The sequence below is a fragment of the Enterobacter sp. 50793107 genome (assembly GCF_001463365.1).
In the GTDB taxonomy this organism is placed as follows: Bacteria; Pseudomonadota; Gammaproteobacteria; order Enterobacterales; family Enterobacteriaceae; genus Enterobacter; species Enterobacter cloacae.
The window spans coordinates 1-57,671 of the sequence record NZ_LNII01000010.1 but is presented as its reverse complement, the minus strand read 5'-3'; the positions used below and the strand labels follow the sequence as shown (position 1 = coordinate 57,671).

Below are 57,671 nucleotides of genomic sequence, written 5' to 3'. Positions count from 1 at the left end.
ATTCTTTAAGTAAAGCAGTGCAGATATGCATACCACCAGAATATAGATCAGGCAGAAGATCAGCATCAGCGTGGAAAAGTCCCGGCTCACCAGCAGCCACGCCCCAACGGCCAGTAAAAAAGCATTGGCCAGCCCGAAATCACGCTCCATGCGCCCGAACACGCGCATACGTTCATCCGGGGTATTGGCAGAGAGATCGAGGTTAGCAAGCGTGACGGGCCGGATCGTCCCGGAGCCAAACCCCAGCAGCACCAGCGCCAGCAGCCCGGAGACAAAATAGTCCATGCCTCTCGCTGCAAGCCATTCATTGCTGGCAAAAAGCCCCAGCGCCGCCGTCATAAAAAGGCTTGTCGTCGCCAGTAACGCCGTTACCCCAAACCGTGCGATAAACGGCCCGGCTATTTTGATCGCCCCCCAGGACGAGAGTGTAAAGCAGCTCAGCACGGCACCGAAAAGCAGCGGGTCGACGTTCACCATAATAAAGTAGAACGGGATAAAGCCGATGAACGGCGCCAGCGTAAAAGCGCGTGAAATGGAATAGAACAGTATCCAGAAGAGCTGGTCCCCTCTGGGCGAAAAAGAGACCCGCTCAACAGGCCGGGCAGTTTCGGGCTCTGCCTCCTGCACACGAATCAACGCCACGCATCCGGCGGAGATAACGCTCACCACAATGGCGGCGATAAACGGCCACTGGGGGTTGTAGTCAAACAGAATACTCCCCAGCGATCCGGCGATCAGGGTGGCAATAAACATCCCGCTTTGCGACGTGGTCTGGATCTGCATAAACCGGTGCTGATCGCCTGCGGTGAGCTGGCGCAGCAGGGCAGCATCCGTGGTCAGCGCAATGGTAAATCCCGCGCCGCCAAGCAGCTGCGACACCACCAGCAGAGAGAGGTTAACCTCACTTTGCCGGGTGCTCCAGAGCATCAGCGCCATTCCCAGCGCCTTCATCAGTTCGCCTGCAATCACCGTCTGTCTGGATGACAAGAAGCGCAGTAGCCAGCCGGGTATGCCGCTGCTGAAGGTGCTGGTCAATCCATACAGCGCCAGCAGGAAAATAATCCGGTACATCCCCATGTCTATTGTCCAGAAATAGAGCAGCAAGACGGGAAGATGGAAATAGCAACGGGAAATAATACGGTAGGCCAGGAACAGGCCATGGTTGCCAGACCCGGGATGTAACCGGCGCGTCGTCATGACGCCAGCATCGCCATAATATCCATATCTCCCGCACGAAGGATTTTAATCTCCTTCTCCAGTAACGAGACGATGGTGCTGGAGACCGTTGTCACCGGACGCTGGGCTGCGGGCAGAATATAGCCCACACGGTCGCCAAACGTCTGGCGGGCGGCATCAATGTCGATCAGGTAGTCAGACTCCACGCCGGAAAGATTGGCAGAACTCATCCCCAGCGGGCGGCCAAACAGCGCAATCACCTCTCGCAACACGCTCTGATGATTGCACACCAGAGAGATGGATTCCGGCTTCAGATACGGGTTCTGCGGCACATTGTCCGATGCCGGAACCACCACATTCAGCGCGCCGGGCATGGCACCAATCAGTTTGTCGAGCGCAGCGCGGTGCTGGACCTTATCGACGGCGATGTAATCCCATGCCTGCGCCGGTTCCGCGACGAAAAGCGTCAGCGGTTTCTGTCGTTCGCGTTTTTTGAGATCGTAAATTTTCTGGCAGGCGTCAATGTTCCACGGGTCTGCCGCCAGGGCGTAATTCGTGTCCGTGGGGACCAGAACCACCTCGCCGCGCTTCAGGGCGGCGACCGTATTGTGTATATGCTGCATCTCTTTTCCTGTTTAAATGTTGACGGTTACGCTACGGCCCGCGAGGCAGAAACTGGCGGGATCCGGCACGTCTTTCCAGTCGATATCGATATGTGCAGTCAGCACTTTCACGGGCAACTGCCGGCGCGCGATTTCAGGCGGGGGCTGTACGTCCCTCTCCCCGACCGCCACGCGTCCACTCCCTGCGCGGAGGGTTCTTATCGTTCCTTTCCAGCGCGTGGCGGATGCGGTGGTCAGACGCACCGTTACCGCCATCCCCGGGCGCAGACTGCCGGCGTCAGCCTCATCAAAAAACGCCTCTACCCAGCGGGTGCGGCAATCCAGAATGCGCACAATCGGGGTGCCGTTCTGAACGCTCGCACCACTCTCCTCCGTCACGTCCCAGATCACGCCGTCCGTGCTGCTGTTGAGCGCCGCCTGCTGACGGGAGTGAAGGAGCGCAGCGACTTCCTGAATGCTTTGCGTCGTTGCCTGCTTGCGGGCAATCAGCTGTAGCTTCTCCTGCTGCATATTCTCGATTGTGAGCGACATATCGCGCTGATTCTGCTGTGGCGCATCCAGCGTTCTTGGCCCTGTCAGCTGAAGGCCGGATTTGGCGGCATTCACGTCCAGTAAACGCTGACGCAGCTCGGCTGCTTTCGCCTCCTGGCTGGCCTGCAACACCCGGGTGTTGTTCTTACGCTCTTCATACTCCATGCGGCTGATGAAACGCTGCTGGTAGAGATTTTCATAGCGCTGAAGCTGCTGTCGGGAGAAGGCAGTTTGCGCCGTAATTGCGCTCAGCTCCTCCTTCAGTTGTACAAACGTGGCAGCCGATTGTTTCTCACCTAACTGCTGCTGCATCCTGCTCTCGGCGAGGTACTGCTGCCGCTGCTGCTGATAAACCTGCAGTCGTTGATCGATCCCCGAAATTTGCTTGTCGAGTTCAGCAAGCTGGATCTCCAGCGCGCTGCGCTGGGCCACCAGGCCGGGGATCTGGTCGTTCGCCTGCGTGGTGACCACATTTCCCAGCGATTGCCGGGCCCGGACCGCCTGTCCCGGCGCGATGTTCTTCGCCAGCACCAGCTGTCCCGGCAGCGGGGAGAGCACCGTGGATATTCGGCCATTGATAAAGGCCTCCTTGCTGGAGACCCCCATTCCCGCAAAAAACAGCAGAACAATGGCCACCAGCACGCCACCCGCCACGCCCCATTTGAGCAGGCTATGCCGGGCGAAAACCGCTCTGAATCGGTTAATCACACACGCCTCATTAACGCTTATACAGCGTGACGACGCTGGCTTTCTCAAGGGTATGCATGTTGATGAGGAAACGTATCACCGCGTTTGGCAGATCCGGCGTCACGCCCAGGTCATCGCAGCTCAGGGCGTGCAGGGTGAAGATATAGCGGTGCGGAATATCGCCCTCTGGCGGGCAGCAACCGCCGTAGCCAGGCGCACCAAAATCGGAGTTGGCGTGTTTGATGTCGGGTGTGTTCGCCGGGTTTCCCGCGCCTGCCGCAAGCCCGGTCAGGCTGGCAGGAATGTTATACGCCACCCAGTGCCAGAAACCGCTGCCCGTTGGCGCATCAGGATCGTACGCGGTTACGGCAAAACTTTTGGTTCCCTGCGGGACATTCTCCCAGGACAAGGCGGGCGAGACATTATCGCCATTCCCCCCAAAATTATGATATTCGTTCGCTTTGGAGAGAAAAGCGTAGTCACTTAAACCTGCAATAGATACTTTCATAGCGTTAACCTCTGTTTGAAAATCGGTATTTACCGGTGGGTTGTTCTATTGGTAACCGATTGAAAGCAAAACCGGTAACAGAATTAACCAACCCGGCATATTGCCCAGGAATAACGCGATATTGTTCCAACACTGAAACAATGCGGTGAAAATTTCTCTGCTGATTGCGAAGCCTCTTATTACGCGACATCCTTTCCCTAAATTTATGACACCAGTGCGGTGCAGGGAGAATTGAATGATGAATAAGAAAGTCGCGTGGAATGGTCAGGTTCAGCCGGAAGCGATTAACGTATTATCGGCTGAAGGCGGAATGATTGTTTGCCCTACGAAAGTGGGTTATATCATTATGACCTCAGATAAAGAGGGGCTGGAGAGAAAATTCGAAGCCAAACAGCGAAACCGTAATAAACCCGGCGTGGTATTGTGCGGCAGTATGGAACAGCTGAAATCGCTGGCGGAGATGAACCCGGAAATCGAGGCATTTTATCAGGCCCACTGGGATGCAGACGTATTACTGGGCTGTATTTTACCGTGGCGAGAAGATGCCATCGCCAGATTACCCGATAACGGCCTCAAAGAGCTGATGATGGACGGCAGAAAAACCAGCTGCTTCGTGATTAAATTTGGCAAACCCGGCGAAATGATTGCTAAAGATCTGTGGGAAAATCATCAGAAATTCTCTTTTGCCAGCTCGGCGAATCCGTCAGGAAAAGGCAACCGCGGCATGGTGGAATTCATTGGGGAACGCATCGAATCGCGTGCAGATTTAATTATTTGTGCCAACGAGTACGTTAAGTCTATTCAGCCTGATGAGACCCAGGAGAGTCGCTATGAACAAGGCGTGATGGTGTCCATGGTGGACAGCGAAGGGAAACTGGTCCCTGAACAGGGTAGTGCCAGAAAAGTAACTCCTTGCCCGGTATTAATTCGCAAAGGTCTCGACGTGAATAAAATTATTAATTTCATGTCCGCCCAGTTTAATACCTGGGACTATCGCCACGGCGATTACTATTAATTTTTGGGTTTAACCGCGTCACAGGGATATCGATAATCATGTCATTTATAGACAAGGCCATTACCGTATTGCGTAATAGCGGGATCATCCTGATCCCTACCGATACCCACTTTGCCCTGGCAGCCGATCCTTACAGCCCGGATGCCGTGGAAAAACTGACGCTGTTAAAAAGATCGCCCTGTACCAGAGAGATGACGTTTTGCTTCTGCGAACTGGCGGACATATGGGAATGGGTGGATGTCAGCCCGTGGCAAAGAAGCAAAATTGAAATGCTCAGCCGGGCCTGCTGGCCCGGCACCCTTAAAATCAGCCTGCGAAAGAAACAGCGCGCCGATTTTCTTCCCGGCGCAGGCGATATTCTCCCGGTCGTCTGCGTGAAAAACAGTCAGATGCGAACCATCATCAGCCGGTTAGGCAGGCCGTTGGTGGTGATCCCGGCAGGGTATCCCCAGGATGGGGGCGATCTTGTCAGTTTTACGCTCGCCCGGGAAGACATGGGAGACTGTGTCGATCTGGTTGTCCCGTCCAACTGCAAAAACCCCAGCCGTACCGCCACCACGCATATCTCTTTGCTGGATGACAAAGTCTCGATCCTGCGTCATGGCGAGCTGGATATCAGTAGCCTGCTTTGACCTCGGCCCCGGCGATCAGCTGCTGAAGTTCGTCGCTAAAGCGTTTAATGCCTGAGGTCATCGTGTTTTTATTTTTGGACAGTAGCCACACTTTATATTCATCCATCTGCCAGCCGGGTAAAAGCCGGACCAGTTTCCCGGTGGCGAGGCTTTCTCGCGCAATGTAATTGGGCAAGTAAGCAATGCCGAGGCCGGAAAGCGCCATGCTGATCAGCGCCACGCTGTTGTTGCTTCTGAAGCGGCTATGAACGTCAATATTGACCTTCTGTTTCTCTTTTCTGAACGGCAGCGAAACCGTACGCGCCACACCGCGAAACAGAATGTAGTTGTGGGCCGGGAGATCGCCCGGCGTCAGGACAGGACGCATCCGGGCGATACAGTCAGGGGTGGCATAAAGCCCCCACTGGATGGAGCATAAAAATTTGGTGTGCTCATGGGTTGGCGTGTCCTGCGCCACAATGATAGAGAGATCGTACTGGCTCTCTTTGATATCCACCGCTTTATCCGATAAATCGAGATCGACGTTGGCCATAATATTTCGTTCTAAGTACGCATTTAATGCTGGCACAACATACTCTTTTCCGAACGTCACCGGGGCAAGTATTTTTATTGTCCCCGCTGGTTCCTCATAATAATCCCGTATAAAGCGTTCTGCGGCGCGCAGTTCATTCAATATTTTGAAGCAGTGCTGATAGTAGCTCAGCCCCAGCTCCGTAATCTCTATTTTCCGGGTGGTGCGCTTAAGCAGCATTGCACCAATACGTTTTTCCAGCGTTGAAATATCCCGGCTAACTGATGACTTCGACATTCCCAAAGAGAGTGCGGCCTCGGTGAAGCTCAGGGTTTCGACGACACGCGCGAAAACCACCATCGGAATTAAATTCTCGATGTTTTCCATTCTACAATCTGCACCAGGTCAGCAAACATCACCCGAGAATTAGTGGCAAAAGTCCTTGCTATCGTCAAGTGAAAATTTTCCAGCATTGTCGTTCTGCCCCGGTTCGATAATAACTCCGCAGCGCCGCACGGCTATTTTTCACCGCGTAACAAGAATATATTTTCTTCGAAAAATGGGTTAACTCAGAGGGTGAATATCCACGCACTAAAAGAAAAATATCTGGTTTTTTATGCTTTATTTATTGCTTCTGAATACGAATTAAAAATTTAAATCCGCTGATTTCCCTCTAGCATAACGACTCAGGGTGAATGTTACGAGAGGGTTAACCGTGAGTGAATGCATAGTTTCAGGAACACAGTGGGGGGCACAAAACCCCATCCGCGAGGACGATCTTGCGGCAAGGATCGATGCCTTACCGGCTTCCGCCGGACTTTGGCGATTCATCGCCTTGCTGTCCCTTGGCGGTTTTTTTGAGCTTTACGATCTGTTTCAGACAGGCTACATCAGCGCCGGTCTCATTGCTGATGGCATCTTCCACACCGGCCAGCAGGGCGTGTTCGGTATGGCCGACCAGGCCGCGTTTGCGTCCGCGACCTTTCTGGGGCTTTTTATCGGTGCCAGCCTGCTCAGCCCCTATGCTGATCGCATTGGCCGACGCGCGACCTTTATGTATGCCCTGCTCTGGTACGGGCTGTTCTCCCTCGTCATGGCGTTTCAGCATCAGGCAGAATGGGTGATCTTTTTTCGTTTTATGGTAGGCATCGGCCTCGGCGTTGAACTGGTCACCATTGATACCTATCTGACAGAATGGGTACCTGCTCACCTTCGCACCCGCGCCTTTGCTTTCGCCTTTTTCATTCAGTTTCTCTCGGTTCCTGCCGTCGCGCTGATGTCATGGTGGCTGGTGCCGCAGATGTGGTTTGGCCTGAGCGGATGGCGGTTCGTGGTGATCGCTGGCGCGCTGGCGTCCATCATTATCTGGCTGGTACGCAAGGGGCTGCCGGAATCTCCGCGCTGGCTGCTGCAGCAAAAGCGCTTTCATGAGGTGAGAACCGTCATGCAGGAGATGGAGAAGCGCTGCGGCAGCGGCGAACAGGCGGATTTCCCTCTCCGCGCCGGGCAGCACAACGAACAGGGTTCACTCAAGGGCAGGTTTAAAGATATCTGGTCTCCGCGCTACCGTGGCCGGGTTGCGATGCTGGTGGTGATGAATATCTTTCAGGCGATTGGCTTTTTTGGCTTCGGAAACTGGCTGCCCGCCCTGCTGTCCGGCAGCGGGACATCGGTCACGCACAGTTTGTTATACGCCTTTTTCATCACCCTGGCCTATCCTCTCGGCGCGCTTATCTGCAGCCGCTATGCCGATCGAATGGAAAATAAATGGCAAATCGTGTTGTCCTGTCTGACCACGGTCATCTTTGGTTCGCTGTTTGCGTTTCAGAGCAACCCACTGCTGCTCATTGCCTGCGGCTTTTTTATTACCTGGTCCAATGCCTGGCTGACTTACAGTTACCACTCCTATCAGTCAGAGATTTTCCCCACCCGTATCCGGGCGCGAGCGGTCGGCTTTTGTTACTCCTTTAGCCGTTTATCCACTGTCTTCAGCAGTATAATTATCGGTCTGATACTGCAATATAGCGGCTCAACGGCGGTCATTGCCTTTATTGTGATCAGTATGCTGATTGTTATGCTCACCATTGGTATTTTTGGTCCCAACACGCGCGGTATCGACCTGGAAAATATTTAATCACGGTGACTAATAAAATGCCGTCTTACAACTTGTGAGCGGCATCCATGATTATTTTCGCTGCCCCGGAGATAATAACGTTGCCCCTAATAACATCGGGCGGGAGCATACCAGGAAAACACGGATGAAATTTGCGCAAACAAGGAGAGAGCGATGTACAGACCCTTCACCATAGTATTTTTTATTCTACTGACGCTGGCAGCACTGGCTGAGATTGGATATCTCACGTTCGGTTAGCCTTTCGCATGAAATAGCGCCGTCATGGCCTCCACCCTTTTACAGTTTTTTCCTAAAGCCGCTTCGCTTTGTCTGTGACATGCTGAATCACGCTCATAACCGATAACGTAAATGAGGATATTATGAAAAAAACAATTATCGCATTGTCTGCCATTCTGCTGGCTTCTCCAGTATTTGCTGCGACCACACATGCAACTGATGATACCGTCGCCGCGGCGAATGCTAACGCCAACGAAGCGAAGCAAAAACTGCACGAAGAGCAGAACAAAGGTGAAGAGCTGAAGCTGAAACAGAAACATGCTGCAGAAGGAAAAAGCGAAAGCTTTGGCAGCAAGGTCAGCGAAGACTCACAGAAAGTCTGGCACAAAACCAAAGAAGGCACCGAGAAGGGTTGGGACGCCACCAAAGAAGGTGCTGAGAAAGGCTGGAACAAAACCAAAGAAGGTGCCAGCGAGCTGGAAAAGAAAGTCACTGAGTAACCGTCACACAGATAAAAAGGCCGCCTGCGCGGCCTTTTTTACTGCTTCAAATAAAGTCAGGCGTATTTTACCCCTCACCATTCTATTAAATATCGCCTGCTAGCAGAAAATTTAACCCTGTAAAAGAATATTTTTAAAATGCGAATAAATATAATATATCTTACATCAAAAACATTACCCTATCTTAAACCGCAATTAAGCAACCATAAACAATCAATGCCAGAATACGATTAAAGTTATCACCTACCAATTATTTTCCCGCGGCGAAAACGCATAAAAAACCGACTCATCAAAAATGAACTAATCGCACACAATCAATGGCTTACAAATTTTAAATTATAAACAAAATCTATAAAGCAATGCCCTCTTCACATCCTTGCGCCATGTTTACTAAAGCTTAATTTGCATATCCAGACTTTTCTGACTATATCATTTTCATACCGTCCCGGATTAATTCCTCTATTAAATACAAGGTTATATAAAAGACAAAATCACATTGTTGATAGTTTTTCTCAAATAAATAGATTCGCTCTGATGTTGCCACTCTGCATTCTGGCGGGCATCGTTCGCGCTGAAAATAAATACGGTGAGCGCTGTTTTAAATAACAGTTACTCCGCCGGGGGCGCGCTTTACCCTTAACAGAGATGGCTCATCTTGCTCGCCGTTAACGATAACTCTGCTGGAGTACTCACTAAATGAGCCAAATCTCTGTTATATCGAAACTTACGGGTGTGGAAACCACCACGGAAGGCACTCAGGTTACGCTGAGCCATTCCTCTATCGTTGAGCTTAAGGTAGAGCGAGCCAATGTCGCTGACTTCGCCCGCAACGGTAACGATCTGGTGATCACGCTACACTCCGGCGAGGTGATTACCGTTAAAAATTTCTTCGTCACCGATGCGCAAGGGGCGAGCCAGCTGGTACTGCAGGACAGTGAGGGAGCGCTGTGGTGGATTCAGGACCCCGCCGGGGCGGCCACCTATGAATCTATTGCCTCCACTGACGTCCTGCTTGCCGCATCCGGAAGTGATGCAGGCGGCGCGGCCATCTGGCCATGGGTACTGGGTGGCATTGTCGCCGCGGGTGGCATCGCGGCGGCGGCAAGCACCGGCGGTGGCGGCGGTGGGGATGACGATGATGACAACGGCAGCAACCCCGGCACGCCGACAAACCCTTCCGATCCGGATACCACTCCGCCGAATGCGCCGTCCGGCCTGCAGTTCTCGCCGGATGGTAAAACCGTCTCCGGTACCGCCGAACCGGGCAGTACCATCACGCTGAAAGACGCCGACGGCAACGTCATCGGCACCGGCAAAACCGGCAGCGACGGTAAATTTACCATCGACCTGGGGACGCCGCTGACTAACGGCGAACAAATTACCGCCACCGCGACGGATTCCTCCGGGAATACCAGCCCGGGCACGACCGTAACCGCTCCGGACACCACCGCGCCGGATGCCCCGGACATCCTGCTGGTAAATGACGATGCCGGCGACAAAGCGGGCCCGCTGGAAAACGGCCAGCGCACCGATGATGCCCGCCCGACCTTCAGCGGTATCGGCGAGCCAGGCAGCACCATCACTCTCTACGATAACGGCAAGCAGATTGGCACCACCACGGTGGATGCTAAAGGTAGCTGGAGCTTTACCCCCACCACCGATCTCGGCAACGGTAGCCACACCATTACCACAACCGCGACCGATGCGGCAGGCAATACCAGCCCGGCATCCGCTGCCGTCAGTTTTGTTGTCGATACGGTTGCGCCCGGCGCGCCCACCATTAGCAGCGCAACGGACGATATTGATCCCGGCAAAGGAACGGTAAGCAGCGGAGGCAGCACTAACGATCCGCGTCCTCAGCTCTCGGGCACCGCCGAACCAGGCTCCACCGTAACCATCTATGACGGCTCTGTCGCTATTGGCACGGCGGTCACCGGCAGCAACGGCACGTGGACCTTCACGCCATCGGTCAATCTGGGTGAAAGCACCCACCAGTTCACCGTCCGGGCAACCGATGCCGCTGGCAACACCGGACCCGCCTCTCCGGTATTCACCCTCACCGTGGATCTCACCCCTCCGGCAACGCCAACGGCGATTGTACTGAGCGATGAGACCGGGGCCATTAAAGGCGCAATTACCGCAGGCCAGTTCACCGACTCCTCTGAACCACTGCTGGCGGGACGGGGAGAGCCTGGCGGCACAATCCAGGTCTATGACAACGGTGTGCTGATTGGGCAAACCACCGTGCTGCCAAACGGCACCTGGAGTCTCAGGCCAGACAACCCACTCGCGGAAGGCCCGCACTCGATCACCATTAAACAAACCGATGCGGCGGGCAACCAGAGCGCAGAATCGCAGCCAGTAAACTTTACCGTCGATACCACGCCACCGGCGCTGCCCGTTATTGCCATTAACCCGGTGGGAACCCAGGTTACCGGCACCGCCGAGCCAGGCAGCAAAATCGTCATCACCAACAGCAACGGCGACGTGATTGGCCGCGCCACCACTGACGGCAACGGTAACTTTGTTGCGACCCTTTCGCCTGCACAAACAAACGGCGAGCAGCTTTCGGTGGTAGCCACTGACGCGGCGGGCAACCAGAGTCCGGCGGCGTCCCTCACCGCACCGGACACAACACCCGATATCCTCTCTGTGGTGGATGATCAACCCGGCGTCACAGGCCCCATCAGCCAGAATGGGATCACCAATGACCGCACCCCTACCCTGAACGGCACGGCGGAGCCAGGCTCGACCATCACCATCCATAGCGGCGGCGACGTCCTCGGCACGGTCGTTGTTCCATCATCTGGCCAGTGGACCTTTACGCCATCCACCCCGCTGGCCGAAGGTGCCCATGTACTGACGGCGACATCAAGCAACGGTAACGTTTCAAACGCCTGGACCATTACCATTGACGGAACGGCGCCTGATGCGCCCGCCATCACCCAGCTTGTCGATAATGTCCCTGGAGGCACCGGCCCGGTGGGTGCCAACGACACCACCAATGACGCAACGCCGACGCTCAACGGTACCGGTGAACCCGGCTCAACGATCACCATCCGTCTGGATGGCGTCGATATTGGCACCGCGGTGGTCGGTAGCAGCGGCGCGTGGACCTTTACGCCCACCACGCCGGTTGGCGACGGCACGCATACCCTGACCGCGATCGCCACCGACGTCGCCGGTAACACCAGCCCGGTATCCGGTGGATTTACCTTTACCGTTGATACCACCCCACCGCCGGTCGCGACGCTGGCAACCGTCACCGACGACGCCGGAGACGTTAAAGGCCCGCTCAGCAGCGGCGATACCACGGATGACACCCAGCCGTTACTTCAGGGGAGCGCCCCGGATGGCACGGTCATCACCGTGTATGACGGCACCACGCTGCTCGGTACCGCAACGCTCGACGGCAGCGGCGGCTGGAGCTTTACCCCTACCACGCCGCTCACCGACGGCCCGCATTCGCTGACGATCCATGCCACAGATGCCGCCGGGAATACCTCGATTTCTGATCCGTTCGAGCTGGTGATTGATACCGTCGCACCGGCCACACCGGACACGCCAGCCATCACCGTTAACCCGGATGGCTCAGCACCCACGTCGCTGAACCCGGGGGAAACCACCCGTGATACCACGCCGACGCTGAGCGGTACCGGTAATCCGGGCGATACGGTGACGATTTACAACGGCACCGACAAAATCGGTGACGCCGTGGTGGACGGCGACGGCAACTGGAGCTGGACGCCACCCGCCGAACTGCCCAACGGCACCTATGACATTACCCTGACCGTCACCAACAAGGACGGCGCGGGTAACGAAAGCGCCCCGTCCCAGCCGGTGACTATCACCATCGACACCGACGCGCCTGCCGCGCCCGCGGTCCCGGTCATTACCGACAGTGTCAGCCAGATAACCGGCCCGGTTGCCGATGGCGAAACCACCAACGATCCGCGTCCGGTACTGAGTGGCACCGGCACGCCAAATGATGTGATTACCATTTACGACAGCGTTGATGGCGGCACGCCAGCCGCCGTGGGTACCGTCACGGTAGACGGCAACGGCAACTGGAGCTGGCGTCCTGAAAGCGCCATTGACGAGGGCAGCCACGAATTTACCGCTACCGCCACCGACGAGGCGGGTAACGTCTCTGCCCCTTCTACGGGGATCACCATCACCGTCGATACCCTCGCACCGGATACCCCGGTGATTGGCGCCATCGCCGGTGAGCCGAATGGCGGTGTTACTACCGATACCACGCCAACCGTCGGCGGAACCGGTGTGACGGGTGAAACGGTAATCGTCTATAACAATGGCGTCGAGCTTGGACGCGTGGTTGTGGCTAACGGCGAATGGTCATTCACCCTGCCCACGCAGACGGATGGCCCGCTGAACATCACCGTTGCGGCAGTCGACGCTGCGGGTAACGTCAGCGCACTCAGCCCGGTCTTTACCGTCACCGTCGATACCACTGCACCTGAGATCCCGCTGATCAACAGCGTTGAAGACAGCCAGCTCACCAACGGGACGCTCTATACCCGCGACGGTACGCCAACCCTCAACGGTACCGGCGAGCCGGGCTCCACCGTGATTGTTAGCGTGGACGGTACGCCATCCACAGTCCAGGTCACCGTCCAGCCGGACGGTACCTGGAGCTGGACCGCCGACACCACACTGGCGGAAGGCCCACACAGCTTCACCGTCTCGTCGGTCGACCCGGCAGGTAACGCTTCCGGAGACTCTGCACCGCTTGCCGTCACGGTGGATACCGTGCTTCCGGCAGCGCCGGACAATATCAGCGTGGCCGCACAGGGGACGCCGCTGACCGGTACCGGCGAAGAGGGCACCACCATTATCGTTACAGACGCCAGCGGTAACGTGATCGGTACCGGGGTGGTCTCCGGCGGCAACTTCTCCGTGGCGCTCAGCCCGGCCCAGCAGGACGGCGCAGCGCTGACCATCACCGCCACGGATGCCGCAGGTAATCTCAGCCCTGAAGCCTCCTATACCGTCACTGGTACGCTGCCGAATCTCCCGGACGTGCCCGTCATTACGGTCATCAACGACGATACGGCCCCGGTTACGGGCGATGTGAAAGACAAAACCACCAACGACACCACGCCGACCCTTGTCGGGACAGCAGAGCCAGGCAGCATAATCACTGTCTATCAGGATGGCGTGCAGGTTCTGCTGCCAACCGTAACCGCCGATGCAAACGGCGACTGGAGCTATACGCCAGCTCTGCCGCTGGGTGAAGGAGCGCACACCTTTGAGGTCACCGCCACGCTGAATGGCGAAACCAGCGGACGTTCGCCGGTGGCGACCGTCACTGTTGATCTCACCGCCCCTGACGCGCCTGCCATTGGCGCGGTTATTGATGATGTCGGCCCAGGCACCGGTCCACTCACGGACGGGCAGACCACCAATGACAACCGCCCAACCCTGACCGGTAGCGGCACGGCGGGCGATACTATCTCCATTTACAGCAACGGCACCCTGCTGGGCACCACCGTGGTCGGCCAGACGGGTAACTGGAGCTTCACGCCATCCGCGCTGGCGGAGGGAAGCAACGAGCTGACCATCCGTGAGACCGATCCGGCGGGCAACCAGAGTGCGCCATCGGCAGGCTTCACTATTGTGGTTGACACCAGCTCCACCACACCGGTGATTGTTAACGTCACCGATGATGTCGGCAACACCGCCACGACCGTGGTCAGCGGCAATACCACCAACGACGCAACGCCTACCCTCTCCGGTACGGCGGAAGCGAACAGCGTGGTGACGATCTTTGATGGCAATACGCAGATTGGCATCGTCACGGCGGACGGTACCGGCGCGTGGAGCTTTACGCCTGAGACCGCCCTCGTCGAAGGGCCACACAGCTTCACCGTCAAGGCCACCGATCCGCAGGGTAACGTCAGCCTGTCGTCAAACGCCTGGAGCGTGGTGGTTGACCTGACGGCGCCAACGGTCCCCGTGCTGGAAACCGTCAGCGACAACGTGGCGGGCGGGGTCGTCGGTAATCTCACCACCGGCCTGGTCACCAATGACACCACGCCAACGTTCAGCGGGACAGGCGCCGTCGGCAGTACCATCCACATCCTGAACAATGGTGTGGAGATCGGTACCGCACCGGTAGACAGCAACGGCAACTGGAGCTTTACCCCTAATCCGGCGCTGGGAGATGGCAGCTATAACATTCGCATCAACGCCAGCGATGCCGCCGGTAACGTCTCAGCCAACTCGCCGGTCTTCGTCTTCACGGTTGATACCGCAGGTCCTTCCGCGCCGGTGGTCACCAGCGTGATTGACGATGTCGGTCCGGTCACCGGGACGCTCACCAGCGGCAACAGCACCAACGACACAAAACCCACCTTCAACGGCACGGGCGAAGTCGGTTCCACGGTGCACATCATTGTTGATGGCAGCGAGATTGGCACCGCGGTCGTCAATGCTCAGGGGAACTGGACCTTCACCCCGGGTACCGCGCTCACCGAAGGGCCACATGCCATCACCTTCAACGCCACAGATGCGGCAGGCAATACCGGCAGCACGTCGGCACCGATTAACCTGACGGTGGATACCTCCGCACCGACAGCGCCGTCCATTTTGACCGCGAGCGATAACGTGGGCAGCGTTCAGACACCGCTCTCCTCCGGGCAGAGCACGGACGACACCACCCCAACCCTTAGCGGCACAGCCGCGGCCAACGCGACCATCACTGTCTATCAGGACGGCCAGCAGGTCGGCACCGCCCAGGCTGACGGCAGCGGCGCGTGGAGCTTTACCCCGTCCACAGCGCTGGCGAATGGTAGCCACACCTGGTCCGTCACGGCCACCGATGCGGCGGGCAACGTCAGCCCCGCATCGCCTGACTTTACGCTGGTGGTGGATACCACTGCGCCTAACGCGCCGGTTATCAGCCAGGCGGTTGATGACGTGGGCACGATCACCGGCCCTGTCAGCTCCGGACAAAGCACCGACGACACCATTCCGCGTCTCGTCGGTACCAGCGAGCCGTTTGCCACGGTGAACATTTATGAAGGTACGACGCTGGTGGGCACCGGTACCGCGGATGCCAGCGGAAACTGGAGCATTCTGCTGACCACCACGCTGGCAACCGGTCCACATAGCTTTACGGCTCAGGCGACGGATGCGGCAGGTAACACCAGCGCGCCGTCAGCGACCTTCAACCTGACCATCGACACCACGCCGCCTGCGCAGCCGGTGCTGAGCAGCATTGTGGATGACGTCGGGAATGCCGCCACGCCTGTCGCCAATGGCGGATTGACCAACGACGCGCAGCCAACCCTCACCGGGACGGCGGAAGCGGGCGCGACGGTGAAAATCTTCGATAACGGCGTGCAGATTGGCAGCGTTGTCGCCACCGGCGGTAACTGGAGCTTTACGCCATCCCCGGCGCTCAGCGATGGTCAGCACAGCCTGACGTTTACCGCCACCGATGCGGCGGGCAACGCCAGCGCACCCACCACCGGGTATGTGATCAACGTGGATGCCACCGCGCCAGCCGCACCGGTCATCAGCGCGATTGTAGACGACGTGGGCAGCGTTACCGGGCCGGTGACGGGCAATAACCCGACCAACGACACCCGACCAGCGTTGAGCGGTACCGCCGAAGCCAATGCGACGGTGCGTATCTACGACGGTAGCACGCTGGTTGGCACGGTCACCGCCGATGCCAACGGCAACTGGACGCTGGCGCAAACAACCACCACGCTGACGGAAGGTTCGCACAGCTTCACCGCCACCGCCACCGATGCCGCGGGCAATACCAGCGCGCCATCAACCGTGACCACAATCCTGGTTGACCTGACGGCACCGGGCGCACCGACCAGCCTGCAGGTGATCGCTAACGGAACCCAGGTCACCGGTACCGCTGAAGCGGGCAGCACCGTCACCATCACCAGCGGTAACGGCACGGTGCTCGGTACCGCGACGGCAGACGGTAACGGCAACTTTAGCGCTACCCTCACCACGGCGCAGACCAACGGTGAAGCCCTGCTGGTCTACGCGACCGATAAGGCCGGTAACGCTGGCGTCAGCGCCTCGGTGGTTGCGCCATCAACCAACATTCCAAACGCACCGGTTATCGCCAACATTGACGATAACGTCGGTAGCGTTACCGGAGGGCTGACCAACGGTAAAACCACCGATGACACCACGCCAACCCTGAGCGGCACCGCACAGCCGAACGCCACCGTCACGCTGTATAACAACGGCGTGTCGATGGGTACGGTAGTGGCGGATGCCAGCGGTAACTGGAGTTTTACGACCCCGGCATTAAGCGAGGGCTCACACGCCTTTACCGCCACGGCAACCAACTCAGCCGGCACCAGCCCGATCTCGCTCTCGACAACCGTTATCGTCGACGTGACGGCGCCAAACGCGCCTGCCGGGACCTTTAACGCTGACGGCAGCGTATTGACCGGTACGGCGGAAGCGGGCAGCACCGTCACCATCCGCCTCGCGGACGGGTCAACGGTGACCACCACCGCAGACAGCAATGGCGCCTACAGCTACACCTTCCTCAACAAGCAGACCGAAGGCCAGACGCTGCAGATCACGGCCACCGATGCGGCGGGTAACACCTCGCAGCCGGGCTCGGTCCTTGCGCCGGTGGTGCCGCTCTCTGCCAGCAATAACGTTGAAGAGCTGGATCTCAGTACCACCGCCACCGTCACCAACAGCCAGTACAGCGACTATGGCTTCCTGCTGGTGGGTGCCGTAGGCAACGTGCTGACCCTGCTGGGCAACGATACAGCCCAGGTTGAGTTCAACGTGGGCAGCGGCGGCAGTGCGGATATTGTGGTCAATGCCAACGCCACGGGGGCGGTACTTTCGCTGCTCAACACCCTGGAGCTGGTGGTGCAGCGTTTCGATACCGTCAACAACACCTGGACCACCGTCGTGGATACCGGACAACCGCAGTTCGCCGACCTGCTGACCCTTGGGGCCACCGGCGTGTCGCTGAACCTGACCGGGCTCGCTGATGGCCAGTATCGCGTGCTGAGCTACAACACCAACCTGCTGGCAACCGGCTCGTACACCAGCCTGGATGTGGCGGTGAAAGAGACCAGCGCCGGCACCGTAACGGGCGACACCAGCCTGGACGGTAACGTGATCCTGGATACCGATCCTACCGCAGGCAGCGATAACGCCCCGGCAGGTACGACCGTCTCCGCCGTGACCAACGCGCTGGGGGTCACCACCAGCGTTAACGCCGACGGCACGGTGATTCAGGGGCAGTACGGTACGCTGACCATTAACCGCGACGGCAGCTACACCTACAACCTCACCGACACCAGTGCCGCGGTGATTGGCCGCACGGAGAGCTTCACCTACACCATTACCCATAACGGTGTCAGCGCGTCGGCAAATCTCGTGCTGTCGCTCGGTTCGGGCAGCGTGGCGAATGGCATTGTCGCCGTAGACGACGCGGCTTCCCTGACCTTCGACACCACCGTCCAGGCCATCGATAACGGCACATCGTCGCAAAGCGGCTTTACCCTGGTGGGGATCAATCTCGGCAACACGCTGGGGCTGAACCTGCTGGACGATATGACCAACCCGATCATCTACACCGTGGAGGAAGGTACAACCCGCACCATGACGATTCAGGCCTCCGTGGGGGGCGTTGCCCTGGCATCGGTGTTCGACCTGTACGTCTATAAGTTCAACAACGCGACCCAGACCTTCGAGCAGATGCGCGTTGAGCCGGGCTGGCTGCGTGCGCCGCTGCTGGGCGGCACCTCCTCGCAACTGACGCTGAACCTGCCTGCCGGGGAGTATCTGTTCCTGCTCAATACGGCGGCAGGGATCACCGCGCTGACGGCCTACACCCTGAGCGTGCTGCAGGATCATGTCTACAGCGTCTCCAGCATCGGGGAGAGCACCACGGGGGATGTGCTGGCGAACGATCCGGTGCCGGATGGCACGGTGGTGACGGAAGTGAACGGTGTGGCGGTTAACAGCAGTGGAACAACCGACATTCAGGGAGAATACGGCACGCTGACCATTGATTCGTCCGGCCAGTACACCTACACCCTGAATAGCGGCGTGGGTGCGGACCATATCAGCACGCCGGACACCTTCGTCTATACCATTACGGCACCAAACGGCGCGAAAGATACGGGCTCGCTCAACATTACCCCAACCGCGCGGGCAATGGATGCGGTGAACGATGTCAGCACCGAGATGAGTGTCACGTCGGTACACCATACCTCGGCCTACTCTGACACCACCGTCGGCAGCGCCAGCTGGACCACCTCGTTGCTAGGTACCACCACGGGCAGCGGAAGCGGGACCTTTGTGGTGGATCCGAACACCGCCCTGCATAGCGCGTCGCTGCACTTTGACGTCGCGTCGCTGCTGGCGCTGGGCGGGCTGACGGTGAACTGGACGATCAGTGATGCCAACGGTGTTATCCGCACCGGCTCCTTCAGCGGCGGCTCGCTGCTGGGCGGCAGTATCGACGTGCCCCTGACCGGGCTGGATCTGAACGCCGGGACCTATACGCTGAGCTATACCGGCAGCGTACCGGGGCTGAGCGTGGGCAATATCACCATCACCCCGAGCGTGAACGGTACCACCTACTCGCTGACCCAGTTCGACTCCACCAGCGGCCACACCGTTGACGGCAATATCTTCGACGGTACGAATTCCGCCGGGGCGATGGATCAGCTGCAGTCGGTCGATACCCGCGTGACCATTACCGGCTTCGACGGCACCACCACCACGCTGGATCCTTACACCGGCAGCACGCTGGTCAACGTCACGGGTCATTACGGCACGCTGTCGATTGGCGCAGACGGCCACTACACCTACACCCTCAACAGCGGGGTGTCGCTCTCAACCATCACGTCGAAGGAGGTCTTCAACTACACCCTCACCGATGCCAACGGCAATACGGACACTGCCACGCTGACCATCAATATGGCGCCGCAGTTCGTCAGTTCTGAGCATAACGATGTCATTACCGGCACCGCATACGGCGATACGCTGATTTATCAGGTGCTGAACAGCACCGCAGGCAACGCCACCGCGGGTAACGTCAGCAGTACCGCCGGCGATCACTGGACCAACTTCTCGCTGGCCCAGGGAGACAAAATTGACATCGGCGATCTGCTGGTGGGCTGGAACGGCAGTGCGTCAACGCTCGGTAATTACCTGCATGTGACGAACAGCAATGGCAGTACCGTGATCGCCATCGACCGTGACGGTACAGGAAGCACCTATACCAATACCACGCTCGTGACGCTTGATAACGTCCAGACCACCTACGACGAGTTAGTTAACCAGCAACACATCGTGACCTGATAGCACCTGTAGTACCTGACCCGGGCGCACTGCGCCCGGGCATAAACAATAAAGCTGTACTTATTTTTTATTAGGGACATGACATGGGAAAGATGATGCCTTACTGGTGGCTCTCGTGCTGCCTGATATCTGTGCCCGCACTCTCCGCTAATCCGGCGGCGATGATTAATACCGGACAACTTCGCGAAACGCAGGAACTCCCCTCCCTGAATGGCCGCGTGGCGCCTGTGGCGGGCAACGCCGCCCCCGGCACGCTTCAGCTTGGCGATGCCGTCAACCGCGCCGTCACCTGGCACCCGGCCATCAGTGAAGCGGTAGGAAAACTCTACCAACAGAGTGAAGAGGTGGACGTCGCCAAATCGAAATACTACCCGCAAATTAACGCCGGTATGGACAATGGCTATACCCATGACGGCGACGATAATGGCTTTACGCCATCGCTGGTGCTCTCTCTTTCCCAGATGCTGTACGACTTTGGCAAGGTGGCAAGCCAGGTGCGTGCCGAAAACGCCGGGGTTGCCCAGCAGCAGGCCAACGTGCTGGTGAGCATCGACACCATCGCCCACGATACCGCCATCGCCATGGTGGAAGTGCAAACCTGGCAGCAGATGGTCGATACCGCCAAAGAACAGCTCGACGCCCTCTCCTCCATTGGCAAGCTGACCCGCCAGCGTAACGACGAAGGGGCCACCTCGCTCTCTGACGTGGTGCAGACCGATGCCCGTATCGAAGGGGCCCGCGCCCAGCTCATGCAGTACCAGGCCAGCCTCGACAGCGCCCGCGCTACGCTGATGAGTTTTCTCGGCTGGAACACCCTCAACGAGGTGGGCAACGATTTTCCGCAAAAGCTGGCCCGCAGCTGTGATATCGCCGAACCGGACGATCGTCTGGTACCAGCGGTGTTAGCGGCCTGGGCGCAGGCAAACGTCGCGCAGGCCAACCTTGACTACGCCAACGCCCAGATGACCCCGACCGTCTCGCTGGAGCCGGAAGTGCGTCACTACCTCAACGACCGCTATGCGGGTAACGAAACGCGGGATCGCACGCAATACTCCGCGTGGGTGAAAGTGCAAATGCCGCTCTATCAGGGCGGCGGCCTCACCGCCCGGCGTAACGCTGCCGGACACGCGGTGGAAGCGGCGCAATCCACCATTCAGCGCACCCGCCTTGAGGTTCGCCAGAAGCTGCTTGAGGCGCGCAGTCAGGTGATGAGCCTGCTCAGCACCCTGCAGATCCAGGGTCGTCAGGAGGCGCTCAGCGCCCGCACCCGCGAGCTGTATCAGCAGCAGTATCTTGACCTTGGCTCACGCCCGCTGCTCGATGTGCTCAACGCCGAGCAGGAGGTCTACCAGGCGCGTTTCACCCAGCAACAGACTCTTGGCCAGCTGCATCAGCTGCAGCTCAACTGCCTCTACAACACCGGGCAGCTGCGCCATGCGTTCGATCTTGATAACCGCACCATCCAGACCGTGGAGATCCAGCCATGAAAGAGCGTGATATGCCGCAAGCTGAGCCCATGACGGATGACGCCCTGGCCCAGTGGGCGCAGGCCTTTGGCTTTATTGCCACGCGCTACCGCGTCGCCTGCTCTCCCGGCGCGCTGCTGGCAGGCGCACCGTGGCTGAAAGGCAAACCGATGGTGCCCGCCCTCACCCAGCTCGCCCGTGAGGCGGGGCTGTCGTTTCAGCTGCTTACCGCCAGCCAGCAGTCGATCAACAGCTGGCGTCTGCCGGTGGTGGTGGCGCTAAACGACGGCAGGGTTGGCGTGATCGAACATTTCGACGGCGACGATACGCTGGAGGTCAGCTTCTTTGACGACCAGACCTACACCAACCGTTTGTCGATGACGGCGATGCTGCCCGCCATCCGCCACGTTATTGCCCTGCGTCCGCTGGCAGCGCTGAAGGACAGCCGGGTGGACGCCTATATCTCAAAATACCGCCCGGACTGGCTCTACCGGCTGGTGATGCGCGACCTGCGCCCCTACAGCTGGGTGATGCTCGCCGCGCTGTTTATCAACGTGCTGTCGCTCTCCGGGATTGTCTTTTCCATGCAGGTGTACGACCGGGTGATCCCCGCCCAGTCCTACCCGACGCTGTATGTATTGACCATCGGGGTGCTGATCGCCACCCTGTTTGGCTTCGTGTTGCGCGTGGCGCGCGGGCACATTATGGATCTGCTGGGCAAACGCTCAGATCTGCGCGTCTCGGATCGCGTGTTCGGTCACGCCCTGCGGCTACGCAACAGCGCGATCCCACGCTCTACCGGCAGCTTTATCTCCCAGCTGCGCGAGCTGGAGCAGATCCGCGAGATGGTCACCTCTTCCACCATCTCGACGATTGTCGATCTGCCCTTCTTCTTGCTGTTTGTGGTGGTGCTGGCGATTATCGCCCCGCAGCTGGCGTGGATCGCCCCGGTGGCAGCGGTGATCATGGTTCTGCCCGGCCTGCTGCTGCAGAAGAAGCTGGCGGAGCTGGCGAAACAATCCGCCCATGAATCGACCCTGCGCAACGCGGTGCTGGTAGAAAGCGTGCAGGGGCTGGAGGACATCAAGCTGATGCAGGCAGAAAACCGCTTTTTGCAGCAGTGGAACAGCTATATCCAGATCACTGCGGAATCCGGCCTGCGTACCCGCGAGCTGACGCAGAACCTGATCAGCTGGGGGATGACCATCCAGAGCCTGGTTTACGCCGCCGTGATCGTGGTCGGCGCGCCGATGGTGATCGACGGCACGCTGACCACCGGTTCGGTGGTCGCCGCCTCGATGCTGGCCTCGCGCATGATCGCCCCCATGGCGACGCTGTGCGGCGTGCTGGCCCGCTGGCAGCAGGTGAAAGCGGCAAAAGAGGGGCTGGACAGCATTATGCAGTTACCTACCGAGAACCAGCGCGAGGAGACGCCGATCCGCCAGGACGTGCTACGCGGTCACTACCTGTTCGAGCAGGCGCAGTTTCGCTATCACCCGGAGGATCCGCGCATGGCGCTGCGCATCAACCGTCTGGAGATCAAGCCCGGTGAGAAAGTGGCGATCCTCGGGCGTAACGGCGCGGGCAAATCCACCCTGCTGCAGGCGATGGCGGGCGGGATGGATCTGGCCGGCGGCGAGCTGCGGCTCGACAACCTCAGCCTGCCGCACCTCGACGTCGCCGATGTCCGGCGCAACGTCGGCTTTATGACCCAGAACGCACGGCTGTTTTACGGCACCCTGCGGGAAAACATCACCCTCGGCATGCCGCGCGCCACCGACGAGGAGATTTTCGCCGCACTGGAGTTAACCGGCGCGGCGAGCTTTGTGCAGAAGCTACCGAAGGGGCTGGACTATCCGATCATGGAGAACGGCGTGGGGCTCTCCGGCGGCCAGCGGCAGTCGATCCTGCTGGCGCGCATGCTGCTGCGCGACCCGAATATCGTCCTGATGGACGAACCCACCGCCTCGCTGGATGAGCATACCGAACGGGAGTTTATCCAGCGTCTGAGCGCCTGGCTCGGCCACCGTACGCTGATCGTCGCCACCCATCGCGTGCCGGTGCTGGAACTGGTCGAGCGGGTGGTGGTGCTCAAGGAGGGCATGCTGGTGATGGATGCCCCGAAAGCGCAGGCGCTGAACAACAGCCGCATGCAACAACAGCAGGCAGCCGCCGCAAGGGAGTGGAAAAATGAAAATCAGTCAGCGTGATGCCGCGGCAATGGACGATCTGGATAATGCGCTCGGTTCTGAAAGCGGCTACACCGGCGCGCGACGAATCGTGATCCTCTCTCTGCTGCTGTTTATCGTCCTCGGGATCTGGGCCTGGTTTGGCGTGCTGGATGAGGTCTCAACCGGTACCGGCAAAGTGATCCCCAGCTCACGCGAGCAGGTTTTACAGTCGCTGGACGGGGGGATCCTCACCGAGCTGAACGTCCACGAGGGCGATCAGGTACAGGCCGGACAAGTGCTGGCGCGCCTTGATCCCACGCGTTCAGAATCAAACGTCGGCGAAAGCGCCGCACGCTATCGCGCCTCGCTGGCCTCCAGCGCGCGCCTGTATGCCGAGGTGAACGATCTGCCGCTAAAATTCCCCCCTTCGCTGAAGGAATGGCCGGATTTAATTGCCGACGAAACGCGGCTCTATAACTCCCGCCGCGCGCAGCTTGAGGATACCCAGCGGGAGCTACGTGCCGCGTTAGATCTCGCCAATAAGGAGCTGGCGATCACCCAGCGGCTGGTTAAAACCGGGGCCGCCAGCCACGTAGAGGTGCTGCGCCTGCAGCGGCAGAAAAGTGACCTGGAGCTGAAGCTCACCGACGTGCGCTCGCAATATTACGTTCAGGCGCGCGAGGCGCTCTCCAAAGCCAACGCGGAGGTGGATATGGTCTCGGCGATCCTGAAAGGCCGTCAGGATTCCGTCACGCGCCTGACGGTGAAATCGCCAGTGCGCGGGATCGTGAAAAACATCAAGGTCACCACCATCGGCGGCGTGATCCCGCCCAACGGCGAGCTGATGGAGATCGTGCCGGTGGACGATCACCTGCTGATCGAAACCCGCCTCTCGCCGCGCGATATCGCCTTTATCCACCCGAACCAGGAAGCGCTGGTCAAAATCACCGCCTACGACTACGCCATTTACGGCGGGCTGCACGGGGTGGTAGAGACGATTTCCCCGGACACCATCCAGGACGAAGCCAAGCCGGAAGTGTTCTATTACCGGGTGTTTATCCGCACCAGCCAGGATTACCTGGTGAATAAAGCAGGCAGGCACTTCTCAATTGTGCCGGGGATGATTGCGACGGTGGATATTAAAACCGGAGAGAAAACGGTGCTGGATTATATGATTAAGCCGTTTAACCGGGCGAAAGAAGCGCTGAGGGAGCGGTGATGAAACGCCTTACATCATTTCCTGAAGCCGCCTCGCAGGATTGGATTTCTCCTGGATAACCCTCTTCTTTTTATGGTTAACCGGGCGTATGTTCCTCCCACGCCAGCAAAATCTGGCGTCGGGATTGGCATCCCGGTTAAACTTAATGGCGGCGTAAGCTCTTGTTGCGCCGTGCGTCTGGCTACATTCCAATGGTGGGCTGGGCGGGGGCGTCGCAAGACGCGCCGGTGTCCATTAAGGCCGGTAATGCCAACTCCGTTCAGTCCTGCCACCCGGGAAATTGGCATTTCTCTGGCAGTGTCTTAATCACTTAATGGAAACTGTCATATGACCACCAGTAACGCACTTTTCACGACCCCTTTCGACTGCAACACCGACTTCATCGATCTTGCCGACAATTGCCAACGCTATTGCGAAGCGCTGGTGGAAGAGATCAATCCCGCGAGAAAAATAGCCCTCTGCGGTCGTCTTGCCTCGACTTTTGCCCTGCTCCGCCCAATGCTGCTGGAGCCTATCCCTGAGCACCTACAGGAACGTCTCACCGTCGATCGATTTCCCGAACGTGAGCCTGTATTCAACACCGAATCCGACCAGCTCTGCCGCTACTGCGAGGAAATTACCCAACTGTTGATGACTGACGCGCTCACGCCCGGATCCGCACGCGTGATGGGGGATTTACTCTTTGAACTCACCGGATATTTTGCCGACCAGCTAAAAGCCCCGCGCTGGCTGAGGACGGAGGCTGGAATCGCGTTGCTGGGTTGAGCCCGGATTGCCGGGTGGCGGCTACGCCTTACCCGGCCTACATGCCCGTAGGCCCGTGCAAGCGCAGCGCCGCCGGGCATAGAGCCATACGCCAGAAGTGGAATCCACCTCGGAGAATTAACCTTTAGTCATGCATCCTACTTCCCTTCAGCCATTCCCCTGGTAACATAACAGCAGACAGAACTGCACTTGCGCACTGTGCGGGAGTGCATTATTATCCACTCAGCTTCATGGACTGGAGCTTACCAGCATTATGATTAATCATTTTCGGGATCAATGGCTTGAGGATTTTTTTCTTTACGGGAGATCGAGCAATGTTATTCCTTCAAATCTGGAAACCGTTCTTGCAAGAAAGCTCGACCTCATCAATGCAGCCATCTCGCATCGGGATTTGCGTTCACCACCGGGCAATATGTTTGAAGCATTGAATCCGCCGCTGAAGGGATATTCCTCAATCCGGGTAAACAGACAATACAGGCTTGTATTTCGCTGGGCAGAGGGAAAAGCAGACGATCTCTATCTCTCTCCACACAAGTACACGCAACACAAGTGAGGCACCACCTATGATACTTCAACAGGCACTCCGCAAACCCACCACGCCGGGCGACGTGTTGCAATATGAGTATCTTGAACCGCTCAATCTGAAAATCAGCGATCTGGCGGAGATGCTAAATGTACACCGCAATACCATCAGCGCGCTGGTAAATAACAATCGCAAGCTTACCGCCGATATGGCGATAAAATTGGCAAAAGCCTTTGATACCACTATTGAATTTTGGTTGAACTTACAACTGAACGTCGATATCTGGGAAGCACAATCAAACGCCAGAACGCAAGAGGAGCTAAGCCGTATAAAAACCGTTGCGGAAGTCATAGCGAAGCGTAAAGGTGGCCAACCGGATGTTGCCTGATTCGGCACAGCATTTACCTACTTAATACTTTTTCAGGAAGAAATCATGCGCCAACCGGGAAGTCACGTTTAATGCCGAATTTCAGGATATCGCCTGGGTTAATCCGGAATCGTTAAAAGAGCGGGATCTCAACGACGCCACGCGCATTACCTTCGCCCAAAAGGGGCTTCTTTAAGCGCCCATTGCCCCGGCGTTTTACCGGTCCACGCGCTGAAAACCTCAATGAATGCGCTGACGCTGCTGTAACCGCAAGACAGCGCAATCCACCCCACCGGCTTCCCCGCGGCCAGCCACTCCATTGCCTGCATTACCCGCGCCAGTTGCCGCCAGTTAACGAAGTTCATTCCGGTCTGGGCACGAAACCGACGGTTGAACGTACGCACGCTCATCCCCGCCTGGCGGGCATGGCTCTCAACCGTCTGATTATCATCGACAAACTGCAGCAAATGCCTGACTACGTCCTTCAGACGCGGATCCGTCGGCACGGGCAGAGAAAAGTGCACCTGAGGTGCCACGGCAAGCTCATCCAGCAGCAGGGTGAGCTTTCGCGGATCGTACTCGCTTTCAGCAACGCTTAAGCGGGAAAACAGTGCATGGGTAAGATCGTCGGGTTCGAACAGGGCGGGCACATCGGGAAGCCTTGCGCAGCAGGCGGGGTCAAGATAGATGGCGCTGCCTTCTATCGCGCTTTCAGAAAAGGCGGCGTGCTGATTACCTGGCGGGATCCAGCCGATGTGTTTTGCCGGTACGACCGAGCGCCCCCGCTGCGACTCAATCACCAGCAGACCCGTTGCAATGCGCCACAGCTGGCCAGCGCGATGGCTGTGCCATGGGGTTCGGTACCCGCCAGGATGAAGGAGCGTCTCAGTACTCACCATATCATTTTGACCGAAAATCGTTATTCATCGGCGTATTACAGAAACTGCGTCTTCGGCTGTCAAGGATAATGGCGACTAAACCACATAAGGAGCCCCTAATGAGCATAATCACATCCCTGATAGCCGACACCGACAACGCCGCGCAGCGCGAAAAGATGGCGTGCCTGTTAACCCGCTTATTCAACGGCGATATCGATCCGGCAGAGATCTTTACGCCCGATTACCAGCAGGTTACGGACGGTCACACGCTTGATTACCGGGGATTTATCCAGCACCTGAGCCACGTCCGCTCGCAGACTCGCACGATCGCCTTTACCGTGGCGGAGATAGCCTGTCATGACGAACTTCTAGCTGACCGGCATATCGTGACGGTCATGTATCCTGGCGGTCGTCAGGCAGAGATCGAGGTTTACCTGTTTGCCGCGCTGCGTGAAGGGAAAATCTGGCGGATCCATGAAGTCACGCGGCCCCTCAGCGGCGATGCTTCAGATCGCACGCTGGCCCATGCGACAGAGTAACGTCACTCCGCCGGGCGCGGTACGCTACGGTTATATACCTCAACATAACGCGCAAATTTTCCGATAAACACGCCCGCAAATACCCCGCCTGAGATAATCGCCAGCGCGCTCATGGCGGGTTGCTGCATTGTATGGGGAGAGATGGCGCTCATCACGCCCAGCACATACTTCACCGCGAACGCCAGCATCATAAACGGCAGCGCGGTGTAGTCTGCCTGACGGTGGAGGCTGCGCGGTGCCTCAGCTCGGGTGATAGCCGCCTGCTTAATCAGGAAGTACCCCAGTGCCGCACCGGCAAGGATCCCTGCCGTCCACAATGCAACAGTCGCAGGAGTCAGCGTGCGATAGACCACCAGATCGTAAATATCCCAGATAAGAAAAATGCCCGGAATGATAGCAAGCCGCTCCAGCGTCACGGTGGCGGGCTTGCGGGCTTTAATGCCGCGGGAGATAAGGAAGATAAACAGCACCCACACCCAGGCGGGTGTGTGCGTAACGACACCGAGCAGAAATTCAAACATGGAGATCACCATGGACGATCGCGGCTCCTGCCGCCCTGAACGCGTATTGCGCATAACGGCAGGAGCGCCATTATGCGCAGGTCTTTTACAGCGATTTTTTCAGGCGACGAACCGCCTCTTTCAGCTCTTCATCCGTTGGCGTGACAAACGACATACGCAGCGTCGAATGGTCTGGCTCATTGCAGTAGAAAAATTCGCCCGGCACAAATACTACGCCGTTACTTAACGTCTTTTCCAGCCAGCGCGTGGTATTACTACCATTTTTCATATTCGCCCACAGGAACATGCCGCCCTTCGGCTTGTGGAACGACATCACATCGCCCAGCTCGGCTTCCAGTTCGTTGGCGAACGTCTGGTACTTCTGACGATAGGCTTCGCGGATCATTTTGATCTGCCCGGCCAGACGCCCGGTTTTCAGGTATTCGTAAGTCATCAGCTGCGACAGCGTGCTGGTGTGCAGATCGGTGGTTTGCTTCAGGTTCACCACCGCACGCTTCAGCCACTCCGGTACCAGCACCCAGCCCACACGGGTGCCCGGCGCGAGAATTTTAGAGAAGGTTGAGGTATACACCACGTTCTCTTCGTTGCCGATATCTTTGGCATGGGCAATTAACGGGCGGAAAACTTCGTCGGTGTAATTAATTTCACTGTACGGATCGTCTTCGATAATCACGAAGTCATAGCGCTTCGAGAGTTCCACCAGCTGTTTACGGCGCGCCTCAGACAGCGTAACGCCACCCGGGTTACCAAATGTCGGCACAATATAAACCGCTTTGATGGGTTTATTTGCCACCAGGGCTTCGAGTTCATCCACTTTCATGCCGTCGCCATCGGTGCCAACGGATTCGAAATTCGCCTGCGCCAGACCAAAGACCTGCAGCGCGGCAAGATAGGTTGGGCGTTCGACGACGACGGTATCGCCCGGATTAATTAACGCGCGCGCCAGCACGTCGAGGGATTGTTGTGAACCGGAGGTCACGACCACATCATCCGCTTTGCACCGGATCCCGCGCCCTTCGCAGATGCGCTGAATCTCTTCCCGCAGTCCCGGCACACCCTCGGTCAGACCATACTGGAAGGCTTCACCAAAATGCTGCGACAGTACGGCATCAGCGGCGATTTTCAGGCCTTCGTGATCGAACAAAGCCGGGTTAGGAATACCCCCACCCAGCGAAATGACGCCTGCCATTTTGCTATGTTTTAATAATTCACGGATGGCGGAAGATTGCAGGCCCTGCGCGCTGCTGGCGAGTTTGTTTGCAGACATTCTTTGATTACCTTCTTTTTTATATTGTGCCCAATCTTAGCAGAATATGAGCAATAAATTCCGTTAGCTTCGGGAGGGGACGTAAATCCTGACGCCACAGTAAATGAACCGGCCTTGGCGCGGGTGTAAACGGCTCCAGAACCCGAACCAGCCTGCCGCTTGCCAGCTCTTCCGCCACCAGCACCTCCGGCTGCAGAAGCAGCCCTGCCCCAGCGCGCGCCGCCATGCGTAAGCCGTAGCCGTCGTTGCATCGTAAAATGGCATCGCGCTTCCAGCGCACTTCGCCCTCCACACCCGGCAACCGCCATTCGTTACGCGCGGTCCATACCGTGTGGGAAAGGCAGAGATGGTCCACCAGATCAGCAGGCGTTTGCGGCGTACCGTGGCGCGCCAGATAATCCGGCGACGCGCAGATCACCATGTTGTAAGGGCACAGGTATTTCGCCACCAGATCGTCATTGCGAATATCACCAATGCGAATGGCCAGATCGACCCCCTCTTCCACCAGATCCACCATCCGGTTGGTGAGATCCAGTTCGATACGTACTGCCGGGTAGCGCTGCAAAAAGGTGGCGGTCAGCGGCGCGATAACGCAGCCGCCAAACGACGTAGGTGCCGTCACGCGCAGGGTGCCCGCCGGTGCGGCGCGCAGACGTTCCACCGCGCTTTCGGCAATGGCCACCTGCTCCAGCACCCGCTTCGCCTCGTCATAATAGACCCGCCCGGCGTCGGTCAGGCTTTGACGTCGCGTATTGCGCTCCAGCAGACGGGTGCCAAGCTCGGATTCCAGCAGCGCAATGTACTTCCCCACCATCACCGACGACATATCCAGACGGGAGGCCGCCCCGGTAAAACTGCCGCTTTCCACTACGGCGATAAAGGTTTCCATGCCGCGAAGCTTATCCATATTACAAACCTCTGGTTAGCAATCTTCTAACTTTAGCCCAGTTTATCCGACTTTTAATTTATTAAAGAATGAAGGCTCACAACATGAGGAGTCGGCTATGAAAATCATCATTATTGGTGCCAGCGGTACGGTCGGTCGTGCAGTAACGGAGGCGCTCAGTCGCCGCCACGAAGTGATCCGCGTGGGCCGCACGCAGGGCGATGAGCAGGTGGATATTACGTCACAGGCGAGCGTGCAGGCGCTGTTTGAGAAGGTCGGTCGTGTGGATGCGATTGTCTCCGCCAGCGGCGGATTGTACTTTGGCCCTCTCGCCACCATGAAAGACAGCGATTTCAATCAGGGCTTACAGGATAAACTGCTCGGACAGGTGCGCCTGGCGCTGACCGGCCAGCACTACCTGAACGATGGCGGCTCCATTACCCTGATTAGCGGGATTGTGGCGCACGAGCCCATCGCGCAGGGCGTCAATGCCACCACGGTGAATGCCGCGCTGGAAGGGTTTGTTCGCGCTGCCGCCTGCGAGCTGCCGCGCGGGATCCGCATCAACCTGATAAGCCCGACGGTCCTCACCGAATCGGTCGAAACGTACGACGGCTTCTTCCCGGGCTTTGAAAGCGTGCCGGCCGCCACCGTGGCGCAAGCCTATCGCCGCAGCGTGGAAGGGGTGCAGACCGGGCGGGTGTATAAGGTGGGTTACTGAGCCTTACGGGCGGAAATCAGCACCAGCATCGGGCGGTCTGCCTCTTCGGCCAGCGCGGGCCAGGCGTCAATCTGCGCCTGCGTTGGCCCCCATTCGTTCACTTCGCTTACCGTTAAACCGGCGTTGATCAGGGCGTTAAGCGTGCTGCCCAGTGTGCGGTGATACTTGATCACACCGTCTGCCAGCCAGTTGCTGACGCGCTGGCCTTCGTCCTGATAGTGGTTCACGCCCCAGAAACGCACGCCTGCGTCATCGGTCAACCAGCCCTGACGCGTCGCGCAGGTGTAAATTGGGTGCTCCATGGAAAAGACCAGGCTGCCGCCGGGTTTCAGCGCACGCTGAACGTTGCCAAACAGGGTGTTTAACTCGGGCAGGTAGTGCAGCGCCAGCGAGCTGTAGACCAGATCGAAACTGTTCGCTTTCATCGCCAGCGATTCCAGATCGCTACGTTGATACACAATCCCGTCATCGTGGGTCAGCTCTGCCGCACGGGCGAGCATTTTTTCGGAGATATCGACGCCGGTTACCGCAGAAGCGCCCAGTTCACGCGCCGCGCGGCAGAACCAGCCATAACCACAGCCGAGATCGATAACCGATTTGCCGTGTAAATCCGGCAGCATGCTTTTCAGCGCAGGCCACTCCGGCGCGCCATTCAGGCCGTCTACCGAGCGCGGCAACTGGGCGTAACCTTCAAAAAAGGCGGGGTTGTCGTAGATATTTTGTGCCATCACGGACTCCTTCATTGCAACAGAGGCGAGGGTAAAACACCCCTCGCCCGTTGACAACTAAACCGTCTGGCGAATCAAAGCCTGCGCCGGATCTTCTCCACCATGGCTGCCGTTGAGATCCCGTAGCGATCGTGAAGCGTCGGGAGCGCACCTGCATCCAGGAAAGCATCCGGTAGCGCAACGGTATCAAAGTCGACATGCACGCGATGGCGCATCAGCAACGACGCCACTGCCTCACAAAGCCCCCCTACGGTGCTGTGGTTTTCGGCGACCACCACCAGCCGCCCAGGTTTCGCGGCCTGCGCCAGAATGGTCTCCTCATCCAGCGGTTTAATGGTGGGCGAGTGCAGTACCGCCACGCTGACGTTATCCTTACGTAGCTGCTTTGCTGCCTCCAGCGCGCGCATGGTCATTAGCCCTGAGGCGATGATCAGGACGTCGCTCCCCTCTTCCAGCAGCGCGGCTTTGCCCAGCGTAAACTGGTAATTGTACTGGTCCAGCACCACCGGCACCTTGCCGCGCAGCAGTCGCATATACACCGGCCCATTGTGCGCCGCGATCGCCGGTACAGCCTGTTCGGTGTCTATCGCGTCGCAGGGATCGATGATGGTCATCCCCGGAATACCGCGCATAATCGCAATATCTTCCGTCGCCTGGTGGCTCGGACCGTAGCCCGTGGTTAACCCCGGCAGTGCAGCGCATATCTTCACGTTGAGATGCTCTTCGGCGATAACCTGATGAATAAAATCGTAGGCTCGACGGGTGGCAAAGACAGCATATGTCGTGGCGAAGGGAATAAACCCCTCTTTTGCCATTCCCCCGGCCGCGCCCATCAAGAGTTGCTCCGCCATCCCCATCTGGAAGAAGCGTTCCGGATACGCCTGGGCAAAGATATGCAGATCGGTATATTTCGACAAATCCGCCGTCATACCGACAACTTCCGGGCGCTGTTCCGCCAGCTTCACCAGCGCATGGCCGAACGGTGCAGAGCGCGTCTCCTGGCCGTCTTCCGCAATAGAGGCAATCATGGCCGACGTGGTTAAACGCGGTTTTTTCTCCGTTATCTGGCTCATTACAGCACTCCTTCAGGTTTGTTGGCATCCAGCACGGCGAGTGCCTTTTGCCACTCGTCAGCATCCACGCGAATAAAATGGTTCTTGTCACGTTGTTCGAGGAAAGGCACACCCTTGCCCATCAGCGTGTCGCACAAAATGACGCGTGGCTGGTTTTCCGGATAGCGTCTGGCGTTATCAAACGCCGCCACCAGCGCAGGGACATCGTTGCCATTTACGCGCTGCACATACCAGCCGAACGAGGTCCATTTATCTTCCAGCGGCTCAAAGCCAAGGATCTTGTGCGAATTGCCGTCTGCCTGCTGGCGGTTAATGTCCACCAGCACGATCAGGTTCGACAGGCCATGGTGCGCTGCAGACATAGCCGCTTCCCAGGTTGATCCTTCGTCAAGCTCACCGTCCGACATGGAGTTAACGACCCATGCCGCGCTCTGCTTGTGCTTCAGCCCCAGCGCCATGCCGACCCCAATACTTAACCCCTGTCCCAGCGAACCACCGGAGATCTCCATGCCCGGCGTGTAAGTTGCCATACCGGACATTGGCAGGCGGCTGTCGTCCGAGCCGTAGGTCTCCAGCTCCTCTTCAGGAATGATCCCGGCTTCAATCAGGGCGGCATAACAGGCAATGGCGTAATGACCGTGGGAAAGCAGAAAACGGTCACGGCCTTCCCACTCCGGCTCGTCCGGCTTGAGGTTCATACCGTGGGTAAACGCGGTGGCCAGTACGTCGGCATAGCCCAGCGCCTGCCCGATGTAGCCCTGCCCCTGCACTTCGCCCATGCGCAGCGCATAGCGGCGAATACGCCATGCCGCCGCGGCAACCTGTTGAACTGTGGTATCCGTCATCGTCGAGTCTCCTTAATGGATCAGCATGCCGCCGTTCACGTCGAGCGTGATACCGGTGGAGTAAGACGAAAGGTCGCTGCCAAGGAACAGCGCGGCGCGGGCAATATCCTGCGCGTCGCCGAGGCGGTTAAGCGGAATGCCCGCCAGGATGGCGGTTTTCATCTCATCGCTCAGCTTGCCTGCGGTGATGTCCGTCTGGATAAGGCCGGGTGTAATGCAGTTTACGCGTACGTTATCCGGACCCAGCTCGCGGGCCATCGCTTTCGCCAGGCCCAGCACACCTGCTTTAGCCGCGCTGTAGTGGGGGCCGCCAAAAATACCGCCGCCGCGCTGTGCTGATACCGATGAAATACAGACAATGCTGCCCGACTGCTGCGCGCGCATGGTGGGGATCACCGCCTGAGACATCAGCAGCGTGCCGCGCAGGCTGACGTCCAGCACCGCGTCGTAATTCTCGCGTTTAATATCCATCAGCTTAATCGGCTGAGTAATACCGGCGTTATTCACCAGAATATCGATGCGCCCGTATTTTCCCAGCACCTGCTCAATGGCGGCATTGACCTGTAATTCATTGCTGACGTTCGCCGCAAGGCCCAGATGCTCTTCACCCAGATTTGCCGCCGCTGCCCGACTGGCCTCAGCATCTAAATCGATAATCACTACCTTCGCACCCTGCCCGGCATATAATTTAGCCGTGGCAAAACCCAAACCGCGTACAGAAGCCGCGCCGGTAATAACGGCGACTTTATCTTTCAGTAGCATATATTTACTCCACTATGGCAAAAGGAATTTATTTTTTATTTCGGTTCATCCAGCAACATAATCACAAACAGGCCAATCGCTGCACAAACACCGAAATAAATAAATACAGAGTTAAAACTTCCTGTTTTATCCAGCAGAAAACCCGCCAGCATCGGGGAAACAAATCCGCCGAGATTTCCGCCGCTATTGATAATTGACGCAGCTATCGGATAGGTTTTACTGTCCGCAACGGCCATACCGTAAGCCGTAAAAGCAGGCCAGCCGATATTCAGACAGAGGCCGACAAAAAACAGCCCCACGCAAACCGCAACGGTGCTTTGCGGAATATTCAGCATGATGACCATCATTAACACGGTGCTGATGGCGGTAAACATCATGGTCGGTTTACGCCGACGGCCGAGCAGTTTGTCGGATACGTAACCGCCAAAAATCGCCCCGATAAATCCGCCGATGCACGGCATACTGGCGACCAGCCCCATGCTCATAAACGTAAAGCCTTTCTCTTTCACCAGATAGAGCGGGATCCACGTCAACAGGCCATACAGCACGCTGACCATCATGAAATAGGCCAGACAATCGCCGAGGATATTCTTCGAGGTAAACAGGCCTTTTACCGTACTCACCGGGGCTAAGTCCCGCACGCGAATCAGGCGGTCAAGGCGCGCAAAGCCCGGTGAAATCACGATGTTTTCCCGTCTGGCATCCGGCGTCTCCTGACCCACAGTAATGGTCTCCAGTTCGGCTTTAGAGACGAATGCGCTCTCTGATGGTCTGGTGCGCACCAGCAGATACCACAGAACGGCAATGACCAGACCGGGGATCGCGAAGGAGAAGAAGACCCAACGCCAGCCCCAGGTCATGGCGATCCACACCGCCAGCGGCGGCACGAGGATCGGCGCGAACATGGTGGCCGCGATGTAGACCCCCGTGGCCGTCGCCTTCTCCCTGGGTGGAAACCAGTTATTGATGGTGGAGGCCAGCCCGACGGGGCACGGCCCCTCCGTTAACCCCAGCCCCAGACGAATAAACTTCAGCCCCAGAACTGAGGTCGCCGTGCCCATCAGCCAGGTAAACGCCGAGAAGCCGAATATCGACAGCGCCACCATGCCGCGAATACCCTTTTTGGCGATAAAAAAGCCCGCTGGAATTTGGCTCAATGCGTATCCCAAAAAGAACATACTGGCGATGGCACCGGCTTCGAAATTATTAATATGAAACTCATCAATGATAAAGGGCAGTACTGCACCAATATTTGTTCGGTCAGCATAGTTAATGGCATACACAATAAAAATTAATGCCAGCACAACGAAACGGTAATTGGTTTTTTTAGTGTTTATGTAGGGGACAGCATGTTCTATACGAGACATAACTTACCTCATTATTCGAACAACGTGAGTCGTTTTATTTTTACGTTCAAGGTCAATATATCGGCTCATGAATGAAACACCATTCAATAAACCTCATTTATTGCTGAGATAAATTTGATTCGCGATACAGCTCAAAAAAATAACATCGGGATAAAATTGCCCGCATGTCGTCTCAATGTTATGTTTTTTATCAATAAACATGACAGGAGTAGGCTATGTCCGCGCAGGATCGCCAGACGTTATCACTGCCCTCGCTCAGAAATTTGCAGGCATTCATCGCCGTCGCTAACGCATTGAGCATCCATCAGGCGGCCGAACAGCTCAACGTCACCCCCTCCGCGGTCAGCCATCAGATCGCGTCGCTGGAGTCGTGGATGGGCAAGAAATTATTCATCCGCAGCGGCAAAGGGGTTCAGCTCACCCCAACGGGAGAAAAATATCTGCGGGAGGTCTCGGCGGCGATGAGCGCCATCGGACGCGCCACCGATCAGATCGTCAAAGAGAAAGATAACGCCGTGCTTCGGGTGCACTCCTCGCCCACTTTCGGGTTGTCATGGCTGTTGCGCCGCCTGGGTAAGTTTCGCGCCGAATATCCCGATATCACCATCAATCTCACCTGCTCCTATGAGAATCTGCAATTCGCCAGAGATAATATTGATATTGATATCCGCCACGGTATCCCGGACTGGGATGCTTACCGGGTGATGACCATAAAAAACGACACGCTGGTGGTGCTGGCCTCGCCGGAGTATGCGCAAAAACACCCCATCAGCACACCCACCGACCTGCTGCAACAGTCACTCATCTCGTCCACCAGCACTCTGGTGAACTGGGAAAAATGGTTCGCCTGGCACAATATCGACAGGCCCTGGCTCAACTTCAGCCTCAGCTTTGACCGCTCCTATATGAGCTTTGAAGCGGCACGTATGGGGCTGGGATTTATCCTTGAGAGCAAAATGATGGCGACAGACCACCTGAAAGATGGCTCACTGGTGCAGGTACTGCCGGATGAGATGGGGATCGCTATTAACGCACATCATCTGGTAATGCCGCATATGCATGAACGCGCGTGGAAGATCCAGCAGTTCGTTGAGTGGATTGACCGGGAGCTGCGGCTGTCGGGTTATCATCTGTAACGTCGGGTGGCGGCTTCGCCTTACCCGACCTACAAAATCTGCGGCCTGTTGCCCTCACCCCAACCCTCTCCCACCGGGCTGAGGGTTCCCCTCAAAATAATGCCTGCACGGAGGACCCCCTCTCCCTTGAGGGAGAGGGTTGGGGTGAGGGGGAACATATGGCTGTAGAGGTCATTCCGTTCACTTTATGTTCCTTGCTACTCTGTAACGACATAGCCCGTGAACGTGCCAGGGCGGCTCAATCGCCGCCGCCCTGGCGACCCGGGCTCCCGGCGGTAAATCGCCGCTTCGCGGTGCCTTCGGCTTATTCCTTCCGGCTTATCGGGGACGGGCGGATGTAACGTCCCTGTAAAGCCGCCCTCTCGGCGCATCCCTGCGCCTCGCCCCGGCCTGCAGGAAACGCCTCAGCGATTTACAGCCGGACCAGGGCGTCGCTGTAAGTCATTAATTTTCTTGAAACAACTTTCGTCGCTTTCGGTAAAAAATTACTGGGGATCCCTCAACCCACAGGGAGAGGGAAAAATGCACATTAACCCACCGTGCCCCAGACAAGGCTCCCCTTATGGAAGGTCGCGGTGCGCGGAGATATGCGCGCCACCGCCTCGGCGGAACAGGAGGCGTCCACCAGCACAAAGCTGGCGTCGTCCTGCGCTTTCGGCCAGACGCGTTCACCTTTGTCGTTCAGCGGCAGCACGTCACCGGTCGCAATACCTAAAGCGCGGGACAGCGTCTGCTCATTAGGGCGGATATAGAGCTGGGCGTAGAGATTCGCTTTTTCCAGCATGTCCCCCAGGCCGTACGGCGACCAGTGGTCGATCACGCTGTCGGTGCCCGTCATGACAAACACGCCTTTATCGCGTAGCTGCTTCAGCGGCATGTGCAGGGTGCCGATGGGTACGGTGGAGGCGATAGTCACCTGCTGCGCCGCCATGCGGGTGGCAATCTCGTCCACCTGCTGCTCGTTGAGCGTGGCCAGCGCAAAGGCGTGGCTGATGGTCAGTTTGCCCTTCAGTTGCGGGGTTTTCTCCACGGTTTCGACCATGTAGTTCACCGCCGCCACGCCCGCCGGGCTGGTTTCGTGCAGGTGAATATCCACCCCTTTGTCGTAATCCAGCGCAATCTGGAACATGGTGTCGAGAGATTTCTCCATCGCCCCGTCAACGTTGGTTGGGTCCAGCCCGCCCACGTAGTGCGCCCCGGCCTGCATCGCCTCGCGCATCAGCTTTTCGGAATTCGACAGCAGCAGGCCGTGCTGTGGAAACGCCACGATCTCGCAGTCAAATCCGGGCTTGCGGCGCGCCAGCACCGCCTGCAGGTTCTCGAGATTCTTCAGGCCCGAGACTGGCTCAATATTGCAGTGGCTGCGGGCGAGGGTGGAGCCTTTCGACTGGATCAAATCGATCAGCTTTTCGGCGCGCTCCTGGGTATAAGGCTGGAGTTCGGGGAGCAGCTTCTGCTCAAGGCGGATCATATCCTGAATGGTTGTACCCGCCGGGCGGTTGAGCGAACGCCACGGGCCGCCGTAGAAGGTTTTATCCAGGTGAATGTGCATATCGCGCATCGCCGGGAGCATCAGCTTGCCGCCTGCGTCATAGTGCGGCAGGGTGGCGTCCGCGTGACTTTTGTTATCGCGCAGGGCGACAATTTTCCCGTCTTTGATCTCCAGCGTTTTCAGCTCGGTGCGGGTGCTCGTCGCCACGCCGCCGTCGACGTTAAATCCGGCCTCCAGCAGCACGTTGTCCAGGTAGTAGTGTTTAGCGGTGATGTTCATCGGTTTGCCCGTCTCGCAGGTTGGTTTTGCGGAATCGGCAGCATACGCGACGGAACCGGTCGCGCCAAACAGCGCACAGGCGGTGACCATTTTGCCGCTCTGGCTGATAAATTCACGGCGGCTTTTATTTTCACTCATCTTATCTTCCTTCATTAACAATATGGGTACCGGTTTCCCCGCGCAGCGCGGCGGGCAGGCAGTCTGGCGAGGTGATGATCACGCGCTTGCCGCCATGGTGTAAAAATTCCAGCGAGGCGACGATTTTGGGCAGCATGCTGCCCGCCGGGAAATGGCCCTCGTCTTTGTAACGCGTCATCTGCGCCACGCTCACCGTGTCCAGCGCCTGCTGATTCGGCTTGCCAAAGTGGATGCACACTTTTTCGACCCCGGTGGTGATCACCAGTACGTCGGCGCGGATCTCGCGCGCCAGCAGCGCGGTGGAGAGATCTTTATCAATCACCGCGTCAACGCTCTGGTAATCGCCCTGCTCCGTGCGCACCACCGGAATACCGCCGCCGCCCGCGCCAATCACCACAAAGCCTTTTTGCGTCAGGGTCTTGATGGCATCGGCTTCAACAATGCGTAACGGCTGCGGCGACGCCACCACGCGACGATAGCCCCGGCCAGAATCCTCAACAAAGTGCCAGTCCGGATGCGCCTGCTGCAGTTCATCGCGCTGCGCTTCGCTGAAGAACGCGCCGATAGGCTTGGTCGGGTGGCTAAAGCCCGGATCGTTTTTATCCACCTCCACCTGAGTGACGACGGTGACCGCTTTTTGCTCACCGCGTGCAGACAGGCGGTTGTTAAGCGCCTGCTGGATCAGGTAGCCGATCCCGCCCTGGGTGTCCGCCACGCAGTTTGCCAGCGGCGTGAGCGGCAGTCCCTCCCGCTCGTGGGCAATTTCGGCGCGGCGGAGATCCAGCCCCACCTGGGGGCCGTTGCCGTGGGTAAGCACGATGTCATAGTCCGAGGCCAGCATCTCCAGCACCGACTCTGCCACCGCCTTTACCGCCTGCGCCTGATGTTCAACCGACTGGCTGGCGTTATCTTTGATAATGCTGTTGCCGCCAATGGCGACGACCATAAGCTCTTTCATTTTGTTTCCTTTAGAAGGTGCGTTCTGGTGCCCTCACCCCGGCCCTCTCCCACAGGGAGAGGGGGATTAACAGAGATATCCAGCACATGCTTCACCACAAACATGCCGCCCATCATCAGATACGCCGTCACAAACATCAGCGAACTGCCTTCGGCAAAGCCCACCACCGGGGCGTGGATCACGCCAAACAGCGCCAGCAGTGCGCCACCGGCGGCAGCAACGGCGCCGCGCAGCGGTTTGTTGATAATGGCGAAGATGGCGATGCAGCCCCACAGCATGCTGGCGAGCGGTGCGCCGCTGCCCAGATGCACCAGCCCCTCGTAGTAGATCCCTTTACTGTGCAGCACGTCGGTGCCGATTTTCGCCGCGCTGGTGCCCGCCGCGCCCATCACGTTGTTCATCATGGTCAACGCCCAGTTGGCGATCCACGGGAACAGGCAGATGAAAATCACGGGCACCTCCACTTTGGGCGTTTCCCTCACCACCTGGTTGGCGGTGACAACGCCGATAAACACCAGGATCGGCACGATGGCGGTCATCGGAATGATGGCGAGCATAAACGCCCCCAGCCCGAACAGCGGCACGATAAACATCGTCACGCCGGAGGCCAGCGTGTAGCCGATGCTGGCGCCCATCGCTTTCCAGCCCGCATGACCCACATAGACCGTCACCGGGAACGGATTGCCCATCAGGCAGCCGAGCATGGAGGCCAGGCCGTTCGCCAGCATTACCTTGCGGGTCGGGTACTCGTCTCCCGCCGCGTGGGCGCTTTCAATGTTTTCCAGGTCAAAGATGTAGTTCGCCAGCCCCAGCGGCACGGCAGACGCCAGGTACGGCAGCGCGTGCGGCAAGCCCTGCAGGAAACCTTCAACATGGACTTCGGGCGGGTTAAAGCCGAAAGAGGACATCGAGGCTTTGATTGCCTCCGGGCTTTGCAGGCCGGAGATCCACGCTAACACCGTGCCAGCAATCAACAACAGCAGACCGGTCGGGATCCTGGCGAAGATCGGTTTTTTGCCGAACCAGTTAATGAAGATCAGCAGCAGCACAATGAACGACACGGTGGGCGCTTCAAACGCCTGCAGCATCGGGTTCATCGCCAGCAGCAACAGGCCCAGGCCCGACAGACACGAGAGCAGCACGGTACGCGGGATCATCTTGCGGATGGTCTCCCCCAGGAAAGAGCCGCCCGCCAGAATCATCGCCTCGACGAAGCACCACACCAGACCGATCTGAATGGCAAAATCCGCGTCACCGGTTTGCTGGTAGACCGGCATCAGGACCAGAAAAGTAACGGTAAAAATCGACGGCGCGCTCGGGCCAGACGGCAGCGCGGTGACGTCCGTTCGTCCGGTGGCGCGCGCCATCTGCAGGCCAAACCACGCGTAGCAGACGCTCGCCACCAGCACCGCCAGCCCGAAGGCCGGCGCGATGCGTCCATAAACAATCTCCTTCGGGATGCCGACGACAAAAATGAGCAACCCCATCATGGTCAGCAAATTGGTCAGGTTGTTGGTCATCAACCCGAAATATGCCGCCCAGTCACCTCTTTTCCACTCCAGTTTCATGTTTTTCATGGATGCTTGCCTTATAAAAAGTAGCGATCGCGGAAGGTCAACAGCGCCTTTTCAAAACAGCTAAACGGCGGGTGCACAATGCCCGCGCCAATCATGCCAATACCGGCGTCTTTGTGGGCAATGGCGGTGTTAATGACCGGCAGAATGCCGCTGCCTGCGACTCGGGTGATGTCGATGGCGGTTGGAATGCCCATAAACGACAGCAGCGGAATGGTGACGTTCGGGTTTTCACCGAGGGTGATTTCGCGCATCTGGCGGGAGAAATCGATGGCTTCTTCCACCGTGCCGCCCACCAGCGCGACAATCGCCGGTGCCGTCGCCATCGCAAAGCCACCGATACCGTAGGTTTCCGTGATGGCGCTGTCGCCGATATCCAGCCCGGAGTCTTCCGGCTTGTAACCCGCGAACATCGGGCCAATCACCTGCTGCGCCGGGCCGGTGAACCACTGCCCTGGCAGGCCAGAGACGCGCAGACCAAACTCGTAGCCGTTACGCGCCATGGTGGTGACCACGGTGCTGTGCTCAATGCCGTGGGCGGCGTCCAGCGCGGCCTTACACATCGCCATCCACGTCGGGCCGGAGAAGTAGTCGCTGCTGGCGACAAACTCAAATACCTCGCGCTGCTGCTCCACCGGATAGCCCGCCTGGATCAGCCCCGGCGTCAGCGCCTGGATCAGCAGTGTGGTGCCTGCGTTGTTGCGGTTGTGGCATTCGTCACCCATGTGCAGCGCCTGAGCCAACATCAGGCGCAGATCGATTTCGCCGATAATCTTCATGGCGTCGCGCAGCATCGGGCCAAGCACGTCGCGCATCCAGTTCAGACGGTCAATGACGCTCTGGTCGTTGGCGCCCATGCGCAGGATCTTCGCCATCTGCTCGCTGAGGTTGGTGTAGGCGCGGTTGCCGTAGGTTTTGTTCTCAACGATATGCATAAACATCGACGCGGAGGTAACGCCCGCCATCGAGCCCACGCAGTCGTGCTCGTGGCACGGCGAGAAAGTGATGTCGCCTGAAGCCGCCAGCCTTGCTGCCTCCTCCAGATCGTTCGCCAGCCCTTCAAACACCAGCGCGCCGGTGACAGCGCCTTTCATCGCGCCACACATATTTTCCCAGCTCACCGGAGGACCGGCATGCAGAATGGTGGTACGGGTCATCCCCGGCACAACGTTAATCGCCTGGTCGTACCCCACCAGCACCGGGTGGGACTGAATGATGCGCTCCAGCGCAATCTTGTTGGCGGCAGCGATCTTCTCTGCCAGCGGCTCCGCGGCCAGCTGGTCGAGCGCTTCGACGATCTGCATATTGCCCTGCCCCGGCGGTGCCCAGTCGAGCTGGGTGACGGGGACGTGCTGTTTTTTAAGATCGTCACTGAACAGCGCAATACCGACGTTAATGACGTTCAGCGGTTGGTTGAATAAGGTGGTCATCAGGCGTTCTCCCCTTTGCAGACAAATTCGCGTGCCAGTAATCCGGTGTTAGTACTGCTGCTGGCCCAGATCACGCCGGCATCGGTCAAAAGCTGACACTGCTGCGCCAGCGACTGGGGATCCTGGTCGGTGCCCAACACATAGCCGAGGATCTCCAGCGGACGGTTATCGGCTTTCGCAATCGCCTGCGCCTCTTTAATGGCATCGAGCATCACGCCGACCGGATCCTCATGCGCGCCAAAGCCCAGCACGAAGTCCATCACAATTACGCCCACTTCCGGATCGCGCGCCTCCTGCAGCAGGCGGCTGATGCGGTTGGTCGGGTCGATCATCGGGTGCGGTTTGCCGTTGGTGAAATCGTCATCCCCAAAATCGAGGAAGGTGTGAGCCTGGCTGACGTTAATGTCGCGCAGGCGTTTCGCCGGATCGGGCTGAATGTTGCTGTAGACGTCGTCGTACTTCTCAAGCGCGGCGAACATCGCTTCATCACACAGGGTGCCGCCACAGAACAGACCGCGAATGTATTTCTGCTGCGGAGTGAGACGGGCGCGCACCTCTTCAATCAGGGGCCAGTTGAGCGGATGCAGGTTAAGGGACGCTTTGTTGATACCGGTGAGCAGCACGGCCTTCAGGGCCGCCTCTTTGGTGCCACGGGCGAACTGCAGACCGTCTTCATCGGCGGGCGGTTCGTTGCGTCCAAGGAAGCAGGCGATGACGGGTTTGCGACAGGCCCGGGCACGCGTCAGCACCTTTTCTGCCACCGCTGGCGCTGGCGGTTTGGAGATCAGCGCGATGACCTGGGTGGCATCGTCGGCCTCCAGCATGTCGATGGCGTCGAGCATCATCAGACCGCCGATTTTTTCACTGAGATCGCGCCCGCCGGTGCCAATCAGCTGCGATACCCCGCCGCCAAATTCATGAATGCGCACGCTCAGCTCCTGGCTACCGGTGCCGGACGCCCCGACAATGCCTATCGACCCGCGGCGTACGGCGTTGGCGAAGCACAGTCCTGCGCCGTTGATAATAGCGGTGCCGCAGTCTGGCCCCATCATCAGCAGCTCTTTCTGATGCGCCAGTTGCTTGAGCGCCAGCTCATCGTCGAGGGATACGTTATCGGAAAAGAGCATCACGTTGAGATCGTTTTCAAGCGCCTTGCGCGCTTCGCGTGCCGCAAACATGCCGTTTACTGAAATCACCGCCAGGTTACTGTCGGGACGGTGGGCTTTCGCGCTGGCCAGAGTCGCGTAACGTGCTTCATGGGTGCCCGCGCTCTCTTTTCGGGTGAATAACGCTTCAATCGCCGCCAGGGTTTCATCATTGGCCGCGTCGCCTTTAATGACGATCATCAGATCGCCGTTTTTCGCATCCTCTAATTCCGGCGTTAACAGCCCGAGATTTTTTAATACGCCTTTGTTCATTTCCGTCGCCATCGCCACAAACGCCTGTTCAACGCCTGGCAATTTATTGGCTTTGGTGGAAACGGACATTAATGAGACGGAGTCAAAATACGTGTTCTTTTTAATCACGATTTTTGTGGGCATTATTTTCTCCTGAATGCGGATAAAAGGGGGCCGCCGTCGTGCAAAATGCACGTCGGAAAAATACGTTTGAAATGGGGGCCAGCCGGAAACAGGCTGGCCGAATAAATTACGCGCCCGCCGCCAGCAGCAGGTCAGCTATCGCGTGGTAGCCTTTTTCCCGCGCCAGTTCGAGCGGGGTTTTACCGTATTTATCGGTCATGTGCGGATTCGCACCGTGGTCCAGCAGCAGCTTCACGATCGCCTGCTGTTTCGGGCCGCCGTCATTCAGGACAATGGCTTCCAGCAGCGGCGTCCAGCCGACGAAGTTGGTGTGATTAACGTTGATATCGGTCTTTTCCAGCAACTCGCGGACAATTTCCACATGTCCTTTCTCACTGGCGGGCGTAATCCCCACTCCGCCGAAGCGCGTCAGACGGTCCAGATCCGGGTTGGCGGGCAGAACAAGCCGCAGCAGGGTTAAATCATTGGTCAGGCAGCTGATCAGGAAGGGGTTAAAACAGGTCTGGTCCTGTTTATCTATATCCGCACCGGCGTCAATTAATAATGCGACACAGGGGTAATGTTTTTTCAGGCTGGCAATAACAATGGCGGTTCTTTTCTGACGGTTGGTGGCGTTAATATCGACACCTTTCTCCAGGCAGGCTTTTAGCGCGTCGACATTACCCTGCTCTGCCGCCAGTAAAAATTCCGTCACAAGTTCGTTCGCAGACATACAGACTCCCGATGGTGTGTTGCTGATGACCTGAGAATAGCAACAGCCCTTTCAGAAAAGAATCCGCTTAAAAATCATTCATCGACAGTCAATTCATTGTTGAGTTAAATTCAACGGTTCAGCCAAAACGTGCGTCTGTGCAACCTTTTTCTTATGGGTAAGCGTTTTTTCAGGCCATTCACGGCATTTTCCTTATGACCAAAGAAGCCTTGCATAACAAGGCTTGTAGCTAAACATCAGAACTGTGACCGCCGTCAAATGCGTTGTTGCGCCGCTGTTAAAATATGTTCAAAACTGATGGTAACCCGGAGCCGTAATATGAATTCCATCTTTACTGAAGAGAATCTGCTGGCCTTCACCACGGCGGCGCGTTTTGGCAGTTTCAGCAAAGCCGCCGCCGAGCTGGGTGTGACCACGTCGGCCATCAGTTACACCATCAAACGTATGGAGACCGGGCTGGACGTGGTGCTGTTTGTGCGTAACACCCGCAGCATCGAGCTGACCGAGTCCGGCTTTTACTTTTACCGCAAGGCTACCGATCTGCTGAACGATTTCTATGCCATCAGGCGTGGGATAGACACCATCTCTCAGGGCATCGAGGCGCGGGTACGCATCTGCATCAATCAGCTTTTGTATACCCCACGTCATACCGCGCGGCTGCTGCAGGTGCTGAAAAAGCAGTTTCCCACCTGCCAGATCACCGTCACCACGGAGGTCTATAACGGCGTCTGGGACTCAATCATCAATAACCAGGCCAATATCGCGATTGGCGCGCCGGATACGCTTCTTGACGGCGGCGGCATTGATTACACGGAGATTGGCGCTATCCGCTGGGTATTCGCCATCGCGCCGGAACACCCGCTGGCGTTTGTCCCGGAACCGATCGCGGAAAGCCAGCTGCGCCTCTACCCGAACATCATGGTGGAGGACACCGCGCACACCATAAATAAGAAGGTCGGCTGGCTACTGCACGGGCAGGAGGCGATTCTGGTGCCGGATTTTAACACCAAATGCCAGTGTCAGATTCTGGGGGAAGGGATCGGTTTTTTACCGGAATACATGGCCCGGGAGGCCGTAGCGGACGGGCTGCTGGTGACACGACGCATTAATAACCCGCGTCAGGATTCGCGCATGCTGCTTGCCACGCAGCATGCGGCGACCGGCCAGGTTACGCGCTGGATCAAACAGCAGTTCGGCCCGCAGGGCGTACTGACCGGGATCTACAGCGACTTACTGTGGCGCACCTAGTTTCTCGTCTGAACCCAAAACGCGTGGATAAGTCCAGGGAAGTAGCCCAGTATGGTCAGAAGGATATTCAGGATAAACGCCCAGCCCAGTCCCTTGCCAAGCAGTACGCCCAGCGGCGGGAGAATAATCGTAAAAACAACACGCCAAAAACCCATAAAGACTCCGTGCAAGCTAACCAATTGAAAATTATAAAAGAGACATCTCTAAGCGTAGCCAGTTTACGGGTAACTGCCATTCGGCTGGCACGCTTTTACCTGCCTTTACCCTCTTTACACTGGCTTAAATCCTTCTTTAAATGCTCTACTACATAAAACACGACCGTAAGGAAACACCATGTCTCTTCCTCTGATTACGCCACAGCAGGCAAACGCGCTTATTGGTGACGGCGCAAAGCTGATTGATATTCGCGATCCTGACGAATATGCCCGCGAGCATATTCCCGTCGCACAGTCCGTGCCGCTGGACACCTTACCCGGCGCACTGAACGCCGGGGCAGGTGAAACGGTGATTTTTCACTGCCAGTCCGGGGCCAGAACATCGAACAACGCCGCACGTCTTGCCCTGGCGGCGTCGCCTGCTCAGGCCTTGGTGGTCGAGGGCGGTATTCAGGGCTGGAAACAGGCCGGACTACCGACCGTAGAAGATAAATCCCAGCCGCTGCCGCTGATGCGTCAGGTGCAAATTGCTGCCGGGCTGCTGATTCTGTGCGGCGTGGTGCTGGGCTATACGCTCTCCAGCGGCTTCTTCCTGCTGAGCGGTTTTGTCGGGGCCGGGCTTCTGTTTGCTGGCCTGACCGGATTTTGCGGCATGGCAAGACTGCTCAAGGTGATGCCGTGGAACAGACATACCTCATAAGCAGTAATCGATGAACCCTGCTGTACCCGGCGTGTGACGTGGGCTACAGTGAAGATCGCTAAAACGATGAGGAGGTTCTATGTTTTCTGTCGGTGATTATGTGCAACCGCGTCAGGGCGGCCCGAAACTGAAAGTGCTCGAAGTGAATGGGGATAGCATTGTGGCCGTTCAGGCCAGCAATGAGCAGGGCGAGAAATATACCCTGAAAGCAGCGGATGTTGCGCTGTACACCGAAGACGGTGATTTTGGCGTCTGCTAAACAGACAACCGGGCGGAGTTTTCCGCCCGGCTCACGCATTAGATCAGAAAATCATCCAGTGATTTGCCGTTTTCCAGCGCATTGGCAATAGGCTTCGGCGTGCGGCCCTGACCGGTCCACGTTTTCTCTTCACCGTTCTGGTCAATAAAGCGATATTTTGCTTCACGCGGCTTACGTTTTTTCGCCGATTTACCCGCATGCGCCAGCTCTACACCCAGCAGATCGGACGGTGAAATACCATCGGCTTTCATCCGTTCCAGCAGAGCATTAATTTTTTCCTGCTGCTCAGCGCGCTGTTGCTCTAATTCCGCCTGCTCACTACGTTTCTCTTCAGCAACGACCCTGACTTTTTCCAGCATTTCCTCAAGAACGTCCAGGGATAATTCACGCGCCATGGCGCGCAGAGTTCGGATATTATTAAGATTCTGTAACGTCAAAGACATATTATTTGAAAACCTTTTTTGTGGTGAGTCGTAAAATCAAAGCGAAGAATAATTCATTTCAAACATAATATCCACCCATCGACGCTTTTTGTCATTATTGTAAATATTTTTAAAGACGCCGCTTATATTATCCGGATATCGCGTTGTCGCGCTGCTTTTAATAAACATTCATAACAACATAAACGGTCGGTTTTAAGGCAAATCACAGGATGGTACGCTGCGCGCTGCGTGTCGCACGGTCGCTGCCCACACATCGCAAGCAACCCATTGATTTTGTGTATCAAAAAACAGGACGAGAAACAAAATAACGAAGCGAGCAAAAAACCATCATCTTTAGAGGATTTTGTGGAAAAAACGCGAATAAATAAAAATTTAACACTAGTTGTTAGTTTAAAGCCAGAAGGATACGCTATACACGTCAACCAAACCAACCCAAATCACTAAAATCATTACTTTTGTGCGTCTCAAGGAGCTCAGCCATGTTCTCACCGCAATCTCGCCTGCGCCACGCGGTAGCGGATACTTTCGCGATGGTTGTCTACTGTTCCGTCGTGAACATGCTGATTGAAATATTCCTCTCCGGAATGACCTTCGAGCAGTCACTTTCTTCGCGTCTGGTAGCGATCCCGGTGAACATTATTATCGCCTGGCCTTACGGCTTATACCGTGATGCCGTAATGCGCTTCGCCCGCCGCATCAGCCCGTCTGGCTGGATGAAAAACCTGGCAGATGTGCTGGCCTATGTGACGTTTCAGTCGCCTGTGTATGTGGCGATCCTGTTGACGGTGGGGGCAGACTGGCATCAGATTGCCGCAGCGGTGAGCTCAAATATCGTGATTTCGATGTTGATGGGCGCGGTGTATGGCTATTTCCTCGACTATTGTCGTCGCCTGTTCAGGGTCAGCCAGTACAGCCAGGCAAAAGCCTGATATGAAGCGACTGGCGTATGCCAGTCGCAGTATTATTGTGCGTCGCCAAACAGTCCCTTCAGAAACCGCTCCAGCGCCATACGCGAGCTAAAACCATGCGGAATACCATAATGCTCGTGCGTCTCGCCGCCTAAATAGAGCGGAAATTGCTGGTAGTGATCGCAGGTTTTAATATCCGAGGCAGGCTCAGCAAATGACAGACTTCTGTCTTTCAGCGTCGGGTGAATAATAAGAGCGGTACGCCCCATTCTGGCTTCACGATTCACGTAAACATAATTCTCGCCACGGCGATAGCCATACGCTTTTGGCGTCACTTCATCCATGGTGAATCCCGCTTTTTCAAGAACGCGCGCCACCTCATCCGGTCGTAAATACATATCTTTTCCTCGTTATCTTTTCCTGCCCGGCAACCTTACAGTATTCAGCATTAGCAGGGCTTTCAGAATATTCCATAAACGGCCTGATGAGTCGTGACTCGCTTCAGATATTAAATTTCTGAACTAAACTAAACCGGAAGACAAAATTATGGAGGATCGTATGTTTAACAGACCGAACCAAAACGATATTAACGACGACGCTCAGGATATTCGTAATGATGTCAGCAGATTAGCGGACACGCTGGAGGAGGTGCTGAAATCCTGGGGCTCCGATGCGAAGGACGATGCGGAGGCCGCAAAACGTAAGGCTCAGTCTCTGCTGCGTGAAACACGCGCCCGGATGCATGGCCGCTCTCGTGCCACCCAGGCTGCCTGCGACATGGCAAGTTGCGCCACCACCTTCGTTCGTGAAAAACCGCTGTGTACCCTGGGTACGGTCGCGGCGGTGGGTATTTTTGTTGGCGCCCTGCTTAGCCTGCGTAAGTAAGCACGCGTTATCAGCCCCGGTTGCCTCTGGCGCCGGGGCTTTTCTTTGCCTGAAAGCCTGAAAAACCCGTGCAGCCTGCCCTGCCCCGCTGTGCTCATCATTGGGGCGCCATCAATCTGAATTTCCCATATCTTGTATGGTTGAAACTTAGCACAACTACATCTAGTATTCCCTTTAGCAAGACACATACAACCTGACGCGATGCTTCGCGCCGTTCTCTCATTTTAAATGGAAATACGAATCATGAGCATTATTATTTACACTCGTAACGATTGTGTTCAGTGCCACGCGACCAAACGCGCTATGGAAAGCCGCGGGGTGGACTTTGAGATGGTGAATATCGATCTGGTGCCCGAGGCTGCCGATACCCTGCGTGCCCAGGGATTTCGCCAGCTGCCAGTGGTGGTGGCCGGGGAAACCAGCTGGTCTGGCTTTCGCCCGGACATGATTAACCGCCTCGCCGCGCAGGCCGCAAGGGCATGAGTGGGCTGGTCTACTTCTCCAGCAGCTCGGAAAACACGCTCCGCTTTATTGAGCGCGTCGGGCTGCCTGCGGTGCGCATTCCGCTCAACGAGCGGGAGCGTATTCAGGTAGACGACCCTTACATTCTGGTGGTTCCCAGCTATGGCGGCGGCGGTACGGCAGGTGCGGTACCGCGTCAGGTGATCCGCTTTCTCAACGATTCCCATAACCGCGCGCTTATTCGCGGCGTGATTGCGGCGGGCAATCGTAATTTCGGCGACGCCTTTGGTCGCGCCGGGGATGTCATCTCTCAAAAATGCGGCGTGCCGTATCTCTATCGCTTTGAACTGATGGGAACACAGCAGGACGTAGAGAACGTACGTAAAGGAGTGAACGAATTTTGGCAACGACAACCGCAGAACGCGTAATGCAGGCGACACCGGACTACCACGCCTTAAACGCGATGCTTAACCTCTACGATCGCGAGGGGCGCATCCAGTTTGGTAAAGATCATGACGCCGTGGACGCCTTTTTTGCCGCCCACGTCCGTCCAAACAGCGTGACGTTCGCCAGCCAGGATGAGCGTCTCGACTACCTGGTCAACGAAGGGTATTACGAAGAACGCGTGCTCTCCCGTTACGACCGCGCCTTTGTGGTCAGGTTATTTGAGCGGGCCCACGCCAGCGGTTTTCGGTTCCAGACGTTTCTGGGCGCCTGGAAGTATTACACCAGCTACACCCTGAAAACCTTCGACGGCAAACGCTATCTTGAAAGCTTTGAGGATCGCGTAGTGATGGTGGCGCTGACCCTGGCCCAGGGCGATGAAGCCCTGGCTGAACAGCTGACGGAAGAGATCCTCTCCGGGCGCTTCCAGCCGGCCACTCCGACCTTCCTTAACTGCGGCAAGGCCCAGCGCGGCGAGCTGGTCTCCTGTTTCCTGCTGCGTATAGAAGACAATATGGAGTCGATTGGCCGCGCGGTAAATTCGGCGCTGCAGCTGTCCAAACGCGGCGGCGGCGTGGCGTTTTTACTGTCTAACCTGCGTGAAGCGGGTGCGCCAATTAAGCGCATTGAGAACCAGTCATCCGGCGTGATCCCGGTGATGAAGATGCTGGAAGATGCCTTCTCCTACGCCAACCAGCTTGGCGCGCGTCAGGGGGCTGGGGCGGTCTACCTGCACGCCCACCACCCGGACATTCTGCGTTTTCTAGATACCAAACGCGAAAACGCCGACGAAAAAATCCGTATCAAAACCCTGTCGCTCGGCGTGGTGATCCCGGATATCACCTTTAAACTCGCCAAAGAGAATGCCGACATGGCGCTGTTCTCGCCGTATGACATCGAGCGAATTTACGGCAAAGCGTTTGGCGACGTGGCGATAAGCGAGCTTTACGACGAGCTGGTTGCCGACGATCGCATTCGCAAAAAATACATCAACGCCCGCGATTTCTTCCAGCGGCTTGCCGAAATTCAGTTTGAGTCCGGCTACCCGTATATCATGTATGAAGACACGGTAAACCGTGCGAACCCGATTGCCGGGCGCATCAACATGAGCAACCTCTGTTCGGAGATTTTGCAGGTCAACAGTGCGTCCACTTATGACGAGAATCTGGACTACGCCGACATCGGCAAAGATATCTCCTGCAACCTCGGGTCGCTGAATATTGCCCACACCATGGATTCACCCGATTTTGGCCGTACGGTCGACACGGCGGTTCGCGGCCTGACGGCAGTATCAGACATGAGTCATATCCGCAGCGTGCCGTCCATTGAGGCGGGTAACGCCGCATCGCACGCCATCGGCCTGGGGCAGATGAACCTGCACGGCTATCTGGCGCGGGAAGGCATCGCTTACGGCAGCCCGGAAGGGCTGGATTTCACCAACCTCTATTTTTACACCATCACCTGGCATGCGCTGCACACCTCAATGATGCTGGCGCGCGAGCGCAACCAGCGCTTCGCGGGCTTTGAGCAGTCGCGCTATGCCAGCGGGGAATATTTCAGTCAGTACCTGGAGGGCGACTGGCAGCCGAAAACGGAGAAAGTGCGCGCGTTGTTTGCCCGCGCCGGGATCGTTCTGCCCACGCGCGAAATGTGGCAGCAGCTGCGTGACGATGTGATGCGCCACGGCATCTATAACCAGAACCTGCAGGCGGTGCCGCCCACCGGCTCTATCTCCTATATCAATCACGCCACGTCGAGCATTCACCCGATTGTGTCGAAAATTGAGATCCGCAAGGAGGGCAAAACCGGGCGCGTCTACTACCCCGCCCCGTTTATGACCAATGAAAACCTGGCGCTGTATCAGGACGCGTATGAAATTGGCCCGGAAAAAATCATCGATACCTACGCCGAGGCAACCCGGCACGTGGATCAGGGGCTGTCGCTGACGCTCTTCTTCCCGGATACGGCCACCACGCGGGATATCAACAAAGCACAGATTTATGCCTGGAAGAAAGGCATTAAAACGCTCTATTACATTCGCCTGCGCCAGCTTGCGCTGGAAGGCACCGAACTCGAAGGCTGCGTGTCCTGCGCGCTGTAAGGAGAAAGGATGAAACTGTCACGCGTGAGTGCGATTAACTGGAACCACATTCAGGATGATAAGGACCTGGAGGTGTGGAACCGCCTGACCAGCAACTTCTGGCTGCCGGAAAAAGTGCCGCTTTCTAACGATATTCCGGCCTGGCAAACCCTGAGTCATGCCGAGCAGCAGCTGACAATTCGCGTCTTTACCGGTCTGACGCTGCTGGACACCATCCAGAATACCGTTGGCGCCCCCGCGCTGATGGCCGATGCGCTGACGCCGCACGAAGAGGCGGTGATGTCGAACATCAGCTTTATGGAAGCGGTGCACGCCCGCTCCTACAGTTCGATCTTCTCGACGCTGTGCCAGACCAAAGATGTGGATGCGGCCTACAGCTGGAGTGAAGAGAGCGAGTCACTGCAGCGCAAGGCCAACCTGGTGCTGGATTATTATCAGGCCGATGAGCCGCTGAAGAAGAAAATCGCCAGCGTGTTTCTGGAATCATTCCTCTTCTACTCCGGCTTCTGGCTGCCGATGTACTGGTCGAGCCGCGGCAAACTCACCAACACCGCCGATCTCATTCGCCTCATTATCCGGGATGAAGCGGTGCACGGGTATTACATCGGCTATAAGTACCAGAAAGGGCTGGAGAAAGTCAGTAATGCCAGACGCGAGGAGCTAAAAGGATTTGCCCTTGATTTGCTGATGGATCTCTATGATAACGAACTGAGCTATACCGAAGAGCTCTACGCCGGAACCGGCTGGGAAGAGGAGGTAAAAGCCTTCCTCTGTTACAACGCCAATAAGGCGCTGATGAACCTCGGCTACGAGGCGTTGTTCCCGCCGGAAATGGCCGACGTGAACCCGGCAATTCTGGCGGCGCTCTCCCCCAACGCTGACGAAAACCACGACTTCTTTTCCGGCTCCGGCTCATCGTATGTGATGGGCAAAGCGGTGGAAACAGAAGATGAGGACTGGGATTTTTAATGAGCGCCTTAACGTTCATTAATTAAATATAAATATTCCAATTTCCTTCCGGATATTTCTCCTTCAGCTACACTGTCATCTCCACGACATATTCGCCTGAATCACTCCGATCCAGGCGAATTCCCCCGATGGCGCAGCAAAAAATTCACAAAAATTCAGATCGCGCTCAGCCCTTTACTCATGGGAAATTCAGCCGTTTCGCTTACTGCAAAATTCAACCCATAAGCAAACCCAGGGTTGCCTCAGAATCTGAGTATGTTAGGGTTATGCCCGTTAACAATTTACCATGGTAATCATATCGACATAAACAAATAACAGGACACTCTCTATTGCATGGCAATTAAATTAGAAGTGAAGAATCTTTATAAAATATTTGGCGAGCATCCGCAGCGCGCATTCAAATATATTGAAAAAGGCCTTTCGAAAGAGCAAATTCTGGAAAAAACCGGGCTATCGCTTGGCGTTAAAGACGCCAGTCTGGCCATTGAAGAAGGCGAGATTTTTGTCATCATGGGGTTATCCGGTTCGGGTAAATCCACTATGGTTCGCCTTCTCAATCGCCTGATTGAACCCACCCGTGGGCAGGTCCTGATTGATGGTGTAGACATTGCCCAAATATCAGATGCCGAACTCCGCGAGGTGCGCAGAAAAAAGATTGCGATGGTCTTCCAGTCGTTCGCCCTGATGCCGCATATGACGGTACTGGATAATACCGCCTTTGGTATGGAATTAGCGGGCGTTGCCGCCAGCGAACGTCAGGAAAAAGCGCTTGATGCATTGCGCCAGGTGGGGCTGGAAAATTATGCCCATGCGTATCCGGATGAGCTTTCCGGCGGCATGCGTCAGCGTGTAGGTTTAGCCCGCGCATTAGCCATTAATCCCGATATTTTATTAATGGATGAAGCCTTCTCGGCGCTTGATCCCTTAATTCGCACCGAGATGCAGGATGAGCTGGTAAAATTACAGGCCAGACACCAGCGCACCATTGTCTTTATTTCTCACGATCTTGATGAAGCCATGCGTATTGGCGACCGCATTGCCATTATGCAAAATGGCGAAGTGGTGCAGGTCGGTACACCGGATGAAATTCTGAATAATCCGGCAAATGATTATGTGCGGACCTTCTTCCGCGGCGTGGATATTAGCCAGGTGTTTAGCGCCAAAGATATTGCCCGTCGTACCCCGAACGGCATTATTCGTAAAACGCCAGGTTTCGGTCCGCGCTCTGCCCTTAAGCTTCTGCAGGACGAAGACCGTGAATACGGTTATCTGGTTGAACGCGGCAATAAATTTGTCGGCGTTGTCTCCATCGATTCTCTCAAAACCGCGCTCAGCGAAAACCAGGGAATTGATGCGGCGTTAATTGACGCTCCGCTTGCCGTGGATGCCGAAACGCCGCTCAGCGAGTTGCTCTCTCACGTCGGCCAGGCACCCTGTGCCGTGCCGGTTATTGGTGAAGAACAACAGTACGTCGGCATCATCTCAAAACGGATGTTGCTGCAGGCTTTAGATCGCGAGGGGGCAAACCATGGCTGATCAATCTAACCCGTGGGGCACCACAGAGGCAGCAGACAGCGCTGCGCAATCGGCCGATGCGTGGGGTTCCACGCCAGCACCGGCCGATGGCGGTGGCGCGGCAGACTGGCTCAATAATGCGCCAGCACCGGCACCAGAACATTTCAATATTATGGATCCGTTCCACAAAACGCTGATCCCCCTGGACAGCTGGGTAACGGAGGGGATCGACTGGGTGGTTACCCATTTCCGTCCCGTCTTCCAGGGGATCCGCGTTCCGGTGGATTACATCCTCAACGGCTTCCAGCAGCTGATGCTGGGCATGCCCGCGCCGGTGGCGATTGTGCTGTTCTCGCTGATCGCCTGGCAGTTTGGTAGCGCAGGCATGGGGATCGCCACGCTGATCTCGTTGATTGCGATTGGTGCCATTGGCGCGTGGTCGCAGGCGATGATCACCCTGGCACTGGTGTTGACCGCCCTGCTCTTCTGCATTGTCATTGGTTTGCCTACGGGGATCTGGCTGGCGCGCAGTCCACGGGCGGCGAAGATCGTTCGTCCGCTGCTGGATGCGATGCAAACCACGCCAGCGTTCGTTTATCTGGTGCCCATCGTGATGCTGTTCGGTATCGGCAACGTGCCGGGCGTAGTGGTGACCATTATCTTCGCCCTGCCGCCGATTATTCGTCTGACAATACTCGGGATTAACCAGGTGCCTGCGGATCTGATTGAGGCCTCCCGTTCGTTCGGTGCCAGCCCGCGGCAGATGCTGTTTAAAGTTCAGCTCCCGCTGGCAATGCCCACCATCATGGCGGGGGTTAACCAGACGCTGATGCTGGCGCTCTCGATGGTGGTGATCGCCTCGATGATTGCCGTTGGCGGGCTGGGTCAAATGGTATTGCGCGGTATTGGCCGCCTCGATATGGGGCTGGCGACCGTCGGCGGCGTGGGCATTGTGATCCTCGCAATTATTCTTGACCGCCTGACCCAGGCTGTCGGTCGTGATTCACGCAGTCGCGGCAACCGTCGCTGGTATACCACCGGCCCTGTCGGGTTACTCACCCGCCCATTCAGAAAATAAGGAACAACGATGCGACATAAGGTACTTTTTGCCACAGCGTTTGCCACCCTTGTCTCCACCAGCGCATTCGCCGCGGACCTGCCGGGTAAAGGCATTACCGTGCAGCCGGTACAGAGCACCATTTCGGAAGAGAGCTTCCAGACGCTTATCGTCAGCCGCGCGCTGGAGAAGCTGGGTTATACGGTCAATACGCCGAGCGAAGTGGATTACAACGTCGGCTACACCTCGATTGCCTCCGGTGATGCGACCTTCACTGCCGTCAACTGGCAGCCGCTGCACGACGATATGTACGCCGCGGCTGGCGGTGATAAGAAGTTCTACCGTGAAGGCACCTTCGTGACCGGTGCGGCGCAGGGTTATCTGATCGACAAGAAAACAGCCGACCAGTACCACATCACCAATATTGAGCAGCTGAAAGATCCGAAGATCGCCAAACTGTTCGACACTAACGGCGACGGCAAAGCCGATATGATGGGCTGCTCGCCGGGCTGGGGTTGTGAAGCGGTGATTAACCACCAGAACAAAGCGTACGGTCTGGCGAAAACCGTCGACGTGAGCCACGGCAACTACTCAGCGATGATGGCCGACACCATCGCCCGCTTTAAAGAGGGCAAACCGGTGATTTATTACACCTGGACCCCGTACTGGGTGAGCGACGTGCTGAAGCCGGGTAAAGATGTGGTGTGGCTGCAGGTACCGTTCTCCTCCCTGCCGGGCGAGCAGAAAGATATCGATACCAAACTGCCGAACGACATGAACTATGGCTTCCCGGTGAATACGATGCATATCGTCGCCAACAAAGCCTGGGCGGAGAAAAACCCGGCCGCCGCCAAACTGTTCTCGGTAATGAAGCTGCCGCTGGCGGACATCAACGCCCAGAATGCGATGATGCACGCGGGCAAATCGTCTGAGGCGGATGTGAAGGGCCACGTTGACGGCTGGATTAAAGCCCACCAGCAGCAGTTTGATGGCTGGGTGAAGGAAGCGCTTGAGGCGCAGAAGTAAGTTTTTCCCCTCACCCCGGCTCTCTTAATCGTTCCCTCTCCCTGTGGGCTGAGGGATCCCCAGTAATATGGTCATGCCACCATGACCATATTACTGTACTCTTTTCCCAGCTTTTTCATCTCGTTAACTATATTCAGCCGTCTCACTTTCCCGGGCTCATGCCGGATGACTTCTTCTGCCAGACTCAGGTATGACAGAACCCGTCTGTGCCTGATGCTGCTTGCCTGATAGTGCCAGTGTAAACACTGCCTTTCTGCCCTGTAACCTGCCA

Annotated in this window: 49 protein-coding genes and 2 pseudogenes (1 of these 51 running past the window's edge); 27 read left to right on the top strand and 24 right to left on the bottom strand. The window is 57.1% G+C overall.

The window, feature by feature from the left end; translation table 11 throughout:
* The 4 genes in view from APU11_RS01615 to APU11_RS01600 are tightly spaced (at most 12 nt apart) and all read right to left on the bottom strand, a layout consistent with a single transcriptional unit that may run on beyond the window.
* Positions 1 to 1,197, bottom strand: the 5' portion of a protein-coding gene (locus APU11_RS01615; protein WP_058651058.1) for an MFS transporter. The gene continues 30 nt to the left of window position 1, outside the view; 1,197 of the gene's 1,227 nt are visible here — the first part of the coding sequence; it begins with the start codon at positions 1,195 to 1,197; its stop codon lies off the left edge, out of view.
* Positions 1,194 to 1,799: an L-threonylcarbamoyladenylate synthase gene (locus APU11_RS01610; RefSeq protein ID WP_058651057.1), complete on the bottom strand. Its 606-nt coding sequence runs from the start codon at positions 1,797 to 1,799 to the stop codon at positions 1,194 to 1,196. The genes APU11_RS01615 and APU11_RS01610 overlap by 4 nt, the downstream gene beginning before the upstream one ends.
* A gap of 12 nt (positions 1,800 to 1,811) precedes the next feature.
* Positions 1,812 to 3,038, bottom strand: coding sequence for an HlyD family secretion protein (locus tag APU11_RS01605; RefSeq protein ID WP_040023485.1), 1,227 nt, complete (start codon positions 3,036 to 3,038; stop codon positions 1,812 to 1,814).
* Positions 3,039 to 3,048: 10 nt separating this feature from the next.
* Positions 3,049 to 3,525: a YbhB/YbcL family Raf kinase inhibitor-like protein gene (locus APU11_RS01600; protein ID WP_040023487.1), complete on the bottom strand. Its 477-nt coding sequence runs from the start codon at positions 3,523 to 3,525 to the stop codon at positions 3,049 to 3,051.
* Between the two features lie 235 nt (positions 3,526 to 3,760).
* Here APU11_RS01600 and APU11_RS01595 point away from each other — a divergent pair, with 235 nt between their 5' ends.
* Both APU11_RS01595 and APU11_RS01590 read left to right on the top strand, forming a co-directional pair.
* Positions 3,761 to 4,540: a Sua5/YciO/YrdC/YwlC family protein gene (locus APU11_RS01595; RefSeq protein WP_013098381.1), complete on the top strand. Its 780-nt coding sequence runs from the start codon at positions 3,761 to 3,763 to the stop codon at positions 4,538 to 4,540.
* 38 nt (positions 4,541 to 4,578) lie between these two features.
* Positions 4,579 to 5,172, top strand: coding sequence for a Sua5/YciO/YrdC/YwlC family protein (locus APU11_RS01590; protein WP_058651056.1), 594 nt, complete (start codon positions 4,579 to 4,581; stop codon positions 5,170 to 5,172).
* On the opposite strand, the gene APU11_RS01585 is transcribed toward APU11_RS01590, so the two are convergent.
* Positions 5,156 to 6,070 (bottom strand): LysR family transcriptional regulator, encoded by a 915-nt coding sequence (locus APU11_RS01585; protein ID WP_060578307.1) that lies wholly within the window; start codon positions 6,068 to 6,070, stop codon positions 5,156 to 5,158. The genes APU11_RS01590 and APU11_RS01585 overlap by 17 nt on opposite strands.
* Before the next feature lie 340 nt (positions 6,071 to 6,410).
* On the opposite strand from APU11_RS01585, the gene APU11_RS01580 reads away from it, so the two are divergent.
* The 10 genes and pseudogenes from APU11_RS01580 to APU11_RS28705 all read left to right on the top strand — a co-directional run.
* The gene (locus APU11_RS01580; protein ID WP_080292720.1) at positions 6,411 to 7,817 is read left to right on the top strand and encodes an MFS transporter; all 1,407 of its coding nucleotides are present in this window, start codon (positions 6,411 to 6,413) and stop codon (positions 7,815 to 7,817) included.
* A 359-nt stretch (positions 7,818 to 8,176) separates the two neighbouring features.
* Positions 8,177 to 8,533 carry a hypothetical protein gene (locus tag APU11_RS01575; protein WP_013098385.1) on the top strand — a complete coding sequence of 119 codons (357 nt, stop codon included), beginning with the start codon at positions 8,177 to 8,179 and terminating at the stop codon, positions 8,531 to 8,533.
* Positions 8,534 to 9,229: 696 nt separating this feature from the next.
* On the top strand, positions 9,230 to 19,870 hold the full coding sequence (locus tag APU11_RS01570) for a BapA/Bap/LapF family large adhesin (protein WP_060578306.1): 10,641 nt from the start codon (positions 9,230 to 9,232) through the stop codon (positions 19,868 to 19,870).
* A gap of 83 nt (positions 19,871 to 19,953) precedes the next feature.
* Positions 19,954 to 21,357 carry a TolC family outer membrane protein gene (locus tag APU11_RS01565; protein WP_013098387.1) on the top strand — a complete coding sequence of 468 codons (1,404 nt, stop codon included), beginning with the start codon at positions 19,954 to 19,956 and terminating at the stop codon, positions 21,355 to 21,357.
* Positions 21,354 to 23,546 carry a type I secretion system permease/ATPase gene (locus APU11_RS01560; RefSeq protein ID WP_045294745.1) on the top strand — a complete coding sequence of 731 codons (2,193 nt, stop codon included), beginning with the start codon at positions 21,354 to 21,356 and terminating at the stop codon, positions 23,544 to 23,546. Before APU11_RS01565 ends, APU11_RS01560 begins: the two co-directional genes overlap by 4 nt.
* Before the next feature lie 10 nt (positions 23,547 to 23,556).
* Positions 23,557 to 24,726: an HlyD family efflux transporter periplasmic adaptor subunit gene (locus tag APU11_RS01555; protein WP_096897060.1), complete on the top strand. Its 1,170-nt coding sequence runs from the start codon at positions 23,557 to 23,559 to the stop codon at positions 24,724 to 24,726.
* Between the two features lie 327 nt (positions 24,727 to 25,053).
* Positions 25,054 to 25,491, top strand: a complete 438-nt coding sequence (locus APU11_RS01550) for a hypothetical protein (RefSeq protein WP_038980939.1) — start codon at positions 25,054 to 25,056, stop codon at positions 25,489 to 25,491.
* 253 nt (positions 25,492 to 25,744) lie between these two features.
* Positions 25,745 to 26,044, top strand: coding sequence for a type II toxin-antitoxin system RelE/ParE family toxin (locus APU11_RS01545; RefSeq protein WP_014832979.1), 300 nt, complete (start codon positions 25,745 to 25,747; stop codon positions 26,042 to 26,044).
* A 10-nt stretch (positions 26,045 to 26,054) separates the two neighbouring features.
* Positions 26,055 to 26,402 (top strand): HigA family addiction module antitoxin, encoded by a 348-nt coding sequence (locus APU11_RS01540; protein ID WP_038980942.1) that lies wholly within the window; start codon positions 26,055 to 26,057, stop codon positions 26,400 to 26,402.
* Positions 26,403 to 26,451: 49 nt separating this feature from the next.
* Positions 26,452 to 26,577: pseudogene (locus tag APU11_RS28705) on the top strand (nucleoside triphosphatase NudI); the annotation flags it as partial.
* Here APU11_RS28705 and APU11_RS01535 read toward each other — a convergent pair.
* Entirely contained in the window at positions 26,549 to 27,280 is a 732-nt protein-coding gene (locus APU11_RS01535) for a helix-turn-helix transcriptional regulator (RefSeq protein ID WP_038980944.1), read from the bottom strand. The pseudogene APU11_RS28705 and the gene APU11_RS01535 sit on opposite strands and share 29 nt — an antisense overlap.
* Positions 27,281 to 27,378: 98 nt before the next feature.
* On the opposite strand from APU11_RS01535, the gene APU11_RS01530 reads away from it, so the two are divergent.
* Positions 27,379 to 27,798 (top strand): nuclear transport factor 2 family protein, encoded by a 420-nt coding sequence (locus APU11_RS01530; protein WP_058651053.1) that lies wholly within the window; start codon positions 27,379 to 27,381, stop codon positions 27,796 to 27,798.
* A 2-nt stretch (positions 27,799 to 27,800) separates the two neighbouring features.
* Here the strand turns inward: APU11_RS01530 and APU11_RS01525 are convergent, their stop codons facing one another.
* The 3 genes from APU11_RS01525 to APU11_RS01515 all read right to left on the bottom strand — a co-directional run bounded on the left by APU11_RS01525 (position 27,801) and on the right by APU11_RS01515 (position 30,493).
* Positions 27,801 to 28,319, bottom strand: a complete 519-nt coding sequence (locus tag APU11_RS01525; protein ID WP_029883923.1) for a DUF6622 family protein — start codon at positions 28,317 to 28,319, stop codon at positions 27,801 to 27,803.
* An 85-nt stretch (positions 28,320 to 28,404) separates the two neighbouring features.
* Positions 28,405 to 29,586 (bottom strand): PLP-dependent aminotransferase family protein, encoded by a 1,182-nt coding sequence (locus tag APU11_RS01520; RefSeq protein WP_038420464.1) that lies wholly within the window; start codon positions 29,584 to 29,586, stop codon positions 28,405 to 28,407.
* 19 nt (positions 29,587 to 29,605) lie between these two features.
* Positions 29,606 to 30,493: a LysR family transcriptional regulator gene (locus APU11_RS01515; protein ID WP_020690740.1), complete on the bottom strand. Its 888-nt coding sequence runs from the start codon at positions 30,491 to 30,493 to the stop codon at positions 29,606 to 29,608.
* Positions 30,494 to 30,590: 97 nt separating this feature from the next.
* Between APU11_RS01515 and APU11_RS01510 the strand changes: the two genes are divergently transcribed.
* The gene (locus APU11_RS01510) at positions 30,591 to 31,193 is read left to right on the top strand and encodes a short chain dehydrogenase (protein ID WP_013098397.1); all 603 of its coding nucleotides are present in this window, start codon (positions 30,591 to 30,593) and stop codon (positions 31,191 to 31,193) included.
* Here the strand turns inward: APU11_RS01510 and APU11_RS01505 are convergent.
* The 5 genes from APU11_RS01505 to APU11_RS01485 form a co-directional block, all read right to left on the bottom strand.
* The gene (locus APU11_RS01505) at positions 31,187 to 31,921 is read right to left on the bottom strand and encodes a class I SAM-dependent methyltransferase (RefSeq protein ID WP_020690739.1); all 735 of its coding nucleotides are present in this window, start codon (positions 31,919 to 31,921) and stop codon (positions 31,187 to 31,189) included. The two genes, APU11_RS01510 and APU11_RS01505, sit on opposite strands and share 7 nt — an antisense overlap.
* Positions 31,922 to 31,995: 74 nt before the next feature.
* Positions 31,996 to 32,985, bottom strand: coding sequence for a transketolase family protein (locus APU11_RS01500; protein WP_058651085.1), 990 nt, complete (start codon positions 32,983 to 32,985; stop codon positions 31,996 to 31,998).
* 8 nt (positions 32,986 to 32,993) lie between these two features.
* Positions 32,994 to 33,839, bottom strand: a complete 846-nt coding sequence (locus APU11_RS01495) for a transketolase (protein ID WP_013098399.1) — start codon at positions 33,837 to 33,839, stop codon at positions 32,994 to 32,996.
* A gap of 12 nt (positions 33,840 to 33,851) precedes the next feature.
* Entirely contained in the window at positions 33,852 to 34,601 is a 750-nt protein-coding gene (locus tag APU11_RS01490; RefSeq protein ID WP_013098400.1) for a glucose 1-dehydrogenase, read from the bottom strand.
* 35 nt (positions 34,602 to 34,636) lie between these two features.
* Positions 34,637 to 35,968: an MFS transporter gene (locus tag APU11_RS01485; RefSeq protein ID WP_038980953.1), complete on the bottom strand. Its 1,332-nt coding sequence runs from the start codon at positions 35,966 to 35,968 to the stop codon at positions 34,637 to 34,639.
* Between the two features lie 215 nt (positions 35,969 to 36,183).
* Here APU11_RS01485 and APU11_RS01480 point away from each other — a divergent pair, with 215 nt between their 5' ends.
* Positions 36,184 to 37,104, top strand: a complete 921-nt coding sequence (locus tag APU11_RS01480) for a LysR substrate-binding domain-containing protein (RefSeq protein WP_013098402.1) — start codon at positions 36,184 to 36,186, stop codon at positions 37,102 to 37,104.
* Between the two features lie 529 nt (positions 37,105 to 37,633).
* On the opposite strand, the gene APU11_RS01475 is transcribed toward APU11_RS01480, so the two are convergent.
* The 6 genes from APU11_RS01475 to APU11_RS01450 all read right to left on the bottom strand — a co-directional run bounded on the left by APU11_RS01475 (position 37,634) and on the right by APU11_RS01450 (position 45,228).
* Complete coding sequence (locus APU11_RS01475; RefSeq protein ID WP_058651052.1) at positions 37,634 to 39,013, bottom strand: amidohydrolase family protein; 1,380 nt, start codon at positions 39,011 to 39,013, stop codon at positions 37,634 to 37,636.
* Position 39,014: 1 nt separating this feature from the next.
* Entirely contained in the window at positions 39,015 to 39,971 is a 957-nt protein-coding gene (locus APU11_RS01470) for a carbamate kinase family protein (protein ID WP_020684934.1), read from the bottom strand.
* Positions 39,968 to 41,548 carry a hypothetical protein gene (locus APU11_RS01465; RefSeq protein ID WP_058651051.1) on the bottom strand — a complete coding sequence of 527 codons (1,581 nt, stop codon included), beginning with the start codon at positions 41,546 to 41,548 and terminating at the stop codon, positions 39,968 to 39,970. The genes APU11_RS01470 and APU11_RS01465 overlap by 4 nt, the downstream gene beginning before the upstream one ends.
* An 11-nt stretch (positions 41,549 to 41,559) precedes the next feature.
* Positions 41,560 to 42,975 carry a DUF1116 domain-containing protein gene (locus tag APU11_RS01460; RefSeq protein WP_058651050.1) on the bottom strand — a complete coding sequence of 472 codons (1,416 nt, stop codon included), beginning with the start codon at positions 42,973 to 42,975 and terminating at the stop codon, positions 41,560 to 41,562.
* Positions 42,975 to 44,516, bottom strand: coding sequence for an acyl-CoA synthetase FdrA (gene fdrA / locus APU11_RS01455; RefSeq protein WP_058651049.1), 1,542 nt, complete (start codon positions 44,514 to 44,516; stop codon positions 42,975 to 42,977). The genes APU11_RS01460 and fdrA overlap by 1 nt, the downstream gene beginning before the upstream one ends.
* Positions 44,517 to 44,622: 106 nt before the next feature.
* Positions 44,623 to 45,228: an ankyrin repeat domain-containing protein gene (locus APU11_RS01450; protein WP_014832999.1), complete on the bottom strand. Its 606-nt coding sequence runs from the start codon at positions 45,226 to 45,228 to the stop codon at positions 44,623 to 44,625.
* A gap of 318 nt (positions 45,229 to 45,546) precedes the next feature.
* Here APU11_RS01450 and APU11_RS01445 point away from each other — a divergent pair, with 318 nt between their 5' ends.
* A complete protein-coding gene (locus APU11_RS01445) occupies positions 45,547 to 46,476 on the top strand; it encodes a LysR substrate-binding domain-containing protein (protein WP_020684930.1) in 930 nt (309 codons plus the stop codon).
* On the opposite strand, the gene APU11_RS01440 is transcribed toward APU11_RS01445, so the two are convergent.
* Positions 46,473 to 46,631 (bottom strand): YqaE/Pmp3 family membrane protein, encoded by a 159-nt coding sequence (locus APU11_RS01440; protein ID WP_013098410.1) that lies wholly within the window; start codon positions 46,629 to 46,631, stop codon positions 46,473 to 46,475. The genes APU11_RS01445 and APU11_RS01440 overlap by 4 nt on opposite strands.
* Positions 46,632 to 46,809: 178 nt before the next feature.
* Between APU11_RS01440 and APU11_RS01435 the strand changes: the two genes are divergently transcribed.
* Both APU11_RS01435 and APU11_RS01430 read left to right on the top strand, forming a co-directional pair.
* On the top strand, positions 46,810 to 47,331 hold the full coding sequence (locus APU11_RS01435; protein ID WP_058651047.1) for a rhodanese family protein: 522 nt from the start codon (positions 46,810 to 46,812) through the stop codon (positions 47,329 to 47,331).
* A 79-nt stretch (positions 47,332 to 47,410) separates the two neighbouring features.
* Positions 47,411 to 47,590, top strand: coding sequence for a hypothetical protein (locus APU11_RS01430; protein ID WP_023621597.1), 180 nt, complete (start codon positions 47,411 to 47,413; stop codon positions 47,588 to 47,590).
* 38 nt (positions 47,591 to 47,628) lie between these two features.
* Here the strand turns inward: APU11_RS01430 and stpA are convergent, their stop codons facing one another.
* The gene (stpA, locus tag APU11_RS01425) at positions 47,629 to 48,033 is read right to left on the bottom strand and encodes a DNA-binding protein StpA (RefSeq protein ID WP_013098413.1); all 405 of its coding nucleotides are present in this window, start codon (positions 48,031 to 48,033) and stop codon (positions 47,629 to 47,631) included.
* A 479-nt stretch (positions 48,034 to 48,512) separates the two neighbouring features.
* On the opposite strand from stpA, the gene alaE reads away from it, so the two are divergent.
* Positions 48,513 to 48,962, top strand: a complete 450-nt coding sequence (gene alaE / locus APU11_RS01420; RefSeq protein ID WP_013098416.1) for an L-alanine exporter AlaE — start codon at positions 48,513 to 48,515, stop codon at positions 48,960 to 48,962.
* 32 nt (positions 48,963 to 48,994) lie between these two features.
* Here alaE and APU11_RS01415 read toward each other — a convergent pair whose 3' ends face one another.
* Positions 48,995 to 49,339 carry a DUF2002 family protein gene (locus APU11_RS01415; protein WP_013098417.1) on the bottom strand — a complete coding sequence of 115 codons (345 nt, stop codon included), beginning with the start codon at positions 49,337 to 49,339 and terminating at the stop codon, positions 48,995 to 48,997.
* 160 nt (positions 49,340 to 49,499) lie between these two features.
* On the opposite strand from APU11_RS01415, the gene APU11_RS01410 reads away from it, so the two are divergent.
* The 8 genes from APU11_RS01410 (at position 49,500) to proX (ending at position 57,400) form a co-directional block, all read left to right on the top strand.
* Positions 49,500 to 49,826, top strand: coding sequence for a DUF883 domain-containing protein (locus APU11_RS01410; protein ID WP_029883716.1), 327 nt, complete (start codon positions 49,500 to 49,502; stop codon positions 49,824 to 49,826).
* Positions 49,827 to 50,069: 243 nt separating this feature from the next.
* A complete protein-coding gene (gene nrdH / locus APU11_RS01405; RefSeq protein WP_013098419.1) occupies positions 50,070 to 50,309 on the top strand; it encodes a glutaredoxin-like protein NrdH in 240 nt (79 codons plus the stop codon).
* Positions 50,306 to 50,716 carry a class Ib ribonucleoside-diphosphate reductase assembly flavoprotein NrdI gene (gene nrdI, locus APU11_RS01400; protein ID WP_058651045.1) on the top strand — a complete coding sequence of 137 codons (411 nt, stop codon included), beginning with the start codon at positions 50,306 to 50,308 and terminating at the stop codon, positions 50,714 to 50,716. Before nrdH ends, nrdI begins: the two co-directional genes overlap by 4 nt.
* Positions 50,689 to 52,833 carry a class 1b ribonucleoside-diphosphate reductase subunit alpha gene (gene nrdE, locus APU11_RS01395; RefSeq protein ID WP_058651043.1) on the top strand — a complete coding sequence of 715 codons (2,145 nt, stop codon included), beginning with the start codon at positions 50,689 to 50,691 and terminating at the stop codon, positions 52,831 to 52,833. The genes nrdI and nrdE overlap by 28 nt, the downstream gene beginning before the upstream one ends.
* Before the next feature lie 9 nt (positions 52,834 to 52,842).
* Positions 52,843 to 53,802: a class 1b ribonucleoside-diphosphate reductase subunit beta gene (nrdF, locus tag APU11_RS01390; protein ID WP_045294775.1), complete on the top strand. Its 960-nt coding sequence runs from the start codon at positions 52,843 to 52,845 to the stop codon at positions 53,800 to 53,802.
* A gap of 333 nt (positions 53,803 to 54,135) precedes the next feature.
* Positions 54,136 to 55,338, top strand: coding sequence for a glycine betaine/L-proline ABC transporter ATP-binding protein ProV (proV, locus tag APU11_RS01385; RefSeq protein WP_013098423.1), 1,203 nt, complete (start codon positions 54,136 to 54,138; stop codon positions 55,336 to 55,338).
* Entirely contained in the window at positions 55,331 to 56,395 is a 1,065-nt protein-coding gene (gene proW / locus APU11_RS27855; protein ID WP_013098424.1) for a glycine betaine/L-proline ABC transporter permease ProW, read from the top strand. The genes proV and proW overlap by 8 nt, the downstream gene beginning before the upstream one ends.
* A 9-nt stretch (positions 56,396 to 56,404) precedes the next feature.
* Positions 56,405 to 57,400 carry a glycine betaine/L-proline ABC transporter substrate-binding protein ProX gene (gene proX, locus APU11_RS27850; protein ID WP_058651042.1) on the top strand — a complete coding sequence of 332 codons (996 nt, stop codon included), beginning with the start codon at positions 56,405 to 56,407 and terminating at the stop codon, positions 57,398 to 57,400.
* A 71-nt stretch (positions 57,401 to 57,471) separates the two neighbouring features.
* Here proX and APU11_RS28640 read toward each other — a convergent pair.
* Positions 57,472 to 57,671 (bottom strand): annotated as a pseudogene (locus APU11_RS28640) (IS4 family transposase); the annotation flags it as partial.

What these genes read in the sequence shown, in the direction of transcription:
- APU11_RS01415 (WP_013098417.1), bottom strand. Translation starts at nt 49,339, where the DNA reads ATGTATTTACGACCGGATGAGGTGGCGCGCGTTCTTGAAAAAGCGGGA.
- APU11_RS01410 (WP_029883716.1), top strand. Translation starts at nt 49,500, where the DNA reads ATGTTTAACAGACCGAACCAAAACGATATTAACGACGACGCTCAGGAT.
- fdrA (WP_058651049.1), bottom strand. Translation starts at nt 44,516, where the DNA reads ATGCCCACAAAAATCGTGATTAAAAAGAACACGTATTTTGACTCCGTC.
- nrdH (WP_013098419.1), top strand. Translation starts at nt 50,070, where the DNA reads ATGAGCATTATTATTTACACTCGTAACGATTGTGTTCAGTGCCACGCG.
- APU11_RS01585 (WP_060578307.1), bottom strand. Translation starts at nt 6,070, where the DNA reads ATGGAAAACATCGAGAATTTAATTCCGATGGTGGTTTTCGCGCGTGTC.
- APU11_RS01470 (WP_020684934.1), bottom strand. Translation starts at nt 39,971, where the DNA reads ATGAAAGAGCTTATGGTCGTCGCCATTGGCGGCAACAGCATTATCAAA.
- APU11_RS01570 (WP_060578306.1), top strand. Translation starts at nt 9,230, where the DNA reads ATGAGCCAAATCTCTGTTATATCGAAACTTACGGGTGTGGAAACCACC.
- APU11_RS01560 (WP_045294745.1), top strand. Translation starts at nt 21,354, where the DNA reads ATGAAAGAGCGTGATATGCCGCAAGCTGAGCCCATGACGGATGACGCC.
- APU11_RS01495 (WP_013098399.1), bottom strand. Translation starts at nt 33,839, where the DNA reads ATGACGGATACCACAGTTCAACAGGTTGCCGCGGCGGCATGGCGTATT.
- APU11_RS01475 (WP_058651052.1), bottom strand. Translation starts at nt 39,013, where the DNA reads ATGAGTGAAAATAAAAGCCGCCGTGAATTTATCAGCCAGAGCGGCAAA.
- APU11_RS01435 (WP_058651047.1), top strand. Translation starts at nt 46,810, where the DNA reads ATGTCTCTTCCTCTGATTACGCCACAGCAGGCAAACGCGCTTATTGGT.
- APU11_RS01600 (WP_040023487.1), bottom strand. Translation starts at nt 3,525, where the DNA reads ATGAAAGTATCTATTGCAGGTTTAAGTGACTACGCTTTTCTCTCCAAA.
- APU11_RS01505 (WP_020690739.1), bottom strand. Translation starts at nt 31,921, where the DNA reads ATGGCACAAAATATCTACGACAACCCCGCCTTTTTTGAAGGTTACGCC.
- proV (WP_013098423.1), top strand. Translation starts at nt 54,136, where the DNA reads ATGGCAATTAAATTAGAAGTGAAGAATCTTTATAAAATATTTGGCGAG.
- proX (WP_058651042.1), top strand. Translation starts at nt 56,405, where the DNA reads ATGCGACATAAGGTACTTTTTGCCACAGCGTTTGCCACCCTTGTCTCC.
- APU11_RS01430 (WP_023621597.1), top strand. Translation starts at nt 47,411, where the DNA reads ATGTTTTCTGTCGGTGATTATGTGCAACCGCGTCAGGGCGGCCCGAAA.
- APU11_RS01515 (WP_020690740.1), bottom strand. Translation starts at nt 30,493, where the DNA reads ATGGATAAGCTTCGCGGCATGGAAACCTTTATCGCCGTAGTGGAAAGC.
- proW (WP_013098424.1), top strand. Translation starts at nt 55,331, where the DNA reads ATGGCTGATCAATCTAACCCGTGGGGCACCACAGAGGCAGCAGACAGC.
- APU11_RS01530 (WP_058651053.1), top strand. Translation starts at nt 27,379, where the DNA reads ATGAGCATAATCACATCCCTGATAGCCGACACCGACAACGCCGCGCAG.
- APU11_RS01590 (WP_058651056.1), top strand. Translation starts at nt 4,579, where the DNA reads ATGTCATTTATAGACAAGGCCATTACCGTATTGCGTAATAGCGGGATC.
- APU11_RS01565 (WP_013098387.1), top strand. Translation starts at nt 19,954, where the DNA reads ATGGGAAAGATGATGCCTTACTGGTGGCTCTCGTGCTGCCTGATATCT.
- APU11_RS01480 (WP_013098402.1), top strand. Translation starts at nt 36,184, where the DNA reads ATGTCCGCGCAGGATCGCCAGACGTTATCACTGCCCTCGCTCAGAAAT.
- stpA (WP_013098413.1), bottom strand. Translation starts at nt 48,033, where the DNA reads ATGTCTTTGACGTTACAGAATCTTAATAATATCCGAACTCTGCGCGCC.
- APU11_RS01485 (WP_038980953.1), bottom strand. Translation starts at nt 35,968, where the DNA reads ATGTCTCGTATAGAACATGCTGTCCCCTACATAAACACTAAAAAAACC.
- APU11_RS01525 (WP_029883923.1), bottom strand. Translation starts at nt 28,319, where the DNA reads ATGTTTGAATTTCTGCTCGGTGTCGTTACGCACACACCCGCCTGGGTG.
- APU11_RS01575 (WP_013098385.1), top strand. Translation starts at nt 8,177, where the DNA reads ATGAAAAAAACAATTATCGCATTGTCTGCCATTCTGCTGGCTTCTCCA.
- APU11_RS01450 (WP_014832999.1), bottom strand. Translation starts at nt 45,228, where the DNA reads ATGTCTGCGAACGAACTTGTGACGGAATTTTTACTGGCGGCAGAGCAG.
- APU11_RS01465 (WP_058651051.1), bottom strand. Translation starts at nt 41,548, where the DNA reads ATGAAAAACATGAAACTGGAGTGGAAAAGAGGTGACTGGGCGGCATAT.
- nrdF (WP_045294775.1), top strand. Translation starts at nt 52,843, where the DNA reads ATGAAACTGTCACGCGTGAGTGCGATTAACTGGAACCACATTCAGGAT.
- APU11_RS01540 (WP_038980942.1), top strand. Translation starts at nt 26,055, where the DNA reads ATGATACTTCAACAGGCACTCCGCAAACCCACCACGCCGGGCGACGTG.
- nrdI (WP_058651045.1), top strand. Translation starts at nt 50,306, where the DNA reads ATGAGTGGGCTGGTCTACTTCTCCAGCAGCTCGGAAAACACGCTCCGC.
- APU11_RS01610 (WP_058651057.1), bottom strand. Translation starts at nt 1,799, where the DNA reads ATGCAGCATATACACAATACGGTCGCCGCCCTGAAGCGCGGCGAGGTG.
- APU11_RS01460 (WP_058651050.1), bottom strand. Translation starts at nt 42,975, where the DNA reads ATGACCACCTTATTCAACCAACCGCTGAACGTCATTAACGTCGGTATT.
- APU11_RS01490 (WP_013098400.1), bottom strand. Translation starts at nt 34,601, where the DNA reads ATGCTACTGAAAGATAAAGTCGCCGTTATTACCGGCGCGGCTTCTGTA.
- APU11_RS01520 (WP_038420464.1), bottom strand. Translation starts at nt 29,586, where the DNA reads ATGTCTGCAAACAAACTCGCCAGCAGCGCGCAGGGCCTGCAATCTTCC.
- APU11_RS01445 (WP_020684930.1), top strand. Translation starts at nt 45,547, where the DNA reads ATGAATTCCATCTTTACTGAAGAGAATCTGCTGGCCTTCACCACGGCG.
- APU11_RS01545 (WP_014832979.1), top strand. Translation starts at nt 25,745, where the DNA reads ATGATTAATCATTTTCGGGATCAATGGCTTGAGGATTTTTTTCTTTAC.
- APU11_RS01535 (WP_038980944.1), bottom strand. Translation starts at nt 27,280, where the DNA reads ATGGTGAGTACTGAGACGCTCCTTCATCCTGGCGGGTACCGAACCCCA.
- APU11_RS01550 (WP_038980939.1), top strand. Translation starts at nt 25,054, where the DNA reads ATGACCACCAGTAACGCACTTTTCACGACCCCTTTCGACTGCAACACC.
- APU11_RS01595 (WP_013098381.1), top strand. Translation starts at nt 3,761, where the DNA reads ATGATGAATAAGAAAGTCGCGTGGAATGGTCAGGTTCAGCCGGAAGCG.
- APU11_RS01510 (WP_013098397.1), top strand. Translation starts at nt 30,591, where the DNA reads ATGAAAATCATCATTATTGGTGCCAGCGGTACGGTCGGTCGTGCAGTA.
- APU11_RS01440 (WP_013098410.1), bottom strand. Translation starts at nt 46,631, where the DNA reads ATGGGTTTTTGGCGTGTTGTTTTTACGATTATTCTCCCGCCGCTGGGC.
- alaE (WP_013098416.1), top strand. Translation starts at nt 48,513, where the DNA reads ATGTTCTCACCGCAATCTCGCCTGCGCCACGCGGTAGCGGATACTTTC.
- APU11_RS01555 (WP_096897060.1), top strand. Translation starts at nt 23,557, where the DNA reads ATGGACGATCTGGATAATGCGCTCGGTTCTGAAAGCGGCTACACCGGC.